The sequence below is a fragment of the Namhaeicola litoreus genome (assembly GCF_042679565.1).
Lineage (GTDB): Bacteria > Bacteroidota > Bacteroidia > Flavobacteriales > Flavobacteriaceae > Namhaeicola > Namhaeicola litoreus.
On record NZ_JBHTMY010000002.1, the window covers coordinates 288,356 to 346,026 of the forward strand.

Below are 57,671 nucleotides of genomic sequence, written 5' to 3' on the forward strand. Positions count from 1 at the left end.
TCGCGAATATGTGCTCCTTTTTTGGTTGTATGATTGGGTACATAGAGAAAAGTGTCTATCCCGCTAAATGCCGGCCCATATTTTTCATACTTACCTCCTTTTTCAAAAAGAGGCTTGATTTTGTCTAATTTACTTCTTAAAAAATCCATTAACCTACTTCTTTAATCATTATATCTAAACCTTTTCTGATAAGATCTTGAGCTTCAATTTTAGAAGAACTCACAAAATCAACCAAGGCGAAATCTTCCGGCGCTACTTCGTATATTCCGAGATTCTCCATTCTTTCAATATCACCCGACATAACTGCTTTAAGCAATTGCATCGGATAAATATCCAAAGGAAAAACCTTTTCCATTTCTCCGGTAAGCACAAAAGCGCGTTCTTCACCGTTCATATTGGTATCTAAATCGTATTCTTTCTTCCCGTTTAACCACGATAGAAAAGTACGAGACATACTAAATTTATTTCCTCCTGTAAAAGGTACCCAACCAAAAAATGAGTAGTGGTCTCCTTCAGGGATCACAGAAATAGTATCATTGTAAAAACCTAGGAAACCAGCTTTTGATACAGCTTCACCTGTTAAAGGATTACCATTAATAATTCTATTTTTTTGATCGCTTAAATTTCCTTTGGTAATAGACTCCAACTGGGCCGATCTGATGGTTGTATAATATTGCGGTTCTAAAACCTGAGAACCAGCCAAAGCCACTACAATACTGGGATCGTATTTTCCGTGAAGGAATAAACTCCCAATTGCTGCTACATCCTGTGGTTTAACGGTCCAAACTCTTTCTCCTGCATTTATGGGGTCAATTCTGCTGATTTGCGTTCCAACATTTCCTGCCGGATGAATCGGATTGATTCTATGGATCTCAGCGCCTTTGATCTGAGTTAAAAAAGAATTCCCTGAAGAACTCACCGTTAAATGAACCTTTCCTTCGGTAAGTTTTGCAAGTGCCTTAATTCCTTCTTGAAATTCACTTTCCTTATTCTTTAAAACGAAATCAACGTCTGCCGATAAAGGTGCCGTAGAAAGGCCACTAACAAAAATTGATTTAGGTTGATCATCAGGATTGGCAATGACATCATAGGGGCGCTGATTGATAAACGGCCAACAACCACTCTCTAACATCAATTGTTTTACCTCATCAGATGATAATCCATCTACTTTTTTTACCTTAAACTCTTTGAAATGATCTTGAGCATCAGCCGAGATGATGATTGATAAAATAACCCGTTTTGCTCCTCTTACAATTTCCTTGACTTCTCCACTTACAGGAGAACTGAATTTTACCTCTTCCTTTTGCTTGCTGTAAAAAAGTGTATCACCAACATTCACTTTATCGCCAACCTTGACAACTAATTTTGGTGTGATGCCGTGAAAATTTGATGGTACGATCGCAAATGTTTTAGAACGAGGCGCAGAAGATAATTTTAGCTGGGCTTTCCCCTTTAGCTTGATATCTAAGCCTTTTTTGATACGAATGTCTGTAGACATAATTTGCTTTAATTAATTAGATTTTTGCTTAAAAATCAGTGTATTTAAATGTTCTGATACTTAAGTCTAACAATAGCTTATGTTAAGCGGTGCAAATTTAATAATTATAATTCATTAGGACGAATATATTTTTCGTTTATTTATTTGAATTATATTTGAAAAATAGCCTTGGGCACAAAATAAACAAGGCCTTTAGGGCCATGAGATAAATCCCGTTTTAGTGTTTTCTATGAACCTTTTTGATCAAAACTTCCAATTAATACATCGTTTAACCTTACTTTTTTTTGGGTTCTGTTCTTTCACGGGAATCGCTCAGGAAATCATAGAAATTGCAGAACCATCCCATATTAAAACGGTTGTTTTCGAAGCGAATAGCAAAGATACTTATATTCCTGTCATTCAACTGGGTCAAAAATTATCATTTTCATTTGACGATCTTGAAGGAGATCAAAAAATTTATTACTACAGAATAGACCATTGCGAATACAATTGGCAAAAATCGAGTTTGTTATCCACCGAATTTATTGCAGGCTATCAGGAAGATCGCCTCAGAGACTTTGAAAATTCTTTCAATACGCTCCAACCTTATACCCATTACACCTTACAGATTCCAAATCGGGATATGCAATTAAAGATTAGCGGTAATTATTTGTTATCGGTTTTAGACCAATACAGAAATACGGTTTTTACACGCCGGTTTATCGTGTATCAACCTTTGGTGGATGTTGGTGTTTCGGTACACAGAAGCAGAAATATTGAATATATCAATCAAAAACAAGATGTAGAATTTCGTATTAATTTAGGCAATCTACAAGTGCGAAATCCTTACCAGGACATTCAAGTAATGGTTTTAAAAAATTGGGATTGGAATTCTGCCTTGTATAATATTCCACCAAAATATGTCAACAATAACCAACTTCTCTATAATTATGTGAGTGAAATTTCATTTTGGGGCGACAATGAATACCTTTATTTTGATACCAAAGAAATTAGAAACGCCACAAATAACATCAGACAGACCAGAATGTTAGATATATTTAACACCTTTTTGTACATCGATCAGGAAAGAAGAAATATGCCTTACACAGTTTATCCCGATATCAACGGAAATTTTGCGGTTCGTAATTTAGACGGAAATCAATCTTTGCTCGAAACGGATTACAGTTTAGTCCATTTCAAATTAGAAACCACTGCTGAGTTAAATGGAAAAGACTTATATGTCTTTGGAAATTATAACAACTGGCAAATTGGCGATCAAAATAAAATGATCTATAACAACAAAACGAACTTATTTGAACTGAGCCTTCCTTTTAAACAAGGGTTTTATAATTATTTGTACGTAGCCGCCGATCAACAAGGAAAAATTGACAAGAAAGCCATTGAAGGTTCTTATTACCAAACCGAAAACGAATATGTTGTGGTGGTCTATTTTAAACAATTCGGCGATAGATTCACTCAGGTGATTGGTATTGGCTCCGGAAATTCAGAAATATTAAGAAATTAACCTCATAAAATTTTAACCATGATACGCATTTTAACTTGTATCCTTCTATTTTTCACTTTCCATTTCGCTCTAGGACAAATCAGAAATGCCCCACTTACAAAAAGCGACATAGAATCAGCTACTCGCAATTATCAAAAATATTGTGCCTTGTGTCACGGAAAAAACAGAAAAGGAAATGCTGCGGATTATGCACCCTCTTTGAGTTCGAACTCGTTGATGTCGACCATGACCCTAAACTTTCTCGCGAGTTCGATAGCCTTTGGCCGTCCTAATACCGCTATGGCTGCCTATATCAAAGATTATGGAGGTCCCTTAGACATGAAAGAAATTTTTACTTTGGCGAGCTGGCTTAAATACGAATCAGATGCTGAAACAATTGATTTAGGTGATGGACCTATTGCAGGCGACCTATGGAATGGTGCCAACCTCTACGCGCAGGAATGCATCAAATGTCATGGTAAAAAGGGAGAAGGAATTACAGCTCCTGCATTATCTAATGCCGCCTTTTTAGCCTTTGCTACAGATGAATATATCAAATATGCCATCGTAAATGGCAGAGATGATACTAAAATGATTGGTTTTAAAGAAATCTTAACAGAAAAAGAAACCAATGATATCACTGCATACATCAGAAGTTTGGCTGGCGGATGGAGTAAGGAACCCAAAAAATTAGCGCCCTATCCTACACCTAAGCAATACGTACTGAACCCGCAAGGAAAAGATCCTAACTTTAACTTGATCGAGGGCAGGTATGCACCTATTAAAGAGGTCATGGAAGCGATTAAAAACAAAGACAAAATGATCCTTTTAGACACCCGCACCACCTCGGAATGGCACAATGCCCATATTCCGGGAGCAGTGCCAATACCTTATTATGTTACAGAAAAAGACGTAGACAAAGGTCTGACAGATAAAGATACTTGGATCATTGCCTATTGCGCTTGTCCACATGCTGCTTCAGATACGGTTATTGATATGTTGAGAAAAAAAGGATACAAAAATACCGCTGTTATCAATGAAGGATTTTTTGGTTGGATCAATGCAGGGTACCCCATCAATGCAGGCGAAATAAAAGAAATCGAAAATTAAAAATCCTTTTTCTTGAGCTTTCCATTCATCCTAAGCACCGGTAAAGCTACCCAAACAACCAAAGAAATCAATGATAAAATAACGCCAAAATTAGTACCGAAGAATTTCTTAAAAACGGCTCCTGTATAACCCAAAAGTGCAGAAATATCCAATTTCAACAACACCAAAATACGCGATAAATCTATGGGGTTAAATAAGGTAGCACCTAAAGAAAACTTATCTAAAGGATACTCTTCGAAGACCACCAAAAAAGTGAGGAATAATCCGTCGTAAATAACCGCCAAAAAGAGCCATAGCAAAATGGCATAGCCGAACCCTTTGATTTTATTCTCGTTAGACAAAGCGATGTTAAATGCCAAAGCCACAAAAATAAAATTGAGAAAAGTACCTATGAGCAGGAGTAGAGAAAAATCAAAAATAGCCGATGATCTAAACAATCCATACAACATAAAAGGGATGCCTAATCCGAGAACTAAACTCAAGGTAAGCGAGAGAGCAATGCCCAAATATTGACCCAAAAATATTTTTTTCCTGTTGATGGGTTGTGCGAGCAACAACTCAGTAAACTCTTTACTGTTATAATAGTACATCACGCCAAAAACGGTCCCGATCAAAGGTGTAAGTACAATGATGATATTGAGTAAGGTAATGATGGCTTTATCTAGGTCATTATTCAAAAAAAGTAAGACAAAACCCAACAATAAATAAAAGATAAAATACACATAGCTCCACCTGCTGCGCATCAAATCGTAAAAACTGTATTTTAATATTTTAAACATCTGCTCTCGTTATTATATTGGCTATTGCGTGCTCTAGATCTGATTGATTTGTTTTTTCTTTGAGTTCTTTTACGGTGCCTTTGAAATAAATACTTCCATCTAATAGAAATACGATTTCATCGGCAATCTCCTCTACCAAACTCATAATATGCGTGGTCACTAAAATGGTTTTACCCTTCTTCTTTTCTTCATCGATTAACTTTTTTAATCGAATTAAACTTACCGGATCTAAACCACTTGTTGGTTCATCAAGGATGATAAGGTCACTGTCAAACATAAAAGTAAGTACCAGATTAACTTTTTGCTTTGTACCGCCCGAAAGGTTACCAAGTTTTTTTTCAAGATAAGATTCAAGCTCAAACAACTGTATCAATTCTTTCTCATTGGCTGGTTTTGGTCTTAAATTTTTAACCATTTCGATCAATTCGATCACGGTAAGATTGGCAGGAAAATTGGCAATTTGCGGCAAATAATCGATCTCATTTCTATAAGCCCATTTCTTTAGAACAGACTCATCTTTGATAGAAATCTCTCCAGCATTGGGAATTACCATGCCTAAAATACATTTGATCAGGGTGGTTTTACCTGATCCATTCGGACCCAATACCGCAAAAATCCCTCCTTGATGGATGGATAGATCCAATTGATCCAAGACTTTTAGTTTCCCAAATCTTTTACATAAATTTTTTATTTCAATCATTTATTCGCTTTCATTAAAGGGTTCTCGTCAATTAAATTATCCGGGGTAAAAACAGGCGAAACTTTTTCAGAAAAATTGATCAGATCAACAAACAAACTTCGCAATAAAACAATAGTTTCCGGAGATCTGTTGACGATGTAAGAAAACAATTTAACGGGTCTGTAGGGTACATCTCCAATCCCATTTTCATCTAAATCGTATCCTGTATAATCGCTCCAATAATTTTGATCGAACTCATTCGAATTAAGTTTTCCGTTATAAGAAAGGTCAAAAGAATTGTGCATAAAATTGTTCTTGTAAAACTTGTTCTCATAGCAAGCTCCAATCACATTCACAGCCCAGCCATTTCTGATAAAAGTATTTTCTTTAAAATTTACACGGGTAGAACCATCTACGCTTACACCCATCGTGTTTTGCTCAAATCGGTTATGGATGATTTCTGTGTCATATATTTCTTTTAAGAGCAAACCATAAGAAGCACTACCCCAATTTTCGATAAAAACATTATTCTCCATATGGATGAATTTAGAAAACATCACCGCCACGCCCGCGCCATTTTTTGAAAAGGTATTATCGTAATAACTGTCATTATTCGAAAACATAAAGTGTAAGCCATATCTCAAATTCTCGAAGCTATTGTTTTGAAATACTTTGCTATTCGATACAAATTCAAAATAGATACCATCTCTCACACCGGTAACGCTATTATTGTTTACCTGAACATCATCGCAATGCCACAAATGAATACCATTGCCACTACCCGCTTGATCTTTGGCATCGCTAATGATGGTATTGTACTCTATCATTCCATGATTGGATTTTTCTATCAGCATTCCAAAAAATATATTCTTTAGGGTAATATTTCTGAGCACAAAATGTTCAGATTTTGACAAAAGTATGGCAGCAAAATCTTTCGTATAGCTTTTTCCAACATTGATAATGGTTAGATTCTCCATGGTAAAATGGTCTGCACTGATATGAAAGATCGTACCGGCATCTTCGCCGTCTACGACAGCGTTTTCTTCTCCATGAATCGTGAGCGTTTTTTGAATGGTAATATCGTGTTCTTTATAAAGTCCTGCTCGGATAAGAATGCTACCTCCCTCTTCTGCAAGATCCACAGCTTCGTGAATAGATTTTACCTCACAAGCTGCGCACACCTCAATTTGTTGGGCTATACAAATCTGAAAAAAAAGAGAACTAAAAAAAGAGAGGAAGAAATATTTATTCAATGCCATATTTTTCTCTTATTTCTTGCCAGGTATACAATTGGCCATCTACTTCAGTCAAGGTTTTATCTGCCATTTCTTTTGATTGAAAAGCGGAAAGGAAAGCGCCCATGGGGCTTTTAATTTCTTTACTGATCAGATACGTCGCTTTTTGAGCGTCAGTTAGGTTACTTTCTCCATAACTACTCACCAAAAAAATGGCCATCTCATCACTATTTTTTGATTCACTCAAATCGTTCAACATACACTCTATCGCATCATATTTAAACTGTTTGCCTTTTTTAGATACCATTTGTGCCGCGTGCTGCTCATCTACAATGGTCATTTTACAAAAATGGCATGATTCTTTTCCAAATTCTATCGGTTCCGGTTTTACAGAACAACTCAACATAAGGCAACAAATAGCCAGGCCAAGAAAATTTTTGCTTTTCATGTTTTTTCCGTTTTCGGGATAAATTAATGAAATTTTATCTAATCTAAGATTCTGATTTTTTTGAAGCCTCTTTTTTCCCTACCAAAAAGGCAATAAAAGTAAGTGAAATGCCAACAAACATGAGGTAGCCGCCCGCTTTTGGATAAGAATGCGCTCTAAAATTAAGAATGTCTTTAGACCCAAATAGGGGTGGCTGAAATCCCATTGGAGATCCATCCGGATTTTTAAACTGCATAATGGCTTTCGGATCTAGATCGTGGCCATAATCGTACTCCCACAAATAAAAATCGTACATCCCTGCTATGCAGAGTACGCTCATCAGAATAAACCAAAACAAATACAATTTATATTTTCCTGAAAAACCAATGGCCACACCCAAAATAACCATTGCGATGATCACTATGGGAAATATTTTAAACTCAGGTATTGTTTCCGGTATATATTTCATTCCCACATAATGGTTCATCAAATTGATGTTCTTGATGTCGTGTTCATGGTAATCTGTAAACTTATTGATATGAATATCCATTCCCAACGGAATAGGGTATTGAGGAGCTTCTAGGGTAATATTCCACAAAGGAAATACAAACAAGCTCAGCAATAACAATGAGCCGATGATCATTAAAATTTTTGATTTTTTCATCTTGATTTGGCTTAAAAAACGGACAGAATATCGCCATGGAGATTCTGCCCGTTTCTACAAAACATACTAAATATAAAACTATGTACTACGGTAATTCATTTTAAAGCTCATCTCCATCTAACGTATAGGTAATCGGCACACTAGATCCTTTTGGAGATACGCGCACGTAACCTTGCATTTCCTGGTGAAGTGCAGAACAGAAATCTGTACAATAAAATGGCCACACACCAACTTGTTTTGGCTCCCAAACAAAAGTTTCTGTTTGTCCTGGCATGATCAATAATTCTGAGGTATTTGCCCCGATCATTGAAATACCATGAGGCACATCATAATCTTGTTCTAAATTGGTGACATGGAAATACACTTTATCTCCCACCTGAACACCTTCGATATTATCTGGTGCAAAATGCGAACGTATCATCGACATATAAATATGTACTTCGTTTCCGTTTCTTACCACTTTTGCTTCCCCTTCATTAGAAATAGCGTATTCGTGCTTATTTTCTTCTAGTTTGAATATTTTTCTGGAATTCTTAGCCACGATATCAGCAGCGATCCCTGCGGCATAATGTGGTTCTCCAACAGTTGGGAAATCGAGTAACAATTCCATTTTTTCGCCGGTAATGTCATACAGCTGTGCAGATTGTGTTACTTCCGGACCAGTTGGCAAATATCTGTCTTTGGTAATTTTATTCATCGCAACCACATATTTTCCAAATGGTTTTCTGGAATTTCCACCGGGGATCATCAAGTGACCCACCGAGTAATAAGTTGGTTTTCTATCCACAACTTCCCAAGTTCCTAATTTCCATTTCACTACTTCAGAAGAAATAAAGAAGGTAGTATAGGCATTCCCTTGTCCGTCAAATTCTGTATGAAGAGGGCCTAAACCTGCTTGTTTTACAGAACCTGCCAAGGTAGCTTCATAACTCAAAATTGGAATTCCGTAAGCCTCACCATCAAAATTCTTTTCTTCTATGGCTTTGATCATTTTGCTAAATGAGTGCGCTGTGATCTCTGCTGCCAATTTTCCACTTCCAATAATATATTCTCCACTTGGATCTACGTCACAACCATGGGGTGATTTTGGGGTTGGCATAAAATAAACCGCACCCGGTACTTCTGTTGGATCAACCACCACAACTTCCTTTTTCATGGTTGAAGTTGCTGTATGGGTGTCTTCGTTGTATACATTATGTGCATAATTGGCAGGCGCTTTTGTTCCTCCTCCGTTTTTCACATACTCCTCAACCATTTTCCAGTTGATTGCTGCAATAAAATCCTTGTCGTTCTGAGAAGCATTTACTTCTAACAATGAGTTGGCCTCTTCGGTATTGTATGTAGTGAAGAAAAACCAACCATGAGAAGAACCTCTACCTGGATGAGATAAGTCGTAGTTAAAACCTGGCATCATAATTTGGAAAGCGATGTCCATATGACCGTGTTCTGGCTCAACAGATATAAATGTTAAGGCTCCTTTAAAGTTTCCTTTGTATTCTGAAATTGGCATATCGCGTTGTGGATATGGCACAGAAAAACGTGTTCCGGCAACAACATACTCGGTGTTCTCGGTAACAAAAGAAGAACTGTGGTTACCTGCTGAGTTTGGAATTTCGATAATTTCTGTTGTTTCAAAAGTGGTCAAATCAATTTTTGCAATACGCGGTGTATTGTTTCCATTGATAAATACAAACCTACCGTCTAATTCGCCTGCTGTTTGAGAAATATCAGGATGGTGAGAGTCATCCCAAGGAATAAAACCATGAGAAGTGTTCAACATAGGTTTTGTCTCTTCGTTAAATCCATAAGCTTTTTCTGCATCGACAGAAAAAACAGGAATTACTTTAAAGAGTCTTCCCGAAGGCAAGCCATAGACAGCCAATTGACCGCTAAAACCTCCTGAAATAAATGCGTAAAATTCATCGTGTTCACCGGGTGCCACATAAACTTTTTCTGCGGCATTGCCTGTGAGTGCACCATTTTTACTTCCCTCATTCCCTGTAGGTGCACAACTGGTGAATATGACAGAAGTGCTGAGGATAAGTGCGAAAAATCTAATTATTGTTTTCATTGTATTTAAGTTTCTGGTTGTTTATTATTTCTGGGTTCTAAAATATTCTAAGATAGCTCTGGCTTCCTCTTCGGTAAGACTCTGATTGGCCATTGGCGATAAATATTCTGCCAATAATTGTTTGGCCGCTTCGTTTTCTGCCACCATTTTTTCAGGAACCAAGATCATGTTCATGATCCATTCCGGCGTTCTTTTTTCTGTGATCCCTTTTAAGGCAGGTCCCACAAATCGTTTCTCTATTTTATGGCAAGCTGTACATTTGTTTTTAAACAACTCTTCTCCTGTAGCAGCCAATGTAGGGTCTATCTCTCCTAAACTCAGACTTGTAATAGGACCCACGCCTTTGTCTTCTTTTGGATCAATCGCTTTAGGTGTCTCTGCTGCTTTGGGCTCAGCACTTTCGGCATTTTCCTTTTTCTCCCCTCCACAACTCAACATAAAAAAGGCAAAGGTTGCCGTAAAAATCATTTTTTTTAACATAGTTTTATTCTTTAATTTATTTTGTATCTCATTCGGCTGGCACCAATACATTATCGATGACGTGTATCCAACCATTACTCACATTTACTGTTTTCAAAATTTTAGTTCCACCTACGTAGATACCATCTTCTTTATCTTCTACAACAAGGTATTGACCGGATGCCATATACAATTTTCTTCCTTTGCTCGCTTCTTTCTTTAATTGAGTATCAGGATAATTGGCAGGCGCCACATGATTGGTTAAAATGTAGGCTAGTTTTGCTTTGTTTTCAGGCTTTAACAACTCCTGTACTGTTCCTTCAGGTAACTTATCAAAAGCGCCGTTTACAGGTGCAAATACGGTCAATGGCCCGGCATTGACAAGGGCATCTTGTACTCCAGCTGCCTCTACGGCTGCTACCAAGGTTTTAAAATCATCAAGAGACTTGGCCACCTGAAGCGCATTTGCCTCAGAAACATTGTCTTGAACGGCAGCCTGACCTTTATGCTCGCTGATTTCAGTCGCAGCTGCTCCACTTTCTTCTTTGGCAGCTTCCTTTTTCTGACAAGATAATAGCCCTAATAAAAGAAGTACCACCCAAATAAAATTCCTTGTTTTCATAATTTTTGTTCTATTTTTATTGCGTTATATAGTTTTAATGTGATTTAAGTTACAAATGTAAATGAGTAAGAATAGATAATTAATGACTTTTATCATATTAAAGGGTCTTTTTATCTTTTATTTTCGCCATATGTTATCGAATGAATGTAAATACGGGATCAGAGCTGTGGCTTATTTGGTGGATTTGAGCCATTTAAATAAACATGTAGGCTCAAAAGAAATGGCGGAACATTTGGATATACCTGCTCCTTTTTTAGCAAAAATCCTTCAAAAACTGAGTCGTGGAAATGTAATCAGCTCTGCAAAAGGACCTGGTGGCGGTTTCTTTCTCAAAGATGAGAACATGACAAGAACTTTAATCGATATTGTCAATTGTATTGATGGACCGGGGGTTTTCGAAAAATGTTTTTTGGGCCTACCGGTGTGCAACGATAAAAATCCATGTGCGGTTCATCATTTGGTGGTGAACTTTAGAAATACGATCAGAGATCACTTTCAAACCAAAACTTTTGCTGATTTCCCATATCTGGACAAAGGGATGTAAACGCTGGCTTAAAGGAATATTTCGTATATTTGCAGAACCAAATTACGCATGTTTACATGGTTCAGCAAGTCACAAAAGGTATTAAGATTTCAATCTCCACGAATTTCCAAGGAACTCATTTTGAGAATAGTACCATGTATTTTGTTTTTAGCTACACCATTCAAATAGAAAATCAAAGCAATGACACTGTCCAGTTGTTAAGTCGACATTGGGATATCTATGACTCCTTAAACAGCAAAGAAGTTGTAGAGGGCGAAGGCGTTGTGGGTCAAAAACCTATCTTATCTCCCAAACAGTTACACACGTATACCTCAAATTGCTTTTTAACCTCCCCCATAGGTTCTATGTCTGGCTATTACAATATGATCAATTTTGCTACGACCAAAAAATTCAGGGTACATATCCCTACTTTTCAACTCATGGCTGCTGCTATTTTGAATTGAGAAACGCATTTTGAAGCTTCGGTTTTATGTGTATCTTTAGGCTAACCAAAATCAATGAAATCTTCAACTCGATTCGAACACAATAAAAGGGGCGATCATTGCCTCAATTGCAACTCACCCCTGCAGTTAGACGATAATTTTTGTCACCAATGCGGACAGGTAAACGACACGAGTAAAATTAGTTTAAAACAATACTTTTCTCAATATTTATCGGGTTTTTTCAATTTTGATAACCGACTTTGGAAAACTGTTTACCCCTTGCTTTTTAAGCCGGGAAAAGTAACCAGAGAATATGTGCAAGGAAAAAGGATGAGCTACGTAAATCCCTTCCAACTGTATTTTCATGTCACCATTGTGTTCTTTTTACTACTCGGATTGTTCAAAACCTTTAAAGAGATCAAAGAGGCACGCGTGATCAATGATAAGTCGACAATAGTCCTGGATTCGGTTCAGCCTGTCCTTGAAAATATTAAAAAAGTAGATCTGCCAAAAAATCTGACCGGTATCGAGAATGTGGATATCCCCCAATTCGTAGATTCTATCAGCAAGCAAGGTGACAGCCTTCACAGTTATTACAAAACATTGATCAGTAAATACCTAGACTCTGTTTTTCAAGACAGCATCACCCTGCATCAATTAAAAGACCCTGATATAAAACTTGCCCAACAGGATTCCATTTTCGATACCATTTTTGGACCGCATCTCGACTACTACGGTAAACTTTTATCAGATAGCGACAACATTAAAATTGAAGAAGTAGGAGAATTAGCCAGACTGAATGAATTAAAAAGTTTTTCGGTTGAATATGCCCAGGGGATTTTAGAGCAAAAACAAATTGATTATAAAATTCCGGAAAAATACACCTTGTCTACGGAAAATTCTGTGCTCAAAGCCTTATTGGGTGAAAGTACTTTTTCAAAATTAAATGAGCTCATGGAGTATGATAAGGAACACCCTGATCTTGAAGCTCCCTTGGCTCTAAAAGAAATGGGTTATGAGAATTCTTACTGGAATATATTTTATTATACCAAAGCGAAAAAGGTAAATCAATTAAAAGATGACCCCGAGGCATTTGGTAAAAATTATTTAGGGGAGATCATTTCCAAAATCTCTGTAGCTCTTTTCTTTTTACTGCCCATTTTCACCTTGGTGATGGCACTTTTGTATATCAGAAGCCCATATAATTACACAGAACATTTGGTTTTTGTCTTTCACGTACAAACGGTGTTTTTTATCCTGTTCACGCTCACAATTGTGATCGATCAATTAACTGATTTTTCTACTACAGCGCTGATGATCACCACCTTGTTCCCAATGTATTTATACCTCGCGCTAAAGAAATTTTATGGGCAGGGTTGGTTTAAAACTTTGGTCAAATTCTTATTGTTGAATACATTTTTTATCGCGCTAAGCATCATTGGTTTTGTGATCATTTCATTCATTACTTTTTTGATCTGACCTCATCGATAGGGATATACTGCATGTCTATGGCATTATCACTTTTTTCTACAGAGGTAATACTGACCGTTCCTCCCCCTTTTCTTGACATCAATACATCACTTTCCGGATTACCCTCCCCTGCTGTGCGATGAAAGCTGAGTAAATTTTCCCGATTCAACGTATTGCCTTTTCGCCAATCTTTGAACCACTTTTCTCTTTTTGCTTTTACCTCATCAGTATAAAGTGTAGAAGATGACCAAATGGCGGGTTTTTGGGGTAAAATCCTGAAATGCTTTTGTTCACCATCCCAAACAAATTCGAAAGCAAACAATTTAAAATCCCATTCCACGATCACCAAAGTAAACGGTTCGATATCTAGGAGATCAATTTCCTTCAATCCTAGATTGATATCCTCCACTTTTAACAGCTCGATCACTACATGTCCTCTGCTTTTTCTGTATTTTTCTTGAGCCACATGATCCTGAAATCCACCGTTGAGCAAACAGATCAATCTTTCCCGGCTGCTATAGCCTATCCAAGAACCTCCCGCTTCACCATCTTTCGGAAAATGCACCGCTATCCCCTCTTGCATTTCTGTTTTTGGTGCATCAGCAGGTTTTCGGCTATAGGGCACATCACGACTGGAAGTGAGGATAAAATCGCCATTTTCAAAGGGAACATAGGTAACAGTACACATAGTCTAAAGTTCTGACTGCCAATTTACGCAAACCTTTCAAGCCTTTTAAGTGCTAAAAAGCACTACTTAAACCGTGCAAAAATCGTACATTTGATGTCTCAAAAATATAGTTTAACCATCAAATAAAAAAAGAAATGGCCACAGGATTTTATAAAGTACCCAAGGCAGTAAACGAGCCCGTGTTGGCGTACGGAAAAGGAAGTAAGGAAAGAGAAAGTTTGCTGGCGATGTACAAAAAAATGTATAACGAAAAAGCAGATATACCCCTGTATATCGGTTCCGAACAGATCAAAACAGGCGATACGGTGAGTATGCATCCACCCCACGACCACCAGCATGAATTGGGCGTTTTTCATAAAGCCGATAAAAAACATATCGAAAAAGCCATTGATACGGCTTTGGAAGCCAGAAAAAAATGGGCAAAAATGCCCTGGGAATCCAGAGCTGCCATTTTCTTAAAAGCAGCCGACCTTCTGGTTGGCCCCTATAGAGACAGAATGAATGCAGCCACCATGTTGGCGCAATCTAAGAATATGATGCAGACCGAAATTGATGCCGTTTGCGAATTGGCAGATTTTTTCAGGTTCAACGTAGAATTTATGTCGCAGATCTACGCAGACCAACCTATTTCTGTGGAAGGGATCTGGAACCGCATGCAGTACAGACCGCTCGAAGGTTTTGTCTATGCCGTCACGCCGTTTAACTTTACCTCTATTGCCGCAAACTTACCTGCTGCTCCGGCCATGATGGGTAACGTAGTGGTTTGGAAACCGGCAGAAACCCAGGTGTACTCTGCCCAGGTGATCATGGAAATCTTTATGGAAGCAGGTGTACCTCCGGGTGTGATCAATATGGTCACAGGAAAATCTTCGATGATTACAGATATAGTGATGAACCACAAAGATTTTTCGGGTATCCACTTTACCGGTTCAACCCCTGTATTTAATAGCTTTTGGGAAACCATTGGCAACAATATCAAAAAAGGCTTGTACAGAAGTTATCCCAGAATTGTAGGAGAAACCGGAGGAAAAGATTTTGTGTGGATGCACCATACTGCAGATGCCAAAGCAGTAGCAACGGCTTTAACTAGAGGGGCTTTTGAGTTTCAAGGACAAAAATGTTCTGCCGCTTCTCGCGCCTATATCCCAAAAAGCAAATGGGCAGATGTGAGAAAATTTATGGAGGCCGATTTAAAATCGATCAAAATGGGAAGTCCGGAAAACCCTGAGAACTTTGTAAACGCTGTCATCGATAAAAGAGCATTCGACAAATTATGCGGTTATATCGACCAGGCCAAAAAGGACAAAGATGCGGAAGTGATCATCGGAGGAAATTACGATGGATCTAAAGGTTACTTTATAGAACCTACCGTTATATTGGCAAAAACCCCAAAATATGAAACTATGTGTACCGAATTATTCGGACCGGTTTTAACGGTGTATGTATATGAAGATAAAGATTGGAAAGAAATTCTTGAAATCATGGATCAAACCTCGATCTATGCATTAACAGGAGCTATTTTTAGTCAGGACAGGTATGTGATCGACTATGCCACAGACGCTTTAGAAAATTCGGCGGGTAATTTTTACATCAACGACAAACCTACTGGTGCCGTGGTAGGTCAACAGCCCTTTGGCGGTGCAAGAGGATCGGGAACAAATGACAAAGCAGGTTCTGTTTGGAATTTGTTGCGTTGGATCTCTAACAGAACCATCAAAGAAAATTTTGTTCCACCAACCAATTACCGTTATCCGTTTTTAGAAGTGTAAAAATGTAAGGAGGAGAGCAATTGTTAAGTGATTGTTAAATTACAGAATTTCAGGGCCTTTTAGCAAAAATTAGCCGATGAATGTAATTCCCAATCAAATATTACTTATCTTTGCCCCTATTATAATTTATATCACAATACAATGAGTACAGGAACTGTAAAATTTTTCAATGAGTCGAAAGGATTCGGATTCATTATCGAGGACGAATCATCTAAAGAGTACTTCGTACACATATCAGGTCTATCTGATCGTGTAAAAGAAGGAGACAATGTAGAATTCGACCTTAAAGAAGGTAAAAAAGGATTAAACGCGATAAATGTAAAGAGAATTTAGTATTTATTCTTTAATTTTTTTAAGATTGAAAGCCCGCACATTGCGGGCTTATTTTTGTTTGAAATCTAAGCCGGCTTATATTTAAGCGGCAAATGCACCACTTTTTTTGTTTCAAAAAAGGCCTCGTCAAAATAATCGGAAAGGGCAAATACTTTTGCTTTGGGAAAATGTTGAAGTTCTTCGCTCAGGTCTCCCCCTTTTAAATAAAGAATACCATTGCTTAATTCGTGTAAGGATTTTTTCCTGATCTTGTTTTTTGTCCATTTCGTAAAATCATCCATCTTGGTCACGGCTCTGCTGACAATAAAATCAAACTCTCCTTTTACTTGTTCTGCCCTCATTTGAACCGCTTTTACATTTTTTAAGCCCAGGGCCTGCGCCACTTCTTGTACCACCGTTATTTTTTTACCGATAGAATCTACCAGTAAAAATTCTGTTTCAGGGAACAGAATAGCCAAAGGGATACCCGGAAACCCGCCACCAGTGCCTATGTCTAAAATTTTTGAGCCCGCCAAAAAAGGCTGGACCTTCGCTATGCCCAAAGAGTGTAGCACGTGTCTTTCATACAATTCGTCCATATCTTTTCTGGAGATCACATTGATCTTTTGATTCCAATCCCGATACAAACCCTCTAATTGCTCAAATTGTTCTATCTGCCTTTGGCTCAGTAAATCGAAGTATTTGTTGATTTCTTTCATGCTCATTATTTCTGCCACAAAAATACAACGAATTTCATTTAACAATTTGTGAAAAATTTTTAATTAAACTTTAAAAAAACTCCTAACTTTGCGACCAAAGACTACATTTTTTTTAATTTAAGTAAGTATTTAATGAAGGAGATTAAATTTATGACAAGGGATAAATCGAATTTTTTCAGAACCCTTAACAAACGAGTAAACAACTATTTTAAAGATCAAGGCATAAAAAAAACAGGTAATTGGAAGCTTTATTCAAAAGCTGCACTGATGTTCACCATTTACTTATTACCCTTTATTCTAATTCTAACCGTGGATATGCCGGGTTGGCTACAATTAATTTTAGCTGTGATCGCCGGAATTGGCATGGCCGGTGTGGGGATGAATGTGATGCACGACGCCAACCACGAATCGTTTTCAGACAAGACCTGGATAAATAAAGTGATGGGCGGCAGTATGTATATTCTGGCGGGAAATGTGTATAACTGGCAGGTACAGCACAATGTCTTACACCACACCTATACCAACATTCAAGGTTACGACGAAGATATTGAAGCGGGTAGGATCATTCGGTTTTCAGAACACGCCAAACAATTAAAAGTGCACCGTTTTCAAAAATACTATTCGCTCTTTTTGTACGGATTATTGAGTTTAAACTGGGCCATTACCACAGATTTTAAACAAACGCGCAAGTATCTGAAAAGAAAACTTTCTTTTGGTAAGTTGCCTAGCCCTGCGAAGCAATGGACAACTTTGATCATCTCAAAGATCATCTATTATTTTATATGGATTGGTTTACCCCTTATATTTACCGATCTGGCCTGGTGGCAGATCGTGATAGGTTTTGTGGTGATGCATTACACCGCAGGAATGATCTTGAGCGTGATCTTCCAACTCGCACATGTGATGCCCAATACAGATATGCCTTTGCCCGATGAAAACGGTAACATGGAACATACCTGGGCCATTCACCAATTGTTTACCACTTCTAATTTTGCGATCAACAATAAGCTTGTCAATTTTTATACCGGTGGATTAAACCATCAGGTGGAACACCATATTTTTCCACATATTTCTCATATTCACTACAAGAAATTATCTGAAATTGTCAGAAATACGGCGAATGAATTTAACCTGCCTTACAATGAGTACAAGACCATGGTTGAAGCTTTTGTACAACATTTCAGGCAATTAAACTATTTGGGCCACCAACACGAGCTTGCATAATCACTTTTTTTCTATAATTCATATTTCATGTCACAACAACTTTCAGATAGAATAAACAGTTTACCTGTTTCTGAGACGCTTGCTATGGCGGCAAAAGCCCGCGAATTAAAAGAGCAAGGCAAAGATATTATTAGTTTAAGTTTGGGGGAGCCGGATTTTAACCCGCCTCAATTCATTAAAGATGCGGCCATAGAGGCCATCAATGGTGATTTTCACTCCTATTCGCCTGTCAATGGGTACAACGATCTAAGAGAGGCCATTTGCAGAAAATTTAAGCGCGACAATAATTTAACCTATACACCCAACCAGATAGTAGTTTCTACGGGTGCCAAACAATCTATTGCCAATGTGGCAATGGTCTTGTTAAATCCGGGTGACGATGTCTTATTACCAGCCCCTTATTGGGTGAGCTATTCTGCCATTGCTACTTTGGCAGAAGCTAATTTTATAGAGATTCCCAGCGGCATTGAAACTGATTTTAAAATCACACCTGAGCAGCTAGAGGCAGCGATCACGCCAAAAACAAAGATGATCTTTTTCAACTCGCCAAATAACCCCAGTGGTACGGTGTATACCGAAGCGGAATACCGTGCTTTGGCCAAAGTATTAGAAAAATATCCGAATATCTATATTCTATCAGACGAAATTTACGAGCATATCAATTACGGCGAACCTAATTTTAGTTTTGCTGCCATTGAAAGTATGTACGACAGAACCATTACGGTAAACGGTGTGGCAAAAGCTTTTGCCATGACCGGCTGGAGAATTGGTTACATCGGCGCACCGGAATGGATCGCAAAAGCTTGTACTAAAATTCAAGGACAAATAACTTCTGGTGCCAATACCATTGCCCAAAGAGCAACCATTGCGGCCCTGGACAACCCTGTGTCAAAAATTCAATTCATGGTAGATGAGTTTAAAGTGAGAAGAGATCTTATTTTAAAATTATTGGCTGCCATACCGGGTGTAAAGATCAATGTGCCTAAAGGTGCTTTCTATGTTTTCCCGGATGTATCTCATTATTTTGGAAAAACAATCAAAGGCAGAAAAATAAACAATGCCTCAGATTTCTCTATGTTCTTATTGGAAGAAGCGAACATTGCTACCGTAGCCGGAGATTCTTTTGGTGCACCTGATTGTATCAGAATTTCTTATGCCGCTTCTCAGGAAAATTTGAAAGAAGCCGTCAAGCGATTAGCTGCTGCGCTTGCATAGCCTGAAGCAAATATTTTTAAAATAAAAAAGCGGGTGTTCACCCGCTTTTTTTTGCTTTTGTGTTTAGTTTGCCATACACTGAGTTAGCCATTTAGCGTCTTTCAGTTCATACATCGTTATACATCTACCCAACAATAAAGAGAAACAAAAACTAGATCTAAAAAGAGCCCAAACAAAGCAAAAGACTTATTACCTTTATCATCAACAAAATCTTTACGCATGCATTTCCAAGTAAATTTTAAAACCCGCTGGTCTGATTTCGACCCCAACAACCATATGCGCCACTCGGCTTACAACGATTATGCGGCAGAATCCAGGGTTCGTTTTTTTGCAGAGCACGGCCTTTCTCTGATGGATTTCAACAAAGAAAATGTAGGTCCAATATTGTTCACAGAAAACACTTCCTTTTTTAGGGAAGTGAGCATAGGAGAGGATATCAAGGTAGAGCTCACTTTAAAAGGACTTTCAGAGAACGGGAAAAAATTTAAATTCCTGCATAAAATTTACAGACCCGATGGAGAAATAGCCGCGGAAATTGAAGTCTATGGCGCCTGGCTCGATTTGCAAAAAAGAAAAGTGACCATACCCCCAGAAATTATTCTAAACGTGGTCAAAGACATGGACCGCTCAGAGAATTTTGAGGTGATCTCCTAAGCGATCCGAATAACTTGTATCGCGCAAAGCTTTTACCTTGTAAAAATACCTAAATGATTGATTAAGGTATAACTCAATATAAAGATCGGTATTGATTCGACATTAACCATTCGCTAAAAATGGTTGATGATAATACCTCCTTCCGGTAGCCTTATACATGGCATTCGCTACTGCGGCAAAAATTGGTGGAAATGGCGGTTCTCCTAATCCGGTAGGATTGATCTCATTCTGAACAAAATGCACATCAATTTTTTTCGGAGCCTCACGATGGCGTATAATTCTATAATTGTCAAAATTAGAATTTTGCGGTTTGCCCTCACTGAATGTGAATTCACCGTATAAGGCATTCCCAATACCATCAGTGATCGCACCTTCAGCCATGTTTGTTGCCGCATCAGGATTCACAACAATACCACAGTCCAGGGCACACGTCACTTTTTTAACAACCGGTTTCCCATTTTCAATAACCATATCCAAGACATGGGCAGCATAAGAATTATGACAGAAATATGCAGATACTCCTCTGTGGAGATTCTCCTGGCTTTGACCCCAACCTGATTTTTCCCTTACCAATGCTAACACACCGGCGTAGCGATCGGCATCATAATCATTATTTTCCCCTACAGGGTTTTCTTTGGCTTTATTTAATAAATCGATTCGAAACTCAATAGGGTCTTTTCCCATGGTCTCTGCCAATTCATCCAGAAAAGATTGTTCGGCACTCGCCATGAAATTCGACCGAGGTGCTCTGAAAGCACCAATGGATATATTCGAATCTATGGTCCATTCTTCGGCTAAATAATGATCGACAGCTCCTGCAGGAAATCGATTCGCATGCAAGGGGCTTTCAGGAATACCGCCTGCCTTTACATGAAATGCGGTCAAATTATTATGCTCATCCAAAGCGGCACGGTAGGTTGCCTGATACGTAGGGCGATAGACACCCTGGGTCATATCATCTTCACGTGAATAGATCAACTTCACAGGTGCATTTACTTTTTGAGAGATCAACGCAGCTTCTACCACATAATGTGCATATGCTTTCCGGCCAAAACCACCACCCATTCGCGGTATTTCCATCTCAATATTTTCAGCGGGAATTCCCAAACTGCTCGAAAGTGTTGGAACGATGATTGCAGGTGCCTGAAGCGGTGCTGCTATGAAAGCTTTATCGCCTTCCACATGGGCAAATGCAGTGAGGGGTTCCATAGAAACATGTGCTAAATAAGGAGCAGAATAGCTTCGCTCAATTACTTTGGCAGCTTTTTTAAAGGCTTCTTCCGGATTCCCATCTTTACGAACAACTCTTCCCGGCTTACTGGCCATTTCTGACATTTGCACCTTGTGTTGTGCCGAAGATTCAAATCCAGCTGGTGTATGAACGGTTTGTTGCCTTCCAAATCCATTTACGATCTCCGTACGACCTGAAATAGGTTTCCATGATATGCTCACTTCTTTTTTGGCTTGCATCACCTCCCAGGTTGAATGGCCAACAATAGCGACCACCTCCGGAAAGGCATTCGTATCGAACATGCCCTTAGAAAAATCGTCCTTATAGGTTATGATCGCAAAGACATCTTGAATGCCCGGCATCGATCGGGCAACGGAATCATCTGTGATTGCATCGAGCGTCAATCCAAAGGCCGGAGGATGAATTACCATAGCAATGAGCATATCTTCTTTTTGATAATCAGATCCAAAAATGGTTTTACCCGTTATCAGATCCCTGGCATCTACATTTTTTTGGGATTTCCCAATGATCGTAAAATCTTTCAGGTCTTTTAATGTTACTTCTTTCGGAACTTCCAATTGTGCTGCGGCAGATGCCATTTCCCCATAACCTGCCGATTTCCCTGTTGATATGTGATGTAACACACCTCCTTCAGTAGTCACTTCTTCGAGGGGAACTTGCCATACCTGAGCAGCTGCCTCTCGTAACATGTGTTTTGCTGTAGCACCTGCCATCCGCAAAGGCTCCCAGCGAGATCGGATCCCCTGGCTACCACCGGTAAACTGAAAACCGTATTTTGTGGGATGATAAGGAGCTTGTTCAACGATGACGTCTTTCCAATCTATATCCAGTTCTTCCGCCAACAACATGGGCATAGAGGTACGGACATTTTGACCAAATTCCGGATTGGGGGTATACAGGGTCACCAATCCATTATCTCCAATTTTTATATAGGAATTGATCTCGAACCATTCTTTGGGCTTAGCCAGCACCTCTTTTTCAGTTTTATGCTGACAGGAGGTCAACCAATTAAAACCTAAAAGTAATCCGCCACCGGCCAAAGCGGAAGATTTTAAAAATGAACGTCTGCCCATGGAAGTTTTTACAGTAGTCATTGCAAATATTTTTTAAAGTTTAAAAAGGTATTTCTAAGCAACAAAGGATTAAGCCAATTTTGCCGCAGTTTTTATCGCTGCTTTGATCCTGGTATAGGTGCCACATCGACAAATATTACCGTTCATGGCTGCCTCAATTTCCTCATCACCGGGATCGGGATTATTTTTCAGGAAGGCTGCAGCCGACATGATTTGCCCGGATTGGCAATAGCCGCATTGGGGTACATCTTGCTCCATCCAGGCTTTTTGTAACGGATGGTCTCCTTTTTCCGACAATCCTTCAATGGTCGTGATCTCTTGTCCTCCAATTGAGGAAACCGGCAATTGGCATGAACGCACGGCAACTCCTTCTAAATGAATCGTACACGATCCGCACTGGGCTATACCACAGCCGTATTTTGTGCCCGTTAAATGAAGATGATCTCTGAGTACCCATAATATCGGGGTTGCAGGATCAACATCTACTTCGCTTTGTTTCCCGTTAACATGTAATACATATTTTGCCATAATTCATACTTTATTTTTTCATGTAAAATGATGGAATTTTTAAAATCAATTCAAAGATCTAAACTGAACAGGTGTATATCCGGTTTCATTTTTAAACATTCGGCTAAAATGTTGCGGGTACTTAAACCCCAATTCATAAGCGATCTCGGAAACTGTTTTGTCAGCATCGTACATTTTGTTCTTGGCCAGATGGATCACTTTATTTTGGATATATTCTTGAGCAGAAATCCCCGTTTCCTTTTTGATCAGATCGCCAAAATAGTTGGCCGATAAATGAAGGGCATCTGCAAAATAAGCCACAGAAGGCAACCCCTCTTTAAGGGGTTTGTCAGAAGAAAAATAAGCGTTCAACAATCGGTCAAACTTTTCCAAAGAACCTTTGTTCTCCATTTCCCGGGTCAGAAATTGCCTGTCGTAAAAACGCATACAGTAATCCAAAAACAGTGCTATAGTCGTCACAATTAATTTCTTGCTGTGCTTGTCAAGATTCTGCTCCAGCTCAAATTGTATTTTCTCCAATAAACTCAAAACCACTTTACGCTCTTTGGCAGAAATGTGCAAAGCTTCATGTGAGGAATAAGAAAAATAACTGTACTGCGCCATTTTGCTTGCCAGATCTGTTCCTAATAGTAGGTCGGGATGAAATAAAAGGGCATGACTGGACGGTTTGAATTTTTTTTTGATATGCCTGACATTGACCAATTGACCGGGAGCCACAAAAACCAATGTTCCCTCCTGGTAATCGTATTGTTGGCGGCCATAACGCATTATACAAGCTTCTCCTTGTTTCAGAAAAATACCATAAAAATGATAGCGAACAGTTTCCGTATTCTCTTGAGTTACCCATTTACCTTTAGAAAGATCATGCACTGTAACCAAGGGATGTAAGGTAGACAGATTAAACTTTGAAGAATAATCATTCACTGTTAACAAATCTTTTATCTCGCTCATACTACTTTAAAAATAACAATTAATTTGGTAATTCATGGTCTTTGATAATGGATTCCGTAAAAATGGTAGACAAAACCGTAAAGTAGGTAAGACCATTGAAATAAATGATCCCTATTTTTGAGTAAGTTAGATTTACACATACGCGCTTTTATCTGTTTGTTGGAATAAATTTTAATATCTTCATCCAGACGCGTAAAAAAAATATTCGACGAATGAGTGAGAATTTTTGACAAATAAAAATGATATAAATCTCTAAAAATAATAATATGAAACGATCCATTATACTGCTTTTCATTGCGTTTATTAGTGTACACTTGAGCATGGCACAAGCTAATTCAACGGACCAAGCCATCATTCAACTGTCAAAAGACAAATGGCAATGGATGGCCGATAAGGATGTTGATAAGCTCGCTACCCTTTTTGATGATGATTCTAGGTTTGTCCACATGAGCGGTACCTGGGGAAAGGAAAGAGAACTCGACATCATCAAATCAGGAAGTATCTGGTATAAACAAGCCGATGTACACGATGTATTGGTAAAAATTTTTGGTGATACCGCCATTCTGTGGAACCGGATCACCCTCTTGGCACATGTAAGGGGCAACGACGTGTCTACAGAATTTACTGTAACCGAAGTTTATCAAAAACAAGGGAATACTTGGAACTTGCTGGATCTCACTTTTAGCAGTGTACGGGACACCCATAGCTTGGAACACTAGTCATCAACCTATAATTATTCAATTTTAAATACTTTCAAAATGAAGATAAAATATCTAGTCTTATTTTTTATTATGGTTGGTACTCAATGGCTACAAGCACAAATTTCTGCAGAAGAAAAGGACATCATCGAACTTTCTAAAAACAAATGGCAATGGATGGCCGACAAGAATGTGGATCAGTTGACAAAGCTTTTTCACGAAAATGCAATGTTTGTACATATGTGAGGGTCATGGGGTACAGAACAGGAACTCAGGATCATTGAATCCGGGGGTATCTGGTACAAAAAGGCAGATATCCATGAGGTTTCGGTAAAGTTCATCGATCAAACCGCGATTCTCTTGAACCGGATCACCTTGCTGGCCGAAGTTGGAGGGAATGAAGTATCCAATCCCTTTGAAGTGACCGAAGTCTATATCAAGCAAAATGACCACTGGAAACTAGGTTCTCTCTCATTTACCAGGCTATTGGTACGTGAATAATGAAGATTGAAAATGGAACAAAACATTTCCCTATCAACACCGCTTAAAAGAATCACCGTTTTAGATGCCTTGAGAGGCTTTGCCTTGCTCGGGGTGATCCTGATGCACATGCTTCAACATTTTGGAATACCCTCTTTAGCTGACCAAATAGAAACACTCAGATTTCCGGCTCTTGATGAAGCCGTACAGTGGATAGGTTACAATGTTATCATGGGCAGGTTTATCAATATTTTTGCGTTTTTATTCGGATTGAGCTTTTTTATCCAGATGGATCGGGCAGCCAAAAAAGGGATTGATTTTCGCGGTCGCTTTGTTTGGAGAATGATCATTTTATTAGCGATGGGCTTGATAAGCCATGCCTTTTATAATGTTGAAATCATTTCTGTTTATGCTTTTTTTGGTTTATTAATGATTCCACTTTATAAAGCCAAAAACTGGGTATTACTGGTTCTTTTCTTCTTTTTCTTACTCGGTGGACCCCGACTCATCCAGATCTATAAACACAACCAAACAACGAAAATAGAAATGACAAACCAAAAAGAGGATGCGGTTGAAATTCGGGAAACACCTCAAATACCGGAATATCTCAAAAACCCTTCTTTTCTGAATTCTGTGAAGTATAACTATCAAGAGCGTTTTACAGGTAAACTAAGCTATCAATTTGGCCTAGTTGGCAGGGGTTATATCACCTTTGCCCTTTTTATTTTAGGACTATTTGTTGGCAGGATTCGTTTTTTTGAAAAATTAGCCGGACAAAAAGGTCAAAACAAGAAGCTATTTATTGGCTTTCTGTTAGCTACCATTTTGGTAATTGTATTAATTAACCTCTTACCTCCTTTAAATTTGCGGATTCTGTTTAGACCCGACGGGCAAATACTGAGCCCTTCCATCGCTTTTGCCAAGACTTTGGAAGATCTGAGCCTGGTTCTTTCTTCGGCTGCACTTACTTTAGGCTTTATTTTGCTGTACCAAAAAGAAAAAATAGGCAAATACCTTGAGGCTTTATCTCCTTATGGGCGAACAGGCTTGACCAACTATCTGATGCAAGGTGTAATAGGTTGCCTCTTATTTTCTCCCTGGGCATTTGGTACTACTTTTAGCGGGTGGGGAGCAACAGCCTTATTTGTACTCGGAATCATGATCTATATCATACAAGGTATCATCAGTAAAAAATGGCTCCAAGATTATCTCTACGGACCTCTGGAATGGCTTTGGCGCTCTTTGACCTATTTGGATTTTCAACCTTTTAGAAAAGACAAAACAAAACATTAGTATGAACTCGATACATAAAAGGTATGTTCTTCGTATTGGCGAAAATCCCTTATCTTGAAAATCATTTTGTCTTCGTCTTTTAAGACCGGATCTGACAAAAGAATTTACAAAATACCTTACATGAAAAAATCTAGTTCTCTTTTTTTTATTCTGGTCATGGCGCTGATCTACCAGTCTTGTGCTCAAAAAAATCCTGTACTGGATATTTTTCCTGTCGGAACGGTGTTACACGGAAACATCCCTTACAAGGACAATGCTTCGCCTAAACAACTACTCGACATTTATTTACCAAAAAATACCCAAGGAAAAGTGCCCCTGGTCATTTTTATACATGGCGGCGCCTGGTTGCACAACGACAAATATGCCGACATGGGCTATATGAAAAAAACCGTTTCCGAAATTGTAAGCAGTGGTTTTGCCTTGGCATCCATCGATTATCGGTTCAGTACAGACGCTGTTTTTCCTGCTCAAATACAAGACTGTAATCGGGCAATTTCTTTTTTGTACGACAATGCCGATACTTATAACCTCGATAAAGAGCGCTTTGCTTTGATCGGTTTTTCTGCCGGTGGACATCTGGCTTCCTTGGCCGGATTATCTAAAAATGATCAGATCGAATCCTTTTTTATGCCCGGAACAAGCCGATCATTCCACTTAAAAGCCGTTGTAGATTTTTACGGCCCGGCCGATTTGATCTTATTTCCCGGAGCTGAGGATAAAAATTCGCCGGAAGCGTTGTTGATCGGTGCAGCACCTCTCGATCGCCCTGATCTGTCTAAAGCTGCAAGTCCTGTGACCTATGTGGATAAAAACGACCCGCCTTTTTTAATTGTTCATGGTGAAAACGACGACCAGGTTTCTCCAAAACAGTCGCGATTATTGAGTTCTTGGCTAAACGTAAAGGGTGTTCCCAATGAATTGATCATAGTGGAAGGAGCTCCTCATTACGGAGAAATGTTCGATGCGGAAAAAGTGAGGAAAAAGGTAATCCCTTTTCTTCAAAAATATTTAAAATAAGACAAAGTATATGAGAAAAAAAAGAATAGGCATCCACATAAGCGATCAGCTTCGCAAAGGACTGGTCCTTTTGGGTCTGTTCACCCTTTGCCTCAATGCCCAAGATATATCAAAACAAATGCTGACATCGAGGCAACATAGCATGGTTGCGATTGCCGCCTTAACTGCTGTGAGTGACTATCCGGCACTAAAAACAGCCCTGAATGAAGGTCTAGAATCTAATTTAACCATAGCTGAAATCAAGGAAGTAATGGTTCACCTTTATCCTTATTGCGGATTTCCCAAAAGTATCCGGGGCCTGCAAACATTGATGGAAGTGCTGGAAGAGCGGAAATTAAGAGGGATCATGGATGAAATGGGTAGAGAGGCTACTCCCCTAAATGATGAAAGAAGCAAATACCAAAGGGGTAAAGAGAACCTAGAAAAGTTGATTGGAAGACCGATCACTGCACAAAGTGCTTATGCAGAATTTACCCCCATCATTGAAATCTTTCTAAAAGAACATTTGTTTGCAGATATTTTTGACCGGGATGTGTTGACCTATGCAGAAAGAGAGTTGGTGACGGTTTCGGTACTCAGTGCCATCGGTAAAGTGGAACCCATGTTGCGCGCTCATTTAAACATTTGTATCTATCAGGGATATAGTCCGGAACAATTGCAACAATTCATCAAAATCATCGACACTGTGGTTGGCGAAAAAGAAGCGCAGGAGGCGCTGCTGGTTTTAAATGAGGTTCTTCACGCGGAACCCCCAAATGAATAAAAAAATTTACTGTCATGAATTCCTTTTTAAAAATAAGCATAAGCCTGATCACGCTTTTATTCTTTGGTTGCCAATCAACAACACAGGAGAAAGATATTAGTACCAGCTCAGAATTGATCTTCCCAAAAGGGAATCAATTGGAAAGTGAAAATTTTAAAGGGAACGTTTGGTTTATTCCATTGATAGAGAACGACAGCCTTAACCAAAACGCCGTTGGTAGTGTTACTTTTGAGCCCGGTGCCAGAACCCATTGGCATTACCATCCCGGTGGACAAATTCTACTGGCCATCAAAGGAATTGGTTATTACCAGGAAAAAGGAAGTCCTAGGCGCAAACTTCAAAAAGGAGACGCGGTGAAGTGTCCGCCAAATACGCCCCATTGGCACGGCGCCAGCCCCGAGGGAGAATTTGTCCAGGTGGCCATTACAGGCAGAGCAGATGGCCCCACGGTTTGGCTGGAACCTGTATCAGAAGCGGAATACAATGGCCTCACGAAGCATTAATTCGATTGAGAAGATTGGGAAAGGTTTAGAGAATATTTGAAGTGCCGATAAAAAAATCCTTTGTCAGTTCTCGTGCCGCGTAGCGGTTGATCGAGAACGATAACCGGAAAATGCAACAAAACCTCTCGATATAATCCCGATCCTCGGGATCACACAAGGTGACAAAATTGCCAGTTCGAATGTAGCAAAGCAAGGCAGATTCGCTGCAGCGGGTATCGAGAACAGTCCCACAAAAGAAAAATATCCCAAAGCCTAACTCTTTTGCCATATGCCATGAATTTCTATTACAACGAATAGATTACCTTGAGCATCCAAATTCTAGGAATGATAAAAGTTCTTTGGTCTGTAATTAAATAATCTGAAAAAGTGTTTTGATATTTATAACGGGCATCCAATATATTAGTACCTGAGATGGTAAAACGCCAGGCGCTATCTTCTTTTTGATAACTGAGGGATGCATTTGCATTTTCATAGCTATTCCTCTGACCCTTATAATTGGTATAAAAGAATTTTGAATAATCTGCCTCCAAGAAAAAGTCTTCCAAAAACCGATAGGTCAATAAAACATATGGCTTTTGGGTGCGAAATTCTGTATCAGAATAAATGGAAATATAATTATTGATAGAAAAATTGTAGCCTAATTCGATCTCTGGAAACTTATTGAAATTTGTTTTCAGAGATAAACCATAATTTTGACCTTCTGAAGCAACTTTGGAGAATTCATTATTGAGCTGTTGAAAATAATCTGACCAAGAAACATCTACTTTTCCACTTAGTACAAATTTCCAAATATTCTTTCGAATGCCGGCATTGATACCCCACTGTGTTTCGGGTTGATCAAATAGGACAGGCGATGAATAAAAATTGATACCATCTAAAACTACAGCATTTTTTACGCTTTCAATTTTTCGATTATACCGAATACTTCCATTGAGGATAATTCCTCTATATAAACTAAACTTCGTATACCACATTCTTGCAGCGTGATACAATCCATTTTCCAAATTTTCATTCCCTTTAAATACTGCGTTATAATTGCTAAGCAAAAAACGGTTGGCAAATTTGGGAGCATCTTCCCATGAACTTTTTAAATCGTATTTGAGATGGATCCTTTCAGATTTAGTGATTTCATAGGTGGTCAGAAAATCAGGGAGTAACACCCATTTATTATCATTTACTACAACCTGTTGACCTGCTTTCCAGTTGTAACGATGTGCAGAAATTCCATATTTAGCGGTTAAATCTCCAATCCTAAACTTGTGCTGTACACCTACAAAAAAATCATTTAAACTAAACTCTAAATCGTTGCCAAATCCACCCTCATAAAAATCATTCTCTTCGCCGGAGTTGAGCAGCTGATATGTTTCAGTAAAATAATCCTCTTGCAATACATTATTTCCTATCGTAACATAGATGTGATTCCTATTGTTCAACACCCAATAAAATTTATACAAGGCATTGAGATGATGAATCTTAAGTTTTACAGTTTGTGACAGATCGTATAATTCTTGAGGTACGATGGGTAAAAGTCCTGGTAAAATTTCCTCATCAGAGATCCATTTTGAAAATGGATTGGTTCGATCATAGTTGTAATTTGCGGTAAAGGAGTGAGTGAACTGACCGCTAAATTTTTTGTGCCACTCAAAATTTTGTTTGAAACTAGTTCCTGAATTATTTAATTGTGTATCAAAATTATTCTCTCCGTCGAGCGTTTGGCTCAATATATGCTCATTAAAATTGTTTTTATTGAATTTAAAAAAACCTGAATACGATATATCTTCTCTAAATCCGGGTTTATAATCTACAGCGATTTTAGATAATAAAAACCGATCTGAGCTTTCACCTTTGGCCAATTTTACCTCATTAACTATTGCATCGGGCTGGAGATATTGATTTAAATTTTCTTCCCTAAGAACCGTTTGAGTATCTGAAAAGATGGCATATGCAGTTGCCTCTATTTTTTTACTGATCATCTGGCTAATATTAAAAGCTGCAAAATTATTTTTTGCTGCTTCGAAATCATTATTTCGTAAAAAATTAGAAAAATCGCTGTTAGAAAGTTTATAATATGAACCAGGTTCTAATAAAAGTTTGCCCATACCACCTTCAAAATTCATATAGTCTTTCAGCGTAAAGGATTTTACACCTATATCATTGGCATCCCCTATTAAATTAACTTTTGTTTTTGGGCTGTAATAAAATAAACTCGGATGCATCAAATAGTGCTCATCTGTTCCTGCTCCCGCTTCTATATCCCCAAAAATAAATTTATTTTTATCTTGTTTAAGTTTGATATCGAGAGCCATTCTCTCTGAATCTGACAAGCCTTTTAAAAAGGAAACTCGATTATAGTTATCGATTACCTCCACCTCAGCTACTGCATCTGCCGGTATATTCTCTACACCCAACTTTGTACTTCCATCAAAAAACTTTTTCCCGTCAACCAATAAATCAGTGACTCTTTTGCCGTTCACCAAAACATTGCCCTCACGGTCTACTTCAACGCCGGGTAGTTTTTGGAGTACCTGTTTTAGTTTTCGCTCCTGGCCATCTACAAATACATCTGTTTTAAACCGAATAGTATCTTCCTTTACCAATACAGGGGAATCATTTATTATTACGATTTCGTCCAAACGATCTGTAGAAACTTTAAGTTCAATATTTTTTTTTACATCTTCAATTAAACTTACCGAAAAAATTTCTTTTTGAAACCCAAGATAGGTAACATGAATGGTATAAGGAAAGCCTTTTTCTAGCCACAATGTATACCTACCTTGTTCATCAGAAATAGAGAAAGTCATAGCAAGATCTACACTATCAGGTTTGGCTAATACATTGGCATAGGGTAAAGGGCTATTTAATGAGTCTGTAATAAACCCGGATAAACTCACTTGAGCAACGCAGCAATTTACCCAAAACAAAACAACCAATAAAACCTCCCTATTTGCCAATGTTATAACCTTTAGCCTATCAATTCTTATTTAACCTTTGGTCATATTTCTTCTTACTTTCATTTGCATTTCTTTCAAGTCCTCAGCAGTAACCTTTTTACCTTCATTTGGTTTATCAATGGTTAGATCTTTTTCAAAATATCTTATTTCCTTTATACTTAAAGTATACCGATATTTGGTAGCTTCAACAATAAGACCTGGCAGCCCCCCTAATCCTGCCGGACCAAAGGCTAATGGAATTTCTGGTGTAAACCAAACTACTATTTCTTGGTTATTATCACATCCGGCACATGACAATATTGCTTTATAGCAATTATATTTCCCAATTCTTTTATGCTCATGTGTTATTTGCCAGTCCCTTCGCAAATTACCTTCAATAAGAAAAAGTTCATTCATGGTTGTCAATTGATTCAAATTCTCATTTGTTTTGGTATTCTGGTAAAAAATTCCATTCGAAAATGTAAATTTTGATACATTAAAAGGAAAAGCTCCCTCTGAATCATCAATTGGTAAAGATTCTTCCACATCAAAATAGCTTTCATAAGCATTGAATTTCAATCTATACAAATGTAATCTGGCGTATTCAGCTGTTTTATCAGCCATCATTCTGGCGCTCATTTCATATTCATCCTTAGGTTCACCTTTAAATTTTTCGTACGAAAATGTATAGCTTACCTCTCCACTGTTTTGCGCTTTCAAACTTGCTGTGAGGAACATGGAAACGGTCATAAAAAGAGTAATTATTTTTTTCATGTAGATATAGATGATTGAATATTTTTAGAAAAGATAATGTACAATTACAACCCGTTGTCCAAAGACATAATATTAGATAGCATCATTAAATCAAATAAGCACTAATTGTTCAAATTAGACGTTTATTTATTGCTCTTTTAATTCTTTAAAAGCCTTATTTGCTAAGGCATCAAATTCCTTTTCAGTTATTGGAATGATTTTCTCAGGTATTTTAATCGGCTTAATTTTTTTGTTCAATTCTACTTTTTTTGCCTCATATTTTAATCTGTTCTCTCCTTCTTCTAACTGCAAAATTAATCCCGGCAATCCATGATATCCCTTCGGACCAATGGGAATAGGCAAGTCTGGGGCATACCAGGCAACCACCTCTATCTCTTCCTGCTTATTGTTTCTCAATTGTCTAATTACTTTTGTTTTAGCTTTGTAACAAACGTAGTTGAGAATCTTTTTGGTTTCATTCTCTAAATTCCAGTCAAAGGATGGTGATAATTCAACGAGGAATTGTTCTCCTTCAAATTCAAAAAATTTAAAATTCTTTTTATGCCGTAAATCATAAAAATAAATATCATCAGTTCCGCAAATAATATTGGCTATTTTTCTTGCTGGACTAACAACATCCAACTCCATGTCTTGTGCATTTTTAAATACCGCAAGATTCTCAGAGAAGGTTAATTCAGATTCGATTGTTGAAATTTCAAGATAGACACGCTTCATTAAATCTGAAACCATTACCGAATCTGTCTTTTCTTTTTTAACTGAATTTAATTTAACGGCATAGGTAATATTGCCCTGAGAAAAACAGGGCGATATTACCATTATTGCGATAATAAAATTGAGGATTCCTTTCATTTTTATCAATAAAATAAACCACAACCATTCGAAGACTCATATAAACAATAACAATCTGCATAAGCTTGATTCAAAAAATTTGTAGCACCCCCGCCACTCAATTCAAAATGTTCATTTTCAAACATTGTTAACTCTGCTATAGCAACATCAAAACAATCTTGCATTACTTTTTGATTGTTTGAATTCTCATTCGCAATGGATGTACCAAACCAAACATCAACACTGAAAGTATAAATAATAATTTTTTCATTTTTCTGGCATCCATTATTGCTTTTATGTTATCGTGTATTTTCCTTGACATAAGCAATCGGGAAGGTTCTTTGTCCTTTTTTAATTATTTATAATAATTTAAAGTATATGTAATGTTTTTATCACTTATACTAATAATTTATTACATATATTATACTAATTTATTTAAAAAAAACAAAAAGTAAACTTCTATAAATAAAAAAACTATAATTTCATGGTTTATTGGTAGTAAAATCCCTGAAAATAGGGAGATGTTGATGAAGCATTGTTGTGAAAAAGCTAGACTTTGTACAACCCTTGAGAGTTTTTCAATATATTTTTGAAGGAGGAGGTTAAATCATCTCATACAAACCTCTCGATATGCATGCGCCTTGGAGAAATAATCCCGATCCTCAGGATCACTCGAGGTGACACAATTGTCAGTTCTAGTGCCAGGTAAAGGTTGATCGAGAACCCGTTTTACTTCTCGTGAAGAGAATTAAAAACCTACAAATTATCCAAACTGTAAAAAGCGCCTTTGTTTTCTTTTCTTTTAAGCGAAAATTTCACGATCAAATAAGCCACTGCGATCAGGTTTCTGAGTTCGCAAAGTTGCGGCGACAATTTAGATTTGGCATACACTTTTTCGGTGTCTGTATACAAATAAAGCAGATGGTCCAGGGCTTTTTCCAAACGCTCATCAGAGCGGACGATGGCAACCAAATCTGTCATGATGTTTTGTACGGTTTTGCGGTTGTGTGAGATCAATACCTTTTCTTTGGGAACCGTGGTTCCTTCTTCATCCCATTCAGGAATGGCCAACATAATTTTCTCTGCTTCCTGCGGCATATTCGTGATGATGTCCTCAGCGATCCTGTTACCGTAGACCAACGCTTCCAGCAGAGAGTTAGACGCCAACCTGTTCGCTCCATGCAAACCTGAACAGGAACACTCACCGCAAGCATATAAATTGTGAAGAGAGGTTTTTCCGTTTTTGTCTATGACCACTCCCCCCATCATATAATGTTGGGCGGGGACCACAGGAATATATTGTGTGCTTACATCGATCCCTATACTTTTACATTTTTCATAAATATTAGGAAAATGATTGATGAATTTTTCAGCATCGAGGTGGGTACAATCTAAATAAACAAATCGATCTCCTGTTTTAATTAACTCTGAATTAATCGCGCGAGAAACAATATCTCTGGGTGCTAATTCTGCTCTTTCGTCGATCTCGAGCATAAACCTCTCCCCTTTGGCATTGCGCAAATAAGCGCCAAAACCTCTTACGGCTTCTGAGATCAAAAAGGCCGGACTTACCCCCGGCTGATACAAAGCCGTGGGATGAAACTGAACAAACTCCATGTCTTTTACCGCAACCTTTGCCCGGTAAGCCATGGCAATGCCATCTCCTGTAGCAATCACCGGATTCGTGGTAGCCGCATAGACCTGCCCCACGCCACCGGTTGTTAAAATGGTGGTTTTTGATAAAAAAGTATCGATTTGATTGGTTTTTTGATCGAGTACATAGGCGCCAAAACAAGACGAAATATCCCTTTGTTTACCTTTCAGATGGTGTTCTGTAATTAAATCGATGGCAAAATGATAGGGCAAAAGGGTGATGTTAGGCAGTGATTCAACCTGTTGCAAAAGGGTTCGCTCTATCTCAAAACCGGTAATGTCTTTGTGGTGTAAAATGCGATGAGCCGAATGCCCTCCTTCTTTTCCCAAATCAATTTCTCCCGATTCGTTGATGTCGAATTCTGCTCCCCAGCGGATCAATTGCTCCATGGCTTCAGGCGCATCTTCTATGACCATTTTTACCACCTCCAGATCATTCTCATGGTCGCCGGCCACCATGGTATCATTGATGTGGTCATTAAAAGAATCCAACTTGTCCCAAACCGCAGCAACTCCACCTTGTGCGTATTTGGTATTCGACTCGCTTTCATGTGCTTTGGTCACAACAAACACCTGTTTATTAGGCAATGCCCGCGCAGATTTAATGGCCACGGTCAAACCCGCAACACCCGATCCTAAAATTAAAAGGTCTGATTGAATAATACTCATTTATCTGGCTGAAATTTCTAACATTCTTTGGATTGGGATCAATGCTTTTTTCTGAATTTCTTCAGGCACATTCACTTCAGGCATCTCGTGCTCCATACACAAATACAATTTTTTCATCGTATTCATTTTCATATACGGGCACTCGCTGCAAGCACAAGTATTGTCTTCGTGGGAAGGTGCTGGTATCAGCTTTTTATCGGGAACTTCTTTTTGCATTTCATGTAAAATACCCGCCTCTGTGGCCACAATAAATTCTTTCGCCGGACTGTTTTTGGCATAATTGATCAAGCCCGATGTAGAACCGATGTATTCAGCCGTTTTTAAGATATGGTCTTCAGATTCAGGGTGTGCGATGATCTTTGCCGTTGGATGTTCTTTATAGGTATTCAACAATTTATCAATAGAAAAAGCTTCGTGTACGATACAGGCCCCATCCCACAACAACATTTCTCTTCCGGTCTCTTTCTGGATCCAGGCACCCAAGTTTTTGTCAGGAGCAAAAATGATCGGCTGGTCTAAAGGCACAGAATCGACAATCTTTTTGGCATTGGAAGAAGTACAACAAATATCACTGATGGCTTTTACTTCTGCAGAAGTGTTGACATACGTTATGACAATATGATCTGGATGTTTGTCTTTTAATGCTTTCAAATCTTTCGCCTCGCAAGATTCTGCCAAAGAACAGCCCGCATTAAAATCGGGTAAGATCACCTTTTTCTTAGGATTCAATATTTTGGCTGTCTCTGCCATAAAATGTACCCCGGCAAAAACGATCAAATCTGCATCAACTTCAGCTGCTTTATATGACAACTGTAAACTATCGCCTACAAAGTCTGCAATATCCTGAATCGCAGGCTCTTGATAGTAATGCGCCAAAATGACGGCATTCTTTTCTTTTTTTAACCTCTTTATTTCTTCGACATAATCTATGTCTTTTGGGGTCTCTATGTCCAAAAATCCTTTGGTGTAAACCTTTTCTTTTGCCTGGCTAAAATCTGTGCTCATTTTTTCTTTTTTGTACCTAACAAATTTAATGTTTTTAATCAAAACTGTTTGGATTTCAAGAATAATGCCAAAAAGATAAGTCGTAAAAACAACAAGGACTGCCTGCTATAGGTTTTGATCAATTGGATTATTCTTTCTATTCGATTCAAAAAAATTGTACATTTAGCTGATTTGTAATTGAATAACCGGAAGCGTTATACCGGTTTGGAATAACTGATCAAATAATCAAACTATGAACCTTCTACTTCAAGTCAATTGCTTTTCTTGTGCGAAAATGCGCATGTTTTTATCAGTAACCGAAAGTGGTCTAATCAAAACTGGCCCTTGAATATGGATGAATTAAATATAGGTGTTCAGAAATGCACGAAGGATCGAAGAATAAGATCCTCCCGCCTAAGGTTAACAGTAAATCTATTTCTTACTCTGCTAGGCTTTTGTTCTGCGATTTTCTCCCAGGGCATTCGCTTTAAACACCTCAACATCAACGATGGTTTATCGCAAAATGCTGTTTTTGCTATCACCCAAGACAAAGAGGGGTTTATGTGGTTTGGCACCAAAGACGGATTAAATAAATACGACGGCTATAAATTTACCGTATACCAACACGATCCGAACAATCAAATGTCTTTAGATGCCAATTATATCAAGTCACTTTATTGCGACAAACAAGGTGTTTTATGGGTTGGAACAGAAAGTGGCATGCTCAATCGCTTTGATAAGAAAAGTAATTCCTTTCTCAGAATTAAGCTTCCCCTTGCTGATGGATCCGGTGATAATCATTTTGAAATCAAAACGATCAATGAAGATGTTTCCGGAAATATTTGGGTAGGAACAAGGGACAATGGTCTATTTCAAATTTCTGTCTCTGCGAAAAATACAGATGATTATCAGGTAGAACAGATTCACAATGTAAAAGATGGACTTTACCCTTTAAGCCATAACACCATTCGAGATATTTATGCCGATGAAAAAGGTTATTTATGGATTGGAACCAATGTAGGATTAAATCGGTTAAACATTGAGACCAAAGAAATAAAATCTTTTTATTTAGACGTTAAAAAACCAGAAGCACCGAAGAGTAACTCAGATCTTTCTATAACATGTATCTATGGAAATAATGATGGTTATTTGTGGCTGGGTACCTTAACAGGCTTGGTGAAATTTGATACTTCAAACTTTAAATATAAAGTATACCCTCATCATTTAAGTGTTTTTCGATATGGCTGGGGAGAAATTACGGAAATTATTGAAGATAAAGATCATGATCTGTGGTTGGCTACCTCAGCTGAATTAATGCGTTTTAATCCAATTACCGAAAAATACACTTCTTACAAACACGATGCTTATCAAGATGAATCGCTAAGTTTTAATAGTGTTTCTAGTTTGTTTTTAGACCGATCTCATATCATTTGGATAGGAACCACTGGCATGGGCATAGATTATTATGACCCCAAAGCGCATCATTTTTTACTCCTGAGAACGAAAAACGGAGAAAACTCGAGAATTTCATCATTTTCTATCACGTCAATACTAGAAGAAAACGACCGATATGTTTGGGTGAGCGGTGAAGTTCTTTACCGATGGGATAGGGAAACAGGAAAAATTCAAAGTTTTGAAGGCGATTCTAATGAACCATACCGATTTGGGAATACTGCTGCTTGGTCTATGATAAAAAGCAAGGACGGGAACTTATGGTTTTCGAGCACAACAGGAATTTATAAATATGACCCAAAAACTGGAAAGTCTACCAATTTTAGATACAGTCCGGATGATCCGAATGGCGTTCCTCAAAAAGATGTCTATCTCATTTATGAAGACCTCGAGCAAAACTTATGGATTGTGACAGAAAATTTCTTGAGTAAAATGATCGATCGGGAAAATGGTGTATTTACACATTTTCGTTACCTCAATGGTCCGGAATTTAATGTGTATGTAAGACCCGTGTTGCTAGATGAAGGAATTGGAAAAATGTGGCTGGGAAGCAAACATGGATTGTTATTGTTCGATAAAAAAACGGAGACTTTTGAGGCCTTGATCAATCAACCCGAAAATCCAAATAGTTTAATCAATAATCACGTAAAAAGTCTTTGCCAAGATCCGATAGATCCGGAAAAGTTTTTATGGATTGGCACTTCAGGCGGACTAGAATTATACGATAAAGAACAAAAAACATTTTCTCATTTTACAGAAAAAGATGGGCTGCCAAACAATGTGATTTACGGCATCTTACCCGATCCTCCTCATCACCTATGGCTAAGCACGAACAAAGGCCTGTCCAAATTTAATCTCGAAGAAAAAAGATTTAGAAATTTTGATGTGCAAGACGGACTCCAAAGTAACGAATTTAATACCGGAGCCTATTTTAGAAGCGAAAAAGGAGAACTGTTCTTTGGCGGAATTAATGGCCTTAACTATTTTATTCCAGGGCAAATAAAAAATAATGCGTACATACCACCCATCGCTTTTACTGGCTTAAAAGTCTACAGCGAAAGTTCTGATACCAACAAACAAAACTTTTTTACAGATATTTCCTTGTACGATAAGAATTCACTCACCTTTAATAACAAAGACGGTATTATTACCTTTGAGTTTTCTGCCCTGGATTTTTCTTCTCCTAAAAAAAATCAATATGCCTATAAACTGGATAAACTTCACGAGGATTGGATTTATATTAACAACCAGAATACGGCCACATTTACAAATTTACCTTCAGGAAATTACACATTTCATGTAAAGGGAAGTAACAATGACGGAGTTTGGAATGAAGCCGGAATCTCAATTCCGATCAAAGTCTTACCGCATTGGTCGGGTACTTGGTGGGCCTATGCATTATACGCCATACTTTTATTTTCATTGCTGTCTTTCATTAGAAATCGAGAGATGAAAAGATTGGCTATCAAAAATCAATTGGGATTAGAACGCATTGAATCAGACAGTTTGCGAGAATTAGATCAATTAAAATCGCAGTTTTTTACAAATATTTCCCATGAATTTAGAACGCCCCTAACTCTCATAGCAGGACAAACTGAAAATTTATTGGAAGAACTTCAGTCGACAGAAAATGTACATAAAGTTCAAAGAATTTCTCAAAACGCTAAGAGGATCATGCAACTCATCAACCAAATTATGGATTTGGCCAAATTAGAGGCAGGAAAAATGAATTTGTATAAAGAGCAGGAAAATATAGTCCTCTATTTAAAAAATCTCTTCTTTTCATTCGAATCTATCGCAGAACAAAAAGATATCAATCTGATTTTTATCTCAGATGAAAATGATATTCAGGTGGTTTTTGATCTGGAAAAAATGGATAAAATCATCACTAATTTGATCTCAAATGCCATTAAATTCACCAAAGATAATGGCAGTATAGAATTGAACATCAAGCGACACAGCAAAGATCGTTTGACCATTTTGTTGACAGACTCTGGAATTGGTATTTCAGAGAAAGACCTGCCCCATATCTTTGACCGTTTTTACCAGGCAGATAATTCGGAAACCAAAAAATACGAGGGTACAGGTATCGGATTAGCCTTGACTAAGGAGTTGGTAGAATTACACGGTGGCACCATAGTGGTGCATAGTAATAAAAAAGACGGTGGCACTATCTTTAAAATAGATTTGCCTATAGGCGAACCTAAATCCGATCAGGTTACCATTAAATTTGAGGATGTGGAAAGACAAAACCATGTAGATAGTTGGGAAAAAATGGTCCGAACCGAAACAATTTTAACAGATAGGGTCCAAAAAATTATATTGTTAATTGAGGACAACGAAGACATCCGAAAATTTGTTGCGGAACAATTAATGGATACTTATGAAATTGTTGAAGCAGAGAATGGCGACCAAGGAATTGAAGAAGCTCAAAAATTGATTCCCGATCTTATTATTACCGATGTGATGATGCCAAAAATGGATGGCCATAGTCTTGTGAAATATTTAAAGAACAATGAAAAGACCAGCCACATACCCATTGTTATGCTTACGGGGAAAGCTACCCAAGAGGATAAATTATCAGGTTTAGAAACGGGGGTAGATGCCTATATTACTAAACCTTTTAGCATTAAAGAACTTAAGATTTGGATTGCGAACCTCATCAGACAACACGAACAAATAAGGGAAAAATACAGAAATGAATTTGTCATTGATCCTACCGAAATATCAGTTAGAACTTTAGACCAGGACTTCTTGTTGAATTTGCAAAAGCTCGTACTTCAAAATCTAAATGATGCCACATTCGGCGTAGAACAGTTGGCTGAGAAAACAAACCTCAGTACGTCCCAGTTGCACAGAAAACTACACGCCTTGATCGATCAGGCCCCCGGACAGTTCATTCGCAATATGCGCCTTCAAAAAGCTTCAGAACTTATCAAACAGAATAAAGATTCTCTGGCAGATATTTGCTTTAAAACAGGATTTAACGATCAGGCTTATTTTTCTCGCGCTTTCAAAAATCAATTTGGCTGCAGTCCTTCTGCCTACAAAAAAGATTTTAACTAACACCATTCAAATTCTGTTGTAAATACCGCATTTAGAAGTTAAAAAAGCAAGAAAAATCCAACAAATTGCAAGAAAAATCCAACTTTAAAATTAGGCTATTCTCTAAATTTGGTTTCATATTAATCCTAAAACCAAACAAAATGAAAAAATTATTATTTATTGCCTTGGTGCTACCTTTTATGATCGTAGCGCAAAGTGACGCAACGAGATTACTTAACATGACAGAAATCACGGTAAAAATGGGTCATAATGAACAGTTCACAGAAGGTGCAAAAAAATGGAAAAAATGCTATATAGATAACAAAGGAATGGATAAATACAATATATGGCATCGCGTGCAAGGCACAGGAAATGTATATGTGCTAACAGGTTGGATGAACAAATGGGCAGATATGGATAAAAAAGATGAAGCCTCAGCCAAATGTAATAACATCGTAAAGGAATCAATTATGCCGCATGTAGAAAGTGTCAATTACAACATTGCAGAATCGATGCCAGATATAAGTACAACCTGGGATCCAGCGACCACCGTAGTATGGGTGACCTATTTTAAAGTCAATAACAGTTCTGTCTTTAACGACGTGATCAAAGAAACCTCTGCTGCTATGAAAAAAATAGAAGGTAATACCAGAGGTGCGTGGTACGATCTAATGGGTGGATCTCCTGATATGCCGAGTTACTTCGTTTCAACTCCGTTTAAAGATTATGCGGCATTAGATGTTGACAGAGATGGTGTATGGGAAGTTTTAGAAAAAGCGACCAATAAAGCGAAGGTCGAAGAAGTAAGAGCGAACTTCAGATCTTCGGTGGATACAATGTGGTCATATATCTTCAAATTAGACGAAGACATGAGTTACAGGTAGAAGATCATATTCACTTCGTTTGTGAAGTGAATAATTCTAATCTTTTTTCTCTTAAAAGAAATTCTTTAGTGGCCGTTATTCTAAGTAATCGGGGGATGACATAAATAACGGCTGCTTTCTGCGATCATATAAAACATAGTACAACCCCCATGTTTACATGGGGTATATTACTGAAAATAGAATTGATATCCATCAAAATGAACGGGGTTGCCGAAAACCGATTAGAGTAGGCTTTTAATAAACATACTAAATATGAAAAAAGTAATCTCGTTGAGACATACGGCTCTTTGTCTATGTCTTTGTGCACTGATCGCAGGTTGTGGTGCTCCTGCTAAAGAAACACCGGTTGAAACTGTAGTGGAGGTTGTACCGGAAATTGTGAAACCAGATCTTGGAAAGATAAAAGCTGAAATTCAGGCCCTTGAGACGGCTTGGGCAGAAGCAGATAATGCGCGTGATACAAATACTTTGTTAGGGTTTTATGGAGATGATGCCATAAGCATGAGTAATAATGCGCCAAGTGTAGTAGGTAAAGAAGCACTGACAAAAGAAATTGAAAGTAATATGGCGGAAAGAGTTGCAGGAAATACAGTAGTTTACACAACGCTGGAAGTATTTGGCAATGAAGAGGTAGCTACAGAAATCGGCACATCCACCACAAAAGATGCAACCGGTAAAATTGTTAGCACAGGAAAATATATGGCTGTATGGGAAAGGCGCAATGGAAAATATGTTTGTATCCGAGATATTTATAATTCTGATACAAAAGAATAAATAAAAAGAATTTGGAGAGGTTTTTACCTCTCCAATCTTTTTGTGCAGTTTCTTCCTATTCAAAATGAGATCAATGGTTCAACCAAACCAAACCACTTTCCAGCCTATCAAATCCAGTGCGCGCATCAATTCTCTAGATGTCATTCGAGGAATTGCCTTATTGGGCATCCTTTTAATGAACATCAATGGAATGGGGCTTCCTTTTTCTTATTCAGATCCAACGATTACCGGAGGAGGTGCAACAGGACTAAACCTCAAAGTCTGGATTGTAAACAACATGCTATTCGAAGGTACCATGAGGGGCTTATTTACCTTCCTTTTTGGCGCAGGTGCCATTCTACTCACAAGTAGATTAGAAAAAAGTGGTGCGGGCATTACCACCGCAGATATTTATTACAGGAGAATATTGTGGTTATTGCTATTCGGAATCATCAATGTTTATATTCTGCTTTGGCATGGCGATATTCTTTACCCTTATGCCATTTTTGGTCTGATGTTATTTCCATTCAGAAACGCAAAAGTCAAAACGCTTTTCCTGGCAGGAGGACTGTTGATATTGATTGGTGTTCTATGGGATGTCCAGGATTACCGCAATGATCTACAGATCCAAAAAGTAGGACTTGAAATTCAACCTATCAAAGATCAAGGACTGGAATTGACAAAAGAACAGGAGGAAGATTTAAAGGCTTATGAAAAACTAATTACTAAAAAAACACCTGAGGAAGTAGAAGAGGAAATACAAAAAATGCACCAGGGCTATTGGGCAGTTTTAATGGAAAAAGTAAAGGGAAATCAATTTATGCAAACCTGGCTGCCCTATCGCTTGTGGCCATGGGACATTCTGAGTTTTATGTTGATTGGGATGGCATTTTTTAAACTGCGTATTTTTCATGGAGAACGTAAAAATAGTTTTTACTTTCTGCTCATGCTGGTTGGATATATCATTGGCCTGTCGATCAATTATATAGAAACCAAAACCATCCTCAACCATGATTTTGACAAATTAGCCATGGCGAAGGCCGATCAGACCTACCAGATTGGACGTTTATTTACTACCCTCGGACATGTAGGTTTATTCATGCTTTTTATCAAATCAGGAATTCTTGGTTTTCTGCAAAAGTCATTAGCGGCTGTTGGCAAACTGGCATTGACCAACTATTTGATGCACAGTATCATCACTTCGATCATTTTCTATGGAGACGGTTTTGCTTTATATGGAGAATTACAGCGCTATGAGCTGTACTATATCGTTTTTGGCATTTGGATTTTCCAGCTTATCTATAGCCCAATTTGGTTAAAATACTTTTATTACGGACCGGCGGAATGGATTTGGCGCTCATTAACTTATCAAAAAATGCAACCCTTTCTCATTAAAAAATAATTGATGTTTAAGCGCAAGACAAGATCACTTTTTTTAGGTAAAACAGTTTACCCTCCAAAACGAAAATTGGCTTTATCTGAAAATGCACTTTTGCGTTATTTCACTTTTTCATCACTGTATACAGCACAAGGAATCCCGGAAGGTTTAACTTACTTTGCCATACCTGCATGGTTAGCGATGAACGGAAAAAGTCCAGCCGAAATTGGATCTTTTGTAGCCGCCATAGGTATTCCCTGGAGTTTTAAGATATTGGTAGCACCCATCATGGATAGATATACCTACCTGCCTATGGGAAGAAAAAGACCCTGGGTCATCATTGGGCAACTCGGGCTAATTATTACCTTATTGTGCACTTCACTCATCAATAATCCTCTTGATAATCTCCCTTATCTTATTGTAGCTGGCTTTTTTATCAGTTTTTTTGGTGCTTTTCAGGATGTGGCCGTTGACGGTATGGCCATCGATATTTTACCAATTGAAGAACAGGCACGAGCCAATGGTCTCATGTGGGGATCCAAAACGATCGGGATATCTTTGTCTCTGTTGGTTTCGACTTGGGTGATCAACCATTACGGACTTCCCTATGCCACTGCACTGCTAGCATTCAGCATACTTATCATCTTATTGGTTCCTGTTTTCATCCTTGAAAACCTAGGAGAAAAACTAACTCCATGGACAAAAGGACAAGCTTCTTTAAAAACAAAAAAAGCGCAGGTAAGGAATTTAAAACAGATTTTTTTTAATCTAAAAAAGGTGTTTTTTCTACCTTCCAGCCTCATTCTTGGCGCTGCTGTCTTTATCATGTCGATTGGTTATGGATTAATGGAAGCATTATTGCCAGTTTTTACAATACAAGAAATAGGTTGGACGAATGCTAGATTTTCTGAGGTAACTGCGATGGCCAACATTGTTGCCGGTATATTAGGTATGTTTGTGGCGGGTGCATTGGTAGACTATTTTGGAAAGATTAAAATGCTAAACCTTTTTTTATGGCTTTCTATCACCTTGATCCTTCTTTTGATCCTTGGTAAACAGTTTTGGAAATCCTCTTATTTTGTGCCGGCATTCATTCTTGGTTATTACATTTTATATACTTTTCAATTGATCGCCATCTTCTCCATTGCCATGGAATTGTGTTGGAAAAGGATATCCGCTACCCAATTTACACTGTATATGGCGATCAGTAATTTAGGCAGAGCAACAGGTGCAGGCTTTTTAGGAGAGATAAAACATTTTTTTACAACTTGGGAGTTTGTAATTTCTGTCTATGCGCTGGCGGCAGTCATTATGCTATTTTTTATTTCTAAAGTAAATACAAAAACACACCTGCTCAGTGTAGGCATTTTAGAAAAACAACATCAACCACTAAATAATTAATCTTTTATTTTTATCTTTTTCAAATGGTAGATATGAAAAGCAACCGAATCGAATCTTTGGATATTTTAAGAGGGCTTGTTATGGTGATCATGGCACTAGATCATGTAAGAGACTACTTTTATTACGGCTCTTTTTTTAATGATCCTACCGATTTAGAAACAACTACCCCTGTTTTGTTTTTTACCCGCTTTATCACACACTTTTGTGCGCCTATTTTCGTATTTCTGGCAGGAACATCAGCCTTTCTTTACGGCAGTAAAAGGTCTAAACCAGAACTAGCCAAATTTTTATTCACCAGAGGAATTTGGCTGATTATACTCGAAATTGTGCTCAACAACCTCATCTGGACTTTTGACTTTGGCTATAGCATACAGATTCTCCAAGTAATTTGGGCCATCGGTTTGAGTATGGTCGTACTTTCAGGACTAATCTATTTACCTTATAAGGCGATCTTAGTTATTGCGACAATTTTAGTGGTGGGTCATAATTTACTGGATGGGATTGTTGTACAAGGAAACAGTTTTAGAGATATCATCTGGTATATCCTACATCAAACGCATAGAATAGTTTTGGGGCCAAACAAGATGATTGTGTTCCGTTACCCTATTATTCCATGGATTGGTTTAATGGCATTTGGTTACTGTTTTGGAAAACTTTACCTGAGAGATTTTGATCAAACCTTAAGAAAAAAATGGCTCTTAGGGCTAGGTTTTGGACTTACCCTCTTGTTTTTTATTGTAAGAGGAATCAACGTTTATGGTGATCTTTTACCATGGTCTGTTCAAAAAAATACTATTTATACCTTTTTGTCTTTTTTAAATGTGGCGAAATATCCTCCCTCTTTGTCTTATTTATTGGTTACAACAGGTCCAACTTTTATTTTGCTGTATCTTCTGGAGGATAAAAAAAGTAGCTTGACACATTTCTTTTTAGTTTTTGGCCGAGTGCCGCTACTGTTTTACTTTCTTCATGTTTTAGTGATTCATGCTTTGGCCATGATCGGATTGACAATTTTTGGAGGAAATTGGAAAGATATGATCTTAACATTAGATGTGTTTGCAAACGCAAAACTCATCCATTATGGCTATCCTCTTTGGGTAACCTATCTTATTTGGATAGGAGTAATTCTTTTGCTTTATCCGATTTGCAAAAAGTATATGATCTACAAAGCCACGAATAAAGAAAAATGGTGGTTGAGCTATTTGTGATGTATTTTTCTCAATGGTTCAGTACCATCTCTACATGTTGATCTCTGTACTTTTTATAGAGATAGATAGACGCTAGGTAGACGCAACGATGAAGGAAATATGAAGTCGCTATAAAGCAAGTCGGGAAGACTCCTTAATGAAAAACTAAAAATGTTTTTTAGCTCACGTAATTAGTCGAAAGGATAAAATCCTAAAATACCGGACATTATTGACTGGATATTCATAAAAAATAGAGCCAGACTAATTTTTCTTTTTCGATTTTTCTTATCTTTTGACAAACTTCCAATGAATGAAGCGTTTAAACCAAAACATTCATTGTTTGTCGGCCAATATCAACTATACCAAATTTAAAAATGAACCTGACCAAGAAGGAGCAAGAAGCTTTATTACAAATCTATGAGGAATGGTGGAAAAGCTATTTGAACGGGGATGTAAAAACGTATGATAAATACCTGGATGATGGTTTTCACTTTGTGGGGTCTACCAATAATGAAGAGTTCCTAAGCAGGAAAGATACCACTGATTTTTTTAAAGCTACTGCAGATCAATTGGCGGGGAAAGCTGAGTTGAGAAATACCACAAGAAACATCGAATTATTGAGCAACGAACTGGTTATGATGACCGATGTGGCCGACGCTTATGTACTCAGTAACTCGGACTGGGTTTTTTACTCCCGTTTCAGATTTACTTCTATACTGAAAAAAAAGGACATCGGTTGGCGTTTTATTTATCAGCATTTTTCTGCGCCAGATTCGAAAGCAGATGAAGGAGAAACACTTGGTACTCAAAAAATCACTAAAGAAAACCGGGAACTCAAAGAGGCTATTAAAAGAAGAACCATAGAGTTAGAGCAGAAGAACAGAGATCTCCAAATTGAGACATCCTTAGAGAGAATCAGAGCTCAGGTAACGGCGATGAAAGATTCCGCTGATTTGTTAGATATCGTAGTGACCATGCGCGCAGAATTCGTTTCACTGGGTCATGAGGCTAATTATTTTTGGCACATGCGCTGGCTTCCGGACACTTATAAAAAAGCGATGACTTCCGGTGATGGTACCCGCATTGGTATGGTCATGTCATTACCCAGACATATACACGGCGATATAGAGCAAGTGGCCGATTGGGAAAAAGGAAATGAACCCATACATATACTGGCCATGGATGTGGATGAGGCAGTAGCATATGTAGATAAAATGATCACACTGGGAGATTTTGAACAAATTGATCCTCAAGCGCCTACCTTGGATGACATACGCCATATCGGCGGACTTACCTTTGTGATGGCGAGAACTACACATGGTGAAATTGGTTATAGCCTTCCTGGAAAACAAACCCATGTGCCAGTCGAAAATCTAAACACCTTGGTACGGTTTGCCGGGGTATTCGACTTGGCCTATAAACGCTTTGAAGATTTAAAATCAGCTGAACACCAACATAGACAAGTCCAAATTGAATTGGCCTTAGAAAGAGTGAGAGCACGTGCAATGGCCATGCATAAAAGTGACGAACTCAAAGAAGTAGTAAAAGAAATTTTTGATCAGTTAGCCATGTTAGATATCAATGCTGAACATGCAGGGATTGTTGTTGATTATGAACCCGATAAAGATTGGCATTTTTGGATTGCCGAAAGGCAGGATATTCCGGCCAAGGTAACTGTTCCATATCTCGACTTGGTCTGGGATAGACAATTTTCAGAGGCGAAAGAGCAAGGTAAAGATTTCTTCACCACCCTACTCGACTTCGAGCAAAAGAACAACTTTTATAAAACACTGTTACCCCATATTGAGGGATTGAATAAAAAGGCAAAAGATTTTTATTTTAACTGCCCCGGATTATCCATATCAACAGCTATTCAAAAGGATATCGGCCTTTATATTGAAAATTTCTCAGGCACACCCTATTCCGAAGAAGAAAATCAAATTTTCAAGCGCTTTGCATCAGTATTCCAACAAGCTTACACGCGTTTCCTAGACCTTCAAAAAGCTGAAGCTCAGGCAAGAGAAGCCCAAATAGAGGCAGCACTAGAAAAAGTCCGTTCCAGGTCATTGGCGATGCATCATTCAGATGAATTATCAGAGGTCTCATTCGAATTAGTGAAACAAATAAAAGCACTTGGCATAAATACTTGGGGATGTGCCTTCAACATCTATGGAGAAAATGAATCTACCGAGTGGTTTAGCAATGACAAGGGAGCCATGCCCAAGTATAAAACACCCCGTGAAGGTATTTTTCTACGCTATTACCAGGCAGGTCAAAAGGGAGAAGAAATGATCATAGAAGAAATTGAAGAAGACAAATGTACCGCACATTATGACTATCTATGCACCTTACCCATCGTTGGTGAAAGCTTATTAAAAGCCAAGGAGTCTGGTATTTCCTTCCCCTCCTACCAAATAGACCATGCTGTCTTTATGAAATATGGCTATTTATTGTTTATTACATTCGAACCGGTACCTGAAGCTTATGATATTTTTAAACGTTTTGCCAAAGTGTTCGAACAGACCTACACCCGCTTCCTCGACCTTCAAAAAGCGGAAGCACAAGCGCGAGAGGCAGAAATTGAATTAGCCTTAGAACGGGTCAGAGCAAGAACGATGTCTATGCAGAGCTCTGAAGAACTTGCTGATGTAGCATTTATTCTCTTCGAACAACTCAGGAGCCTCGGTGGAAATCTTTGGGGTACAGGCTTTGGGCTATGCGAAGAAAATTCTGAAGAAGATGAGTTTTGGTTTGCCAACGAAAATGGTGTTTTTCCAAGAGTTGCTATTCCTAACAATACTGATCCTGCCCATAAACAGATGTATGAGGGGTGGAAGAAAAAAACTGATTTCCTGTCTATCGAGAAGGCAGATAAAGAACTTCAACAACATTATGATTACCTGCTCTCACTTCCAGAGGTAAGGCCCTTTTTCGAAAAAATCATTGACGAAGGTCTTGCTTTTCCGGAAAGACAACAGTGGAATGCCGCTTATTTTTCGAAAGGCTATTTGTTAATTATTACCCTGGAACCTTATCCGGAAATGGATATTTTCAAAAGATTCGCCAATGTCTTCGAGCAGACCTATACCCGCTTCCTCGACCTGCAAAAAGCAGAAGCCCAAACTCGAGAAGCAAAAATAGAGGCCGCTTTAGAAAAAGTCAGAAGCCGAACCATGGCTATGCAACAGAGTAACGAGCTACCCCTAGCTGCTAATGTGCTTTTTTCTGAGGTGAGAAAATTGGGTATTCCTGCCTGGAGTTGCGGTTATAATATACTTGTAGAAGATAAAAAGTTCTCCGAATGTTGGATGAGTAGTGAAAATGAAATCCAGCCTGTTTTTAAACTTCCCCTCACCGAACATGAAAGTCTGATTCCATGGTACGAGGCCATCATCAATAACAACGATTTCTTTGTCTATGAGCAAGGAGATGATGATCTGACCGAACACTATCGTTATTTAGGTCAGTTACCCGGTGTCAAAGAGCTTTTTGAACAGTTTGCTGCTGCAAATATTTCTCTACCCACCTTTCAGGTCAATCATTTGGCAAGATTTGATCAAGGGTTCTTACTTTTTATCACCTATGAACGCGTTCCTGATGCCCATGACATCTTTAAAAGGTTTACAACTGTTTTTAACCAGACCTATACCCGTTTTCTCGACTTAAAAAAAGCTGAAGATCAGGCGGTTCGTGCCGAAAAAGATCTGATCGCCATCAAAGTGGCAAGGCAAAAAGCCGAAGAGGCCCTTGCTGAACTCAAAGCAACACAATCACAATTGATACAACAAGAAAAACTTGCTTCTTTAGGACAACTTACGGCAGGCATAGCCCATGAAATCAAAAATCCATTAAATTTTGTGAATAATTTTTCCGAAGTGAGTTTAGAACTCATCGATGAAGCTCTTGAAGAAATAGAACAGATTTCAAACAATGAACATGCCAGCCTGTCTGCTGAAATTTTATCCGATATCAAAACCAACCTTCGAAAAATTCACGAACATGGAAGTCGTGCCGACGGCATTGTCACTTCCATGCTGCAACATTCCAGGGGAGGCTCGGGTTCGCTTGAGCCAAACAATTTAAATACCTTGGTCAAAGAATATGTCAACTTGAGTTTTCACGGGATGCGAGCGAGCAAATATCCCATCAATGTAGAAATTCGAATGGATCTGGATAATAAGATTCAACCAGTTAACTTAATTCGTGAAGATTTTTCACGAGTCATTTTGAATCTCTGTAATAATGCCTTTGATGCGATGAGGGAAAAGTTAAATAAAAACAAAGACGCCGGTTTTTTACCCCATTTAACAGTCCAGACTAAAAAACTAAAAAACAAAGTTATTCTGTCAATCAAAGACAACGGACCGGGCATACCGGTTGAAATTAGAGACAAAATTCTCCAACCTTTCTTTACCACTAAAAAAGGAACCGAAGGAACAGGTCTGGGTCTTTCTATTACGCATGATATCATTAAGGCACATGGAGGAGAAATAAAGATAGAATCAACCACAGGCGAAGGACTAACTTTCGATAAGTCGGGTACAACATTTAGTATTCAATTGCCCGTTTAAATTGATCTAAAATGGAAAGAGGAAAGCAGGAATTATTGGAAAAAACTTACCTAGAGATGATACGGGTTGGTTTTGAGTCTAATGATCCAAACTTATTAGAAGAATTAGTGGATGAGAAGATTGTGGGTTTTGGAACCGCCTTAGATGAGAAAATTATAGGCATTGAAGAATTTAAAAAACTCCTGATCAACCAAAAAAAACAAAGCGAAGGAATTGATATTTCCTATCGTAATGAGCGCGTTGACCAATTTATTTCGAAAGATGAGAATACGGCAGTCCTTGCCGAAGATATTTATCTCACCGTCCATACTGCCGGAGATCGTCTAGAAATTTATCTGCGCTTTTCAATCGTTTTTCATTATATCAACCAACAATGGAAAGTTGTCCATTGGCATTCTTCTAAACCAGAACAAGTAGAGAGTGAAAAAGATACCTGGGGGATTGATCTTTACAAACAAAAGGCCGAGGAATTAGAAAGGTTGGTGGAAGAAAAAACAGCAGATCTAAAAGTAAAAAATAGAGAACTGGAAATCGAAACAAGTCTGGAGAGGGTGCGTTCAGCCACTATGGCCATGCACAAAACTTATGAACTTCGAAACGTCATAAGTACCGTATTCGATCAACTAAAAGAGTTAGGGCTACCCTTGGATGCTTGCTACATTGATATTTTTGAGCCCGATAACTGGGGATTAAATATTTGGGTTGGAACGGAAACAGATAGCTATCCTGAAAAGTTAACAGTCTCTTATCTGGATCATCCTCTTTTTAACAAGACCCAACAGGCTCGCATTAACAAGGAGGCCTTCTTTACGCTGCAAGATAATAAGGACTCAAAGAACAAATTTGTAAGGCATTTGGTATCCGAAAATGTAGTGCCGCAAGAAAGGGTGGATTTCATGCTTCAACTCGATGGGCTGGATATGTCTGTTGCCCTTTCAGATCATGCTGCTCTCAATATTTACAATTATCGCGGTATTCGGTATTCCACAGAACAGAATCATATAATCAAACGTTTTTCCAATGTTTTTGAACAAGCGTATACCCGTTTCCTTGACCTCCAAAAAGCAGAAAACCAAGCGCAGGAAGCGCAGATCGAAGCCTCACTGGAACGTGTGCGCGCCAGAGCCATGGCTATGCACAAAACCGATGAGTTGACAGATGTCCTCTGCGTACTCTTCGATCAGTTCGATCTGCTAGGTATCAATCCGGTATTGACCCACCTTACGCTGTTTGATGAAGAGAATGAAACCTTCAGTATCCGGCTGACCACTACTGCTCACAACAGAGTAGTAGCAGATCAATTAATAGATATTCATGCCATCGATGCCTGGAAACAGGCCTATGCTCAATGGAAAACTTGTGAGCCCAATGCAGTAAACACCATTGATTACGCACCGGATGATCTTCCTTTTTTATGGGATTTACTATCCGAAGTAATGAGTGCTTTGCCGGAAGGACACAAGATAAATCCCGAGGACTTTCCAAATGGGCTATTTACCGTCCAAGGGCATTTTCAATTTGGATACCTGGGTTTCAACCATTCCCGCAAAGCCACCGAAAAAGAAAAGAGTATTGTCAGTCGCTTTGCCCGGGAATTTGGCCGTGCCTATCAGCGCTTCCTGGATCTGGAAAAAGCCGAAAAACAAGCCCGTGAAGCAAAAATCGAGACAGCTTTGGAGCGAGTTCGCTCCTATTCCATGGGCATGCAGAGCACAAAAGATTTTGGGGCAGTGACCACCGAAATGTTTAATCAGTTGCGAAATTTTGGCGAAGACATGTATGCCACTGGAATCGTGTTTTGCGACAAACATGAAGGACATGTAGAGCAATGGCACAGCATTCCGGGTGGCGGAATGCTAAGTCCGATGATAGTCCCGATAGACTTAGATTATATCCATCAATACCGATATGATCAATGGAAAGCAGGGGAGGAATTGTTTTCTATTGAAATTCCCGGCGATTTTATTGAACAGCATTTTGAAGATATTTTTAAGCTACCCTCTGCTCAAATTACAATAAAGGATTTGGAATCTCGCAATGCTCCCATGCCGGCTATTCCCGATTGGGAAATTGATTATGGAGCTTCTTTCAAAAATGGATATATCCTAATTTCTTCTTTAAAACATCTTGAAAATCCTGATATTCTGCCGCGTTTTGCAAAAGTATTTGAGCAGGCTTACATCCGCTTTCTCGACCTTCAGAAAGCAGAAGCGCAGGCAAGAGAAGCCAAAATAGAAGCCGCTTTAGAGAGAGTGCGTTCAAAAACCATGGCCATGCACAATAGTAAAGAATTAGAGGGCATCGTAATTACCTTATTTGATGAAGTATTGAATTTAGGCCTAGACAAAACCATGCGTTGCGGGATAGGTATTCTAGAAGGTCATGAAAGAATGGAAACCCGATCTGTAAATGCCAGTTCTGACGGAACCGTAGAATTGCGCGTAGGTATGTTAAATATGGATATACATCCCATGTTAGTGGGACTAAAAAAAGAATGGCTAAAAGGAAAAAAAGATTATACCTATGAATTTACAAAGCAGGATGTTAAAAAATATTACGAGGTACTTAACAACGAACCGGAGTATCCGTTTAATGCAAATATGGATACCTTACCCGATAGAGAATACCATCGAAGTTTCTTTTTTTCTTCCGGTATTCTTTTCGCATTTTCAGAAACACCGATCTCTGAAGAATCATCACATATTTTGGCTAGGTTTGCCTCGGTATTTGGCCAAACCTACAGAAGATTCTTAGACCTATTAAAAGCAGAGGCCTCTGCAAAAGAAGCAATAAAACAAACTTCATTAGACCGTGTGCGAGCCGAAATAGCTTCCATGCGCTCAACAGAAGACCTGCGGCGCATTACGCCATTGATATGGAGAGAATTAAACACTTTGGGCGTACCCTTTTTCCGATGCGGAGTATTTATTATAGACGAAAAAGAAGAAAAGATAAATGTGTATCTATCTGCTCCTGACGGACATTCGCTTGCGGCATTACATTTGCCTTTTAATTTGAATGAACTCACTAAGAATACGGTTTCTAACTGGGCTAAACAAGAGGTTTACCACACGCATTGGGACAAAGAAACATTTACTGCCTGGATGAATACCATGAAGAACCAGGGTCAGATCAGGAGTACAAGAGACTATCAAGATGCAGAAAAAGCTCCTGAATCTCTCGACCTCCATTTTGTACCATTTAAACAGGGAATGCTCTATGTTGGAAATGATAAACACTTGTCTGAAGAAGAATTAAAATTGGTAAAAGTATTGGCTGAATCTTTTTCTATAGCCTATGCCCGGTATGAGGATTTTACCAATTTGGAACTGGCTAAAGGAAGTGCAGAAAAAGCATTGAAAGATTTAGAATCGGCGCAAGAGCAGCTTATTCAACAAGAAAAACTGGCAAGTCTCGGACAGCTTACTGCAGGTATTGCACATGAAATTAAAAATCCGCTAAATTTTGTCAATAATTTCTCTGATCTAAGCAAAGAATTAATCGACGAGGTTTTTATAGAGTTGGAAAGTTTGGGCGATTCTGATACAAAAGAAGAAATCATTTCCATTTTAAAAGACGTAAAAAGTAACCTAACCAAAGTACATGAACACGGTACAAGAGCAAATGGCATAGTCACATCTATGCTGCAACACAGCAGAGCCTCAGGAATTAAACGTGAAGCCAGAGATTTTAACGCATTGGTCAAAGAATTTGTTCATTTGTCTTACCATGGTATGCGCGCAGGTAAAGCACCTATCAATGTAAAAATAGACTTGGATCTCCATCCTAATGTTGGGCAGGTAAATCTCATTAGCGAAGATTTTTCTAGGGTGATTTTAAACTTGTGCAACAATGCCTTTGATGCCATGAGAAACAAATTAAATGCAAACAAAGAGACAGATTTTTTAGCAAATCTTACCGTGCAGACCAAAATACGAAAAGACAAAGTTATTCTCTCAATTCAAGACAATGGACACGGCATACCTGAAGAAATAAGAGATAAAATTTTCCAACCCTTTTTTACGACAAAAAAAGGAACCGATGGTACCGGTCTTGGTCTTTCTATTACCCATGACATTATCAAAGCACATGGTGGAGAATTGACAGTAAAATCAATCGTTGACGATAGCCCTGACACAAAAGAGACAGGAACTGTTTTTAGGATAACCTTGCCCATTTAGATCATACAACAAAATGAAAAACAATATGCCCCCTTTAAAAAAACTCTTATTGACGCTGTTCTCAGTTTTGACCTTAAATACATGGGCACAATTAAATTTGGATAACCTGCAGCAGTTTTCCGAAAAAAATGGCTTGTCGAGTGAAACTGTAAACAGGGTACTGGTAGACAAAAAGGGATATATCTGGATCGGCACACCAAATGGTCTTTCTCGTTATGACGGATATGAGTTTAAACAATTTTTCAGCAACCCAACGGATAGTACGGCCATTCAGGGCATGTTGATTTATGCGATGATGGAAGATGAGCAAGGTAACATTTGGGCTGGGACTAACCCTAGTTTTTTAGAAATGTATGATCCGAAAAAGAACACCTTCAAATCTTACGATTATTCATCCATCATCGATCCTTTATTTGGCAAGAACCCATTATATGGTTACACTTTGTTTTCTGTAAGAGAAAATGCTAATCATAGAATTTATTTTATAGTTACCTCTTACGAAGAGGAATCTTGGCTGCTATATCTTGACCCCAAAGACAATGTGATAAAAATTTACAATGGTCCAGATGAAAAAGCATTTCGCGGTGCTTACAGACTAATAAAAGGGTCTTCCGGAGAGATTTGGGTACTCTCAAATTCAGGCATGTTTTTTATCGATAAGAACAATCAACTCAAGCCATATCACACCCTCGATAATTTGATGTATAAGAAGGGTAAGTATCCTACGGATATGGCTTTTACATCAGACCAACATATGTTGGTGATTACAGATGACTTTTCTTTGATTGATCTAAACTTAGATACAGACCAAACCCAAACATGGGAGGCTGATTATCTCAAAAAACAGGGTGTTTCCGGCACCAGTTTCAATCATATTGTTTTAGATCAATCAGAAAATATTTGGATAGGAACAGGTATGGGGCTGTATTATTTCGATAGAAAAAACCATGATTTTGAGGCATTCACAGAAGGACAAAATAAGGATTTCGAACACATACCTATAACCTCTTTGGCGATAGACCATTTCGGAAATCTTTGGATCGGGACAGCCAACAAAGGGCTATTGTACTACGAAGAAAAACCTAATTTTATAAGCTACAGAAGCAATAATAATGAAGAAAATTCCTTAGGTGGATGGGTGGGTCAAATTTTCGAAGCTTCAGATAGAAAAATCTGGCTGAGAAATAACAATGGAATAAATATTTTAGACATTCCACAGAAAAAAATGCAATTGCTCCAAAGCAAGTCTCTCCCTCCTTATTTCAATATAGCTACAATCTGGGAAAATGATCGTTCCGTTTTTATGTCGATGTTCGAACAATCTGTATATCGTTTCTCATTACAAGATCAATCCATTAGTAAAGCAGAATTCCCAGGTTTTCCTGAAAAGCTTACGATTAGATCTTTTCATAAAGATGTGTTTGGCAATGAATGGTATGGCACCGATAGGGGCCTTTACTGCAAGAAAAACAATACCCAATCCTATAAGAATTACGACTTACTCCACTTGCCCGGCGCAGATATGAGAAGTAATAACATCAATAGTATTTTTGAAAGTGTAAAATACGGTTTATGGTTGCTGACAGATAACGGATTTTACTTGTATCGCTATGACAATGATAGCATTGAAAGACATGGTTTCGATCCAAAATTGGGAGATACCTTTATCACGCAAGATATGAGTTCATTTTATGAAGATCCTAACGGCAACATTTGGCTTGGTCTTTGGCAAGGCGGACTTGCAAACTTTAACCCTGAAACAAAGACAATCAAAAATTATACGGCCGATGATGGTCTTCCATCTATGAGCATTCAAGGTATTTTGGGTGACGAGAAGAACGGTACGCTTTGGCTGAGTTCTTTTAATGGCTTAACCAGGTTTGACCCATCAGTAGAAAAATTCAATAACTTTTCCGTAATGGATGGTATACAGGGTTCACAATTTTCAGATGGCGCCTGTTTACAAACCTCCGACGGCTTGTTAATTTTTGGCGGATCTAATGGAATTACGATTTTAGATCCAGATGAAATCAAGACAAATTACGCCGCTCCAAAAGTCTTTTTAACAGATTTAAAATTGTTTAACAGATCTGTTATCCCCGGTGAAAATTCTGTTCTAAAAAAACCTATTGATGAAACAGATGAGGTTATCTTGAACCACAACCAAAATGATCTTTCCCTTGAATTTGTAGCTCTCCATTTTTCGAATCCATTAAAAAATGAATATGCCTATACCCTGGAAAATTACGATGATACGTGGAGAAATGTAGGCAGTCAGAACCAGGCATTTTACCCAAATCTTAGTCCGGGTAAATACCTGTTTAAAGTAAAAGCGGCAAATGACAAAGGTGTATGGAGTGATGAAAGTTCATCCCTTCA

General features: G+C 38.3%; 45 protein-coding genes and 1 pseudogene (2 of these 46 running past the window's edge). 26 read left to right on the plus strand and 20 right to left on the minus strand.

Annotated elements, in window-relative coordinates:
- Positions 1-149 carry the beginning of an NADH:ubiquinone reductase (Na(+)-transporting) subunit B gene (locus tag ACFQ39_RS03140; RefSeq protein WP_377176359.1) on the minus strand. The gene continues 994 nt to the left of window position 1, outside the view, so only the first 149 of its 1,143 coding nucleotides appear in the window; its start codon is at positions 147-149; its stop codon lies beyond the left edge, outside the window.
- Complete coding sequence (locus tag ACFQ39_RS03145; RefSeq protein WP_377176361.1) at positions 149-1,498, minus strand: Na(+)-translocating NADH-quinone reductase subunit A; 1,350 nt, start codon at positions 1,496-1,498, stop codon at positions 149-151. The genes ACFQ39_RS03140 and ACFQ39_RS03145 overlap by 1 nt, the downstream gene beginning before the upstream one ends.
- Before the next feature lie 229 nt (positions 1,499-1,727).
- Here ACFQ39_RS03145 and ACFQ39_RS03150 point away from each other — a divergent pair, with 229 nt between their 5' ends.
- Positions 1,728-3,002 (plus strand): type IX secretion system plug protein, encoded by a 1,275-nt coding sequence (locus ACFQ39_RS03150; protein WP_377176363.1) that lies wholly within the window; start codon positions 1,728-1,730, stop codon positions 3,000-3,002.
- A gap of 18 nt (positions 3,003-3,020) precedes the next feature.
- Entirely contained in the window at positions 3,021-4,091 is a 1,071-nt protein-coding gene (locus ACFQ39_RS03155) for a c-type cytochrome (RefSeq protein ID WP_377176365.1), read from the plus strand.
- On the opposite strand, the gene ACFQ39_RS03160 is transcribed toward ACFQ39_RS03155, so the two are convergent.
- From ACFQ39_RS03160 to ACFQ39_RS03195, 8 genes are all read right to left on the minus strand, one after another.
- A complete protein-coding gene (locus tag ACFQ39_RS03160; RefSeq protein ID WP_377176367.1) occupies positions 4,088-4,870 on the minus strand; it encodes an ABC transporter permease in 783 nt (260 codons plus the stop codon). The two genes, ACFQ39_RS03155 and ACFQ39_RS03160, sit on opposite strands and share 4 nt — an antisense overlap.
- A complete protein-coding gene (locus tag ACFQ39_RS03165) occupies positions 4,863-5,570 on the minus strand; it encodes an ABC transporter ATP-binding protein (RefSeq protein WP_377176369.1) in 708 nt (235 codons plus the stop codon). The genes ACFQ39_RS03160 and ACFQ39_RS03165 overlap by 8 nt, the downstream gene beginning before the upstream one ends.
- On the minus strand, positions 5,567-6,808 hold the full coding sequence (locus tag ACFQ39_RS03170; RefSeq protein ID WP_377176371.1) for a nitrous oxide reductase family maturation protein NosD: 1,242 nt from the start codon (positions 6,806-6,808) through the stop codon (positions 5,567-5,569). The genes ACFQ39_RS03165 and ACFQ39_RS03170 overlap by 4 nt, the downstream gene beginning before the upstream one ends.
- Positions 6,795-7,232 (minus strand): nitrous oxide reductase accessory protein NosL, encoded by a 438-nt coding sequence (locus ACFQ39_RS03175; protein ID WP_377176373.1) that lies wholly within the window; start codon positions 7,230-7,232, stop codon positions 6,795-6,797. Before ACFQ39_RS03175 ends, ACFQ39_RS03170 begins: the two co-directional genes overlap by 14 nt.
- Positions 7,233-7,275: 43 nt before the next feature.
- Positions 7,276-7,875, minus strand: a complete 600-nt coding sequence (locus ACFQ39_RS03180) for a hypothetical protein (protein WP_377176374.1) — start codon at positions 7,873-7,875, stop codon at positions 7,276-7,278.
- 100 nt (positions 7,876-7,975) lie between these two features.
- Complete coding sequence (nosZ, locus tag ACFQ39_RS03185; RefSeq protein WP_377176376.1) at positions 7,976-9,946, minus strand: Sec-dependent nitrous-oxide reductase; 1,971 nt, start codon at positions 9,944-9,946, stop codon at positions 7,976-7,978.
- Positions 9,947-9,970: 24 nt separating this feature from the next.
- On the minus strand, positions 9,971-10,426 hold the full coding sequence (locus tag ACFQ39_RS03190) for a c-type cytochrome (protein WP_377176378.1): 456 nt from the start codon (positions 10,424-10,426) through the stop codon (positions 9,971-9,973).
- Between the two features lie 28 nt (positions 10,427-10,454).
- Complete coding sequence (locus ACFQ39_RS03195) at positions 10,455-11,027, minus strand: fasciclin domain-containing protein (RefSeq protein WP_377176380.1); 573 nt, start codon at positions 11,025-11,027, stop codon at positions 10,455-10,457.
- 82 nt (positions 11,028-11,109) lie between these two features.
- Between ACFQ39_RS03195 and ACFQ39_RS03200 the strand changes: the two genes are divergently transcribed.
- Genes ACFQ39_RS03200 through ACFQ39_RS03210 form a run of 3 tightly spaced genes read left to right on the plus strand, consistent with a single transcriptional unit; the run spans position 11,110 to position 13,472 of the window.
- Entirely contained in the window at positions 11,110-11,571 is a 462-nt protein-coding gene (locus tag ACFQ39_RS03200) for an RrF2 family transcriptional regulator (protein WP_377176382.1), read from the plus strand.
- Positions 11,572-11,627: 56 nt separating this feature from the next.
- The gene (gene apaG, locus ACFQ39_RS03205; RefSeq protein ID WP_377176384.1) at positions 11,628-12,014 is read left to right on the plus strand and encodes a Co2+/Mg2+ efflux protein ApaG; all 387 of its coding nucleotides are present in this window, start codon (positions 11,628-11,630) and stop codon (positions 12,012-12,014) included.
- A 54-nt stretch (positions 12,015-12,068) separates the two neighbouring features.
- Complete coding sequence (locus tag ACFQ39_RS03210; protein WP_377176386.1) at positions 12,069-13,472, plus strand: DUF3667 domain-containing protein; 1,404 nt, start codon at positions 12,069-12,071, stop codon at positions 13,470-13,472.
- Here ACFQ39_RS03210 and ACFQ39_RS03215 read toward each other — a convergent pair.
- On the minus strand, positions 13,456-14,151 hold the full coding sequence (locus ACFQ39_RS03215; protein WP_377176388.1) for an NRDE family protein: 696 nt from the start codon (positions 14,149-14,151) through the stop codon (positions 13,456-13,458). The genes ACFQ39_RS03210 and ACFQ39_RS03215 overlap by 17 nt on opposite strands.
- Before the next feature lie 134 nt (positions 14,152-14,285).
- Between ACFQ39_RS03215 and pruA the strand changes: the two genes are divergently transcribed.
- Positions 14,286-15,920 (plus strand): L-glutamate gamma-semialdehyde dehydrogenase, encoded by a 1,635-nt coding sequence (gene pruA, locus ACFQ39_RS03220; protein ID WP_377176390.1) that lies wholly within the window; start codon positions 14,286-14,288, stop codon positions 15,918-15,920.
- A gap of 141 nt (positions 15,921-16,061) precedes the next feature.
- The gene (locus ACFQ39_RS03225) at positions 16,062-16,253 is read left to right on the plus strand and encodes a cold-shock protein (protein ID WP_377176392.1); all 192 of its coding nucleotides are present in this window, start codon (positions 16,062-16,064) and stop codon (positions 16,251-16,253) included.
- A 65-nt stretch (positions 16,254-16,318) separates the two neighbouring features.
- Here the strand turns inward: ACFQ39_RS03225 and rsmG are convergent, their stop codons facing one another.
- Complete coding sequence (gene rsmG, locus ACFQ39_RS03230; protein ID WP_377176394.1) at positions 16,319-16,951, minus strand: 16S rRNA (guanine(527)-N(7))-methyltransferase RsmG; 633 nt, start codon at positions 16,949-16,951, stop codon at positions 16,319-16,321.
- A gap of 132 nt (positions 16,952-17,083) precedes the next feature.
- Between rsmG and ACFQ39_RS03235 the strand changes: the two genes are divergently transcribed.
- The 3 genes from ACFQ39_RS03235 to ACFQ39_RS03245 all read left to right on the plus strand — a co-directional run bounded on the left by ACFQ39_RS03235 (position 17,084) and on the right by ACFQ39_RS03245 (position 20,044).
- A complete protein-coding gene (locus tag ACFQ39_RS03235) occupies positions 17,084-18,175 on the plus strand; it encodes a fatty acid desaturase family protein (protein ID WP_377176396.1) in 1,092 nt (363 codons plus the stop codon).
- Between the two features lie 27 nt (positions 18,176-18,202).
- On the plus strand, positions 18,203-19,390 hold the full coding sequence (locus ACFQ39_RS03240) for a pyridoxal phosphate-dependent aminotransferase (protein WP_377176398.1): 1,188 nt from the start codon (positions 18,203-18,205) through the stop codon (positions 19,388-19,390).
- 219 nt (positions 19,391-19,609) lie between these two features.
- Complete coding sequence (locus tag ACFQ39_RS03245) at positions 19,610-20,044, plus strand: acyl-CoA thioesterase (protein ID WP_377176400.1); 435 nt, start codon at positions 19,610-19,612, stop codon at positions 20,042-20,044.
- A 102-nt stretch (positions 20,045-20,146) separates the two neighbouring features.
- On the opposite strand, the gene ACFQ39_RS03250 is transcribed toward ACFQ39_RS03245, so the two are convergent.
- From ACFQ39_RS03250 to ACFQ39_RS03260, 3 genes are read right to left on the minus strand one after another with little or no spacing between them, the layout of a single operon-like run.
- The gene (locus tag ACFQ39_RS03250) at positions 20,147-22,390 is read right to left on the minus strand and encodes a xanthine dehydrogenase family protein molybdopterin-binding subunit (RefSeq protein ID WP_377176402.1); all 2,244 of its coding nucleotides are present in this window, start codon (positions 22,388-22,390) and stop codon (positions 20,147-20,149) included.
- 48 nt (positions 22,391-22,438) lie between these two features.
- Positions 22,439-22,897 carry a (2Fe-2S)-binding protein gene (locus tag ACFQ39_RS03255; RefSeq protein WP_377176404.1) on the minus strand — a complete coding sequence of 153 codons (459 nt, stop codon included), beginning with the start codon at positions 22,895-22,897 and terminating at the stop codon, positions 22,439-22,441.
- 45 nt (positions 22,898-22,942) lie between these two features.
- Positions 22,943-23,848, minus strand: a complete 906-nt coding sequence (locus ACFQ39_RS03260) for a helix-turn-helix domain-containing protein (RefSeq protein ID WP_377176406.1) — start codon at positions 23,846-23,848, stop codon at positions 22,943-22,945.
- Between the two features lie 266 nt (positions 23,849-24,114).
- Between ACFQ39_RS03260 and ACFQ39_RS03265 the strand changes: the two genes are divergently transcribed.
- The 7 genes and pseudogenes from ACFQ39_RS03265 (at position 24,115) to ACFQ39_RS03295 (ending at position 28,602) form a co-directional block, all read left to right on the plus strand.
- Positions 24,115-24,567: a nuclear transport factor 2 family protein gene (locus tag ACFQ39_RS03265; protein WP_377176408.1), complete on the plus strand. Its 453-nt coding sequence runs from the start codon at positions 24,115-24,117 to the stop codon at positions 24,565-24,567.
- Between the two features lie 39 nt (positions 24,568-24,606).
- Complete coding sequence (locus ACFQ39_RS03270) at positions 24,607-24,792, plus strand: hypothetical protein (RefSeq protein ID WP_377176410.1); 186 nt, start codon at positions 24,607-24,609, stop codon at positions 24,790-24,792.
- Between the two features lie 18 nt (positions 24,793-24,810).
- Positions 24,811-25,047: pseudogene (locus ACFQ39_RS03275) on the plus strand (nuclear transport factor 2 family protein); the annotation flags it as partial.
- Positions 25,048-25,059: 12 nt separating this feature from the next.
- Positions 25,060-26,319, plus strand: a complete 1,260-nt coding sequence (locus tag ACFQ39_RS03280; protein ID WP_377176412.1) for a DUF418 domain-containing protein — start codon at positions 25,060-25,062, stop codon at positions 26,317-26,319.
- Between the two features lie 120 nt (positions 26,320-26,439).
- The gene (locus ACFQ39_RS03285) at positions 26,440-27,336 is read left to right on the plus strand and encodes an alpha/beta hydrolase fold domain-containing protein (RefSeq protein ID WP_377176414.1); all 897 of its coding nucleotides are present in this window, start codon (positions 26,440-26,442) and stop codon (positions 27,334-27,336) included.
- Between the two features lie 10 nt (positions 27,337-27,346).
- Positions 27,347-28,099, plus strand: a complete 753-nt coding sequence (locus ACFQ39_RS03290; RefSeq protein WP_377176416.1) for a carboxymuconolactone decarboxylase family protein — start codon at positions 27,347-27,349, stop codon at positions 28,097-28,099.
- A gap of 14 nt (positions 28,100-28,113) precedes the next feature.
- On the plus strand, positions 28,114-28,602 hold the full coding sequence (locus ACFQ39_RS03295) for a cupin domain-containing protein (RefSeq protein WP_377176417.1): 489 nt from the start codon (positions 28,114-28,116) through the stop codon (positions 28,600-28,602).
- A gap of 284 nt (positions 28,603-28,886) precedes the next feature.
- Here ACFQ39_RS03295 and ACFQ39_RS03300 read toward each other — a convergent pair whose 3' ends face one another.
- The 5 genes from ACFQ39_RS03300 to nadA all read right to left on the minus strand — a co-directional run bounded on the left by ACFQ39_RS03300 (position 28,887) and on the right by nadA (position 36,461).
- Positions 28,887-31,553: a carboxypeptidase-like regulatory domain-containing protein gene (locus ACFQ39_RS03300; RefSeq protein WP_377176419.1), complete on the minus strand. Its 2,667-nt coding sequence runs from the start codon at positions 31,551-31,553 to the stop codon at positions 28,887-28,889.
- Positions 31,554-31,583: 30 nt separating this feature from the next.
- Complete coding sequence (locus ACFQ39_RS03305; RefSeq protein ID WP_377176421.1) at positions 31,584-32,306, minus strand: GLPGLI family protein; 723 nt, start codon at positions 32,304-32,306, stop codon at positions 31,584-31,586.
- Positions 32,307-32,432: 126 nt separating this feature from the next.
- Entirely contained in the window at positions 32,433-33,155 is a 723-nt protein-coding gene (locus tag ACFQ39_RS03310) for a GLPGLI family protein (RefSeq protein WP_377176423.1), read from the minus strand.
- 735 nt (positions 33,156-33,890) lie between these two features.
- Entirely contained in the window at positions 33,891-35,456 is a 1,566-nt protein-coding gene (gene nadB / locus ACFQ39_RS03315) for an L-aspartate oxidase (protein WP_377176425.1), read from the minus strand.
- Positions 35,457-36,461, minus strand: coding sequence for a quinolinate synthase NadA (nadA, locus tag ACFQ39_RS03320; RefSeq protein WP_377176427.1), 1,005 nt, complete (start codon positions 36,459-36,461; stop codon positions 35,457-35,459). It lies immediately after the preceding gene.
- A gap of 330 nt (positions 36,462-36,791) precedes the next feature.
- On the opposite strand from nadA, the gene ACFQ39_RS03325 reads away from it, so the two are divergent.
- From ACFQ39_RS03325 to ACFQ39_RS03365, 9 genes are all read left to right on the plus strand, one after another.
- Complete coding sequence (locus ACFQ39_RS03325; protein ID WP_377176429.1) at positions 36,792-40,958, plus strand: hybrid sensor histidine kinase/response regulator transcription factor; 4,167 nt, start codon at positions 36,792-36,794, stop codon at positions 40,956-40,958.
- A 140-nt stretch (positions 40,959-41,098) separates the two neighbouring features.
- On the plus strand, positions 41,099-41,821 hold the full coding sequence (locus ACFQ39_RS03330) for a hypothetical protein (RefSeq protein ID WP_377176431.1): 723 nt from the start codon (positions 41,099-41,101) through the stop codon (positions 41,819-41,821).
- A gap of 270 nt (positions 41,822-42,091) precedes the next feature.
- On the plus strand, positions 42,092-42,595 hold the full coding sequence (locus ACFQ39_RS03335) for a YybH family protein (protein WP_377176433.1): 504 nt from the start codon (positions 42,092-42,094) through the stop codon (positions 42,593-42,595).
- A gap of 73 nt (positions 42,596-42,668) precedes the next feature.
- Positions 42,669-43,976: a DUF418 domain-containing protein gene (locus ACFQ39_RS03340; RefSeq protein ID WP_377176435.1), complete on the plus strand. Its 1,308-nt coding sequence runs from the start codon at positions 42,669-42,671 to the stop codon at positions 43,974-43,976.
- A 3-nt stretch (positions 43,977-43,979) separates the two neighbouring features.
- Positions 43,980-45,353 (plus strand): MFS transporter, encoded by a 1,374-nt coding sequence (locus ACFQ39_RS03345; RefSeq protein ID WP_377176437.1) that lies wholly within the window; start codon positions 43,980-43,982, stop codon positions 45,351-45,353.
- 32 nt (positions 45,354-45,385) lie between these two features.
- Positions 45,386-46,561, plus strand: a complete 1,176-nt coding sequence (locus tag ACFQ39_RS03350) for a DUF1624 domain-containing protein (RefSeq protein WP_377176439.1) — start codon at positions 45,386-45,388, stop codon at positions 46,559-46,561.
- A gap of 353 nt (positions 46,562-46,914) precedes the next feature.
- Positions 46,915-51,111, plus strand: coding sequence for an ATP-binding protein (locus ACFQ39_RS03355; RefSeq protein ID WP_377176441.1), 4,197 nt, complete (start codon positions 46,915-46,917; stop codon positions 51,109-51,111).
- Between the two features lie 11 nt (positions 51,112-51,122).
- Positions 51,123-55,292, plus strand: coding sequence for an ATP-binding protein (locus tag ACFQ39_RS03360; protein ID WP_377176443.1), 4,170 nt, complete (start codon positions 51,123-51,125; stop codon positions 55,290-55,292).
- Between the two features lie 25 nt (positions 55,293-55,317).
- On the plus strand, positions 55,318-57,671 hold the 5' portion of the coding sequence (locus ACFQ39_RS03365) for a sensor histidine kinase (RefSeq protein ID WP_377176446.1). The gene runs 985 nt beyond the window's last position; only the first 2,354 of its 3,339 coding nucleotides appear in the window; it begins with the start codon at positions 55,318-55,320; its stop codon lies beyond the right edge, outside the window.

Excerpts from the sequence above, each read along its gene's own strand:
- ACFQ39_RS03250 (WP_377176402.1), bottom strand. The coding sequence starts at position 22,390 with ATGACTACTGTAAAAACTTCCATGGGCAGACGTTCATTTTTAAAATCT.
- ACFQ39_RS03305 (WP_377176421.1), bottom strand. The coding sequence starts at position 32,306 with ATGAAAAAAATAATTACTCTTTTTATGACCGTTTCCATGTTCCTCACA.
- ACFQ39_RS03255 (WP_377176404.1), bottom strand. The coding sequence starts at position 22,897 with ATGGCAAAATATGTATTACATGTTAACGGGAAACAAAGCGAAGTAGAT.
- ACFQ39_RS03210 (WP_377176386.1), top strand. The coding sequence starts at position 12,069 with ATGAAATCTTCAACTCGATTCGAACACAATAAAAGGGGCGATCATTGC.
- ACFQ39_RS03325 (WP_377176429.1), top strand. The coding sequence starts at position 36,792 with ATGGATGAATTAAATATAGGTGTTCAGAAATGCACGAAGGATCGAAGA.
- ACFQ39_RS03280 (WP_377176412.1), top strand. The coding sequence starts at position 25,060 with ATGGAACAAAACATTTCCCTATCAACACCGCTTAAAAGAATCACCGTT.
- nosZ (WP_377176376.1), bottom strand. The coding sequence starts at position 9,946 with ATGAAAACAATAATTAGATTTTTCGCACTTATCCTCAGCACTTCTGTC.
- ACFQ39_RS03235 (WP_377176396.1), top strand. The coding sequence starts at position 17,084 with ATGAAGGAGATTAAATTTATGACAAGGGATAAATCGAATTTTTTCAGA.
- ACFQ39_RS03285 (WP_377176414.1), top strand. The coding sequence starts at position 26,440 with ATGAAAAAATCTAGTTCTCTTTTTTTTATTCTGGTCATGGCGCTGATC.
- ACFQ39_RS03295 (WP_377176417.1), top strand. The coding sequence starts at position 28,114 with ATGAATTCCTTTTTAAAAATAAGCATAAGCCTGATCACGCTTTTATTC.
- ACFQ39_RS03310 (WP_377176423.1), bottom strand. The coding sequence starts at position 33,155 with ATGAAAGGAATCCTCAATTTTATTATCGCAATAATGGTAATATCGCCC.
- ACFQ39_RS03330 (WP_377176431.1), top strand. The coding sequence starts at position 41,099 with ATGAAAAAATTATTATTTATTGCCTTGGTGCTACCTTTTATGATCGTA.
- ACFQ39_RS03340 (WP_377176435.1), top strand. The coding sequence starts at position 42,669 with ATGGTTCAACCAAACCAAACCACTTTCCAGCCTATCAAATCCAGTGCG.
- ACFQ39_RS03360 (WP_377176443.1), top strand. The coding sequence starts at position 51,123 with ATGGAAAGAGGAAAGCAGGAATTATTGGAAAAAACTTACCTAGAGATG.
- ACFQ39_RS03170 (WP_377176371.1), bottom strand. The coding sequence starts at position 6,808 with ATGGCATTGAATAAATATTTCTTCCTCTCTTTTTTTAGTTCTCTTTTT.
- ACFQ39_RS03155 (WP_377176365.1), top strand. The coding sequence starts at position 3,021 with ATGATACGCATTTTAACTTGTATCCTTCTATTTTTCACTTTCCATTTC.
- ACFQ39_RS03245 (WP_377176400.1), top strand. The coding sequence starts at position 19,610 with ATGCATTTCCAAGTAAATTTTAAAACCCGCTGGTCTGATTTCGACCCC.
- rsmG (WP_377176394.1), bottom strand. The coding sequence starts at position 16,951 with ATGAAAGAAATCAACAAATACTTCGATTTACTGAGCCAAAGGCAGATA.
- ACFQ39_RS03175 (WP_377176373.1), bottom strand. The coding sequence starts at position 7,232 with ATGAAAAGCAAAAATTTTCTTGGCCTGGCTATTTGTTGCCTTATGTTG.
- ACFQ39_RS03180 (WP_377176374.1), bottom strand. The coding sequence starts at position 7,875 with ATGAAAAAATCAAAAATTTTAATGATCATCGGCTCATTGTTATTGCTG.
- nadB (WP_377176425.1), bottom strand. The coding sequence starts at position 35,456 with ATGAGTATTATTCAATCAGACCTTTTAATTTTAGGATCGGGTGTTGCG.
- ACFQ39_RS03215 (WP_377176388.1), bottom strand. The coding sequence starts at position 14,151 with ATGTGTACTGTTACCTATGTTCCCTTTGAAAATGGCGATTTTATCCTC.
- ACFQ39_RS03150 (WP_377176363.1), top strand. The coding sequence starts at position 1,728 with ATGAACCTTTTTGATCAAAACTTCCAATTAATACATCGTTTAACCTTA.
- ACFQ39_RS03290 (WP_377176416.1), top strand. The coding sequence starts at position 27,347 with ATGAGAAAAAAAAGAATAGGCATCCACATAAGCGATCAGCTTCGCAAA.
- ACFQ39_RS03200 (WP_377176382.1), top strand. The coding sequence starts at position 11,110 with ATGACTTTTATCATATTAAAGGGTCTTTTTATCTTTTATTTTCGCCAT.
- ACFQ39_RS03240 (WP_377176398.1), top strand. The coding sequence starts at position 18,203 with ATGTCACAACAACTTTCAGATAGAATAAACAGTTTACCTGTTTCTGAG.
- ACFQ39_RS03145 (WP_377176361.1), bottom strand. The coding sequence starts at position 1,498 with ATGTCTACAGACATTCGTATCAAAAAAGGCTTAGATATCAAGCTAAAG.
- ACFQ39_RS03270 (WP_377176410.1), top strand. The coding sequence starts at position 24,607 with ATGAAGATAAAATATCTAGTCTTATTTTTTATTATGGTTGGTACTCAA.
- ACFQ39_RS03190 (WP_377176378.1), bottom strand. The coding sequence starts at position 10,426 with ATGTTAAAAAAAATGATTTTTACGGCAACCTTTGCCTTTTTTATGTTG.
- pruA (WP_377176390.1), top strand. The coding sequence starts at position 14,286 with ATGGCCACAGGATTTTATAAAGTACCCAAGGCAGTAAACGAGCCCGTG.
- ACFQ39_RS03350 (WP_377176439.1), top strand. The coding sequence starts at position 45,386 with ATGAAAAGCAACCGAATCGAATCTTTGGATATTTTAAGAGGGCTTGTT.
- ACFQ39_RS03345 (WP_377176437.1), top strand. The coding sequence starts at position 43,980 with ATGTTTAAGCGCAAGACAAGATCACTTTTTTTAGGTAAAACAGTTTAC.
- ACFQ39_RS03195 (WP_377176380.1), bottom strand. The coding sequence starts at position 11,027 with ATGAAAACAAGGAATTTTATTTGGGTGGTACTTCTTTTATTAGGGCTA.
- apaG (WP_377176384.1), top strand. The coding sequence starts at position 11,628 with ATGGTTCAGCAAGTCACAAAAGGTATTAAGATTTCAATCTCCACGAAT.
- ACFQ39_RS03165 (WP_377176369.1), bottom strand. The coding sequence starts at position 5,570 with ATGATTGAAATAAAAAATTTATGTAAAAGATTTGGGAAACTAAAAGTC.
- ACFQ39_RS03355 (WP_377176441.1), top strand. The coding sequence starts at position 46,915 with ATGAACCTGACCAAGAAGGAGCAAGAAGCTTTATTACAAATCTATGAG.
- ACFQ39_RS03260 (WP_377176406.1), bottom strand. The coding sequence starts at position 23,848 with ATGAGCGAGATAAAAGATTTGTTAACAGTGAATGATTATTCTTCAAAG.
- nadA (WP_377176427.1), bottom strand. The coding sequence starts at position 36,461 with ATGAGCACAGATTTTAGCCAGGCAAAAGAAAAGGTTTACACCAAAGGA.
- ACFQ39_RS03265 (WP_377176408.1), top strand. The coding sequence starts at position 24,115 with ATGAAACGATCCATTATACTGCTTTTCATTGCGTTTATTAGTGTACAC.
- ACFQ39_RS03160 (WP_377176367.1), bottom strand. The coding sequence starts at position 4,870 with ATGTTTAAAATATTAAAATACAGTTTTTACGATTTGATGCGCAGCAGG.
- ACFQ39_RS03225 (WP_377176392.1), top strand. The coding sequence starts at position 16,062 with ATGAGTACAGGAACTGTAAAATTTTTCAATGAGTCGAAAGGATTCGGA.